54 protein-coding genes (2 of these 54 running past the window's edge) are annotated in these 57,328 nt (G+C 58.2%); 46 read left to right on the top strand and 8 right to left on the bottom strand.

Annotation, left to right across the window (positions count from 1 at the left end):
* Nucleotides 1-132: the 5' portion of an aspartate ammonia-lyase gene (gene aspA / locus ACMXYH_RS00535; RefSeq protein ID WP_415765976.1), read on the bottom strand. 1,293 nt of this gene lie to the left of the window's left edge; 132 of the gene's 1,425 nt are visible here — the first part of the coding sequence; it begins with the start codon at nt 130-132; its stop codon lies off the left edge, out of view.
* Between the two features lie 180 nt (nt 133-312).
* On the opposite strand from aspA, the gene ACMXYH_RS00530 reads away from it, so the two are divergent.
* The 5 genes from ACMXYH_RS00530 to ACMXYH_RS00510 all read left to right on the top strand — a co-directional run bounded on the left by ACMXYH_RS00530 (nt 313) and on the right by ACMXYH_RS00510 (nt 4,125).
* A complete protein-coding gene (locus ACMXYH_RS00530) occupies nt 313-1,230 on the top strand; it encodes a LysR substrate-binding domain-containing protein (RefSeq protein ID WP_415765975.1) in 918 nt (305 codons plus the stop codon).
* 331 nt (nt 1,231-1,561) lie between these two features.
* Nucleotides 1,562-2,053: a 5-(carboxyamino)imidazole ribonucleotide mutase gene (gene purE / locus ACMXYH_RS00525; RefSeq protein ID WP_008150032.1), complete on the top strand. Its 492-nt coding sequence runs from the start codon at nt 1,562-1,564 to the stop codon at nt 2,051-2,053.
* An 11-nt stretch (nt 2,054-2,064) separates the two neighbouring features.
* Complete coding sequence (locus tag ACMXYH_RS00520; RefSeq protein WP_415765974.1) at nt 2,065-3,147, top strand: 5-(carboxyamino)imidazole ribonucleotide synthase; 1,083 nt, start codon at nt 2,065-2,067, stop codon at nt 3,145-3,147.
* 106 nt (nt 3,148-3,253) lie between these two features.
* Nucleotides 3,254-3,499 (top strand): GlsB/YeaQ/YmgE family stress response membrane protein, encoded by a 246-nt coding sequence (locus ACMXYH_RS00515; RefSeq protein ID WP_129439888.1) that lies wholly within the window; start codon nt 3,254-3,256, stop codon nt 3,497-3,499.
* Between the two features lie 89 nt (nt 3,500-3,588).
* Nucleotides 3,589-4,125 (top strand): DUF3299 domain-containing protein, encoded by a 537-nt coding sequence (locus tag ACMXYH_RS00510; RefSeq protein WP_149628518.1) that lies wholly within the window; start codon nt 3,589-3,591, stop codon nt 4,123-4,125.
* A 113-nt stretch (nt 4,126-4,238) separates the two neighbouring features.
* Here ACMXYH_RS00510 and ACMXYH_RS00505 read toward each other — a convergent pair whose 3' ends face one another.
* The gene (locus ACMXYH_RS00505) at nt 4,239-5,138 is read right to left on the bottom strand and encodes a D-hexose-6-phosphate mutarotase (RefSeq protein ID WP_415765973.1); all 900 of its coding nucleotides are present in this window, start codon (nt 5,136-5,138) and stop codon (nt 4,239-4,241) included.
* Nucleotides 5,139-5,195: 57 nt separating this feature from the next.
* The gene (locus tag ACMXYH_RS00500; RefSeq protein ID WP_003177184.1) at nt 5,196-5,600 is read right to left on the bottom strand and encodes an acyl-CoA thioesterase; all 405 of its coding nucleotides are present in this window, start codon (nt 5,598-5,600) and stop codon (nt 5,196-5,198) included.
* A 365-nt stretch (nt 5,601-5,965) separates the two neighbouring features.
* Between ACMXYH_RS00500 and ACMXYH_RS00495 the strand changes: the two genes are divergently transcribed.
* From ACMXYH_RS00495 to ACMXYH_RS00460, 8 genes are all read left to right on the top strand, one after another.
* A complete protein-coding gene (locus ACMXYH_RS00495; protein ID WP_129439894.1) occupies nt 5,966-7,264 on the top strand; it encodes an MFS transporter in 1,299 nt (432 codons plus the stop codon).
* A gap of 275 nt (nt 7,265-7,539) precedes the next feature.
* A complete protein-coding gene (locus ACMXYH_RS00490) occupies nt 7,540-8,541 on the top strand; it encodes a phosphate ABC transporter substrate-binding protein PstS family protein (protein ID WP_057398950.1) in 1,002 nt (333 codons plus the stop codon).
* 473 nt (nt 8,542-9,014) lie between these two features.
* Nucleotides 9,015-11,048, top strand: coding sequence for an ABC transporter permease subunit (locus tag ACMXYH_RS00485; protein ID WP_415767773.1), 2,034 nt, complete (start codon nt 9,015-9,017; stop codon nt 11,046-11,048).
* A 15-nt stretch (nt 11,049-11,063) separates the two neighbouring features.
* A complete protein-coding gene (pstA, locus tag ACMXYH_RS00480; protein ID WP_134420986.1) occupies nt 11,064-12,734 on the top strand; it encodes a phosphate ABC transporter permease PstA in 1,671 nt (556 codons plus the stop codon).
* Between the two features lie 178 nt (nt 12,735-12,912).
* Entirely contained in the window at nt 12,913-13,746 is an 834-nt protein-coding gene (gene pstB / locus ACMXYH_RS00475) for a phosphate ABC transporter ATP-binding protein PstB (protein ID WP_033059285.1), read from the top strand.
* 71 nt (nt 13,747-13,817) lie between these two features.
* Nucleotides 13,818-14,579 (top strand): phosphate signaling complex protein PhoU, encoded by a 762-nt coding sequence (phoU, locus tag ACMXYH_RS00470; RefSeq protein ID WP_129439904.1) that lies wholly within the window; start codon nt 13,818-13,820, stop codon nt 14,577-14,579.
* 167 nt (nt 14,580-14,746) lie between these two features.
* Entirely contained in the window at nt 14,747-15,697 is a 951-nt protein-coding gene (locus ACMXYH_RS00465; RefSeq protein ID WP_415765972.1) for a response regulator, read from the top strand.
* 204 nt (nt 15,698-15,901) lie between these two features.
* A complete protein-coding gene (locus tag ACMXYH_RS00460; protein WP_415765971.1) occupies nt 15,902-16,798 on the top strand; it encodes a peptidoglycan DD-metalloendopeptidase family protein in 897 nt (298 codons plus the stop codon).
* Between the two features lie 144 nt (nt 16,799-16,942).
* On the opposite strand, the gene ACMXYH_RS00455 is transcribed toward ACMXYH_RS00460, so the two are convergent.
* From ACMXYH_RS00455 to phoB, 3 genes are all read right to left on the bottom strand, one after another.
* A complete protein-coding gene (locus tag ACMXYH_RS00455) occupies nt 16,943-18,283 on the bottom strand; it encodes a hemolysin family protein (protein WP_129439909.1) in 1,341 nt (446 codons plus the stop codon).
* Between the two features lie 388 nt (nt 18,284-18,671).
* Complete coding sequence (gene phoR / locus ACMXYH_RS00450) at nt 18,672-19,958, bottom strand: phosphate regulon sensor histidine kinase PhoR (RefSeq protein WP_256661577.1); 1,287 nt, start codon at nt 19,956-19,958, stop codon at nt 18,672-18,674.
* An 81-nt stretch (nt 19,959-20,039) separates the two neighbouring features.
* Nucleotides 20,040-20,729, bottom strand: coding sequence for a phosphate regulon transcriptional regulator PhoB (phoB, locus tag ACMXYH_RS00445; protein ID WP_129439913.1), 690 nt, complete (start codon nt 20,727-20,729; stop codon nt 20,040-20,042).
* A gap of 153 nt (nt 20,730-20,882) precedes the next feature.
* Between phoB and ACMXYH_RS00440 the strand changes: the two genes are divergently transcribed.
* Nucleotides 20,883-21,266, top strand: coding sequence for a COG4315 family predicted lipoprotein (locus ACMXYH_RS00440; protein ID WP_129439915.1), 384 nt, complete (start codon nt 20,883-20,885; stop codon nt 21,264-21,266).
* 95 nt (nt 21,267-21,361) lie between these two features.
* Here the strand turns inward: ACMXYH_RS00440 and ubiA are convergent, their stop codons facing one another.
* A complete protein-coding gene (gene ubiA / locus ACMXYH_RS00435; protein WP_415765969.1) occupies nt 21,362-22,252 on the bottom strand; it encodes a 4-hydroxybenzoate octaprenyltransferase in 891 nt (296 codons plus the stop codon).
* Nucleotides 22,252-22,815 (bottom strand): chorismate--pyruvate lyase family protein, encoded by a 564-nt coding sequence (locus tag ACMXYH_RS00430; RefSeq protein WP_415765968.1) that lies wholly within the window; start codon nt 22,813-22,815, stop codon nt 22,252-22,254. Before ACMXYH_RS00430 ends, ubiA begins: the two co-directional genes overlap by 1 nt.
* A 200-nt stretch (nt 22,816-23,015) precedes the next feature.
* Here ACMXYH_RS00430 and ACMXYH_RS00425 point away from each other — a divergent pair, with 200 nt between their 5' ends.
* The 32 genes from ACMXYH_RS00425 to ACMXYH_RS00270 form a co-directional block, all read left to right on the top strand.
* Entirely contained in the window at nt 23,016-23,186 is a 171-nt protein-coding gene (locus ACMXYH_RS00425) for a rubredoxin (RefSeq protein WP_033059298.1), read from the top strand.
* An 18-nt stretch (nt 23,187-23,204) separates the two neighbouring features.
* A complete protein-coding gene (locus ACMXYH_RS00420; RefSeq protein WP_415765967.1) occupies nt 23,205-24,353 on the top strand; it encodes an NAD(P)/FAD-dependent oxidoreductase in 1,149 nt (382 codons plus the stop codon).
* 192 nt (nt 24,354-24,545) lie between these two features.
* The gene (locus ACMXYH_RS00415; protein ID WP_003213368.1) at nt 24,546-24,821 is read left to right on the top strand and encodes an HU family DNA-binding protein; all 276 of its coding nucleotides are present in this window, start codon (nt 24,546-24,548) and stop codon (nt 24,819-24,821) included.
* 649 nt (nt 24,822-25,470) lie between these two features.
* Nucleotides 25,471-27,027, top strand: a complete 1,557-nt coding sequence (gene tssA / locus ACMXYH_RS00410) for a type VI secretion system protein TssA (protein ID WP_415765966.1) — start codon at nt 25,471-25,473, stop codon at nt 27,025-27,027.
* A gap of 32 nt (nt 27,028-27,059) precedes the next feature.
* Nucleotides 27,060-27,563 (top strand): type VI secretion system contractile sheath small subunit, encoded by a 504-nt coding sequence (gene tssB / locus ACMXYH_RS00405; protein ID WP_008150078.1) that lies wholly within the window; start codon nt 27,060-27,062, stop codon nt 27,561-27,563.
* Nucleotides 27,564-27,591: 28 nt separating this feature from the next.
* Nucleotides 27,592-29,067 carry a type VI secretion system contractile sheath large subunit gene (gene tssC / locus ACMXYH_RS00400; RefSeq protein ID WP_415765965.1) on the top strand — a complete coding sequence of 492 codons (1,476 nt, stop codon included), beginning with the start codon at nt 27,592-27,594 and terminating at the stop codon, nt 29,065-29,067.
* Between the two features lie 14 nt (nt 29,068-29,081).
* Entirely contained in the window at nt 29,082-29,489 is a 408-nt protein-coding gene (tssE, locus tag ACMXYH_RS00395) for a type VI secretion system baseplate subunit TssE (RefSeq protein ID WP_008150080.1), read from the top strand.
* Between the two features lie 10 nt (nt 29,490-29,499).
* Nucleotides 29,500-30,024, top strand: coding sequence for a PAAR domain-containing protein (locus tag ACMXYH_RS00390; protein ID WP_415765964.1), 525 nt, complete (start codon nt 29,500-29,502; stop codon nt 30,022-30,024).
* 61 nt (nt 30,025-30,085) lie between these two features.
* A complete protein-coding gene (locus ACMXYH_RS00385; RefSeq protein ID WP_415765963.1) occupies nt 30,086-30,985 on the top strand; it encodes a DUF6402 family protein in 900 nt (299 codons plus the stop codon).
* Nucleotides 30,982-31,395 carry a hypothetical protein gene (locus ACMXYH_RS00380; RefSeq protein ID WP_129439937.1) on the top strand — a complete coding sequence of 138 codons (414 nt, stop codon included), beginning with the start codon at nt 30,982-30,984 and terminating at the stop codon, nt 31,393-31,395. The genes ACMXYH_RS00385 and ACMXYH_RS00380 overlap by 4 nt, the downstream gene beginning before the upstream one ends.
* 38 nt (nt 31,396-31,433) lie before the next feature.
* Entirely contained in the window at nt 31,434-31,811 is a 378-nt protein-coding gene (locus ACMXYH_RS00375; protein WP_415765962.1) for a hypothetical protein, read from the top strand.
* A 2-nt stretch (nt 31,812-31,813) separates the two neighbouring features.
* Complete coding sequence (locus ACMXYH_RS00370; protein ID WP_129439940.1) at nt 31,814-32,221, top strand: hypothetical protein; 408 nt, start codon at nt 31,814-31,816, stop codon at nt 32,219-32,221.
* 97 nt (nt 32,222-32,318) lie between these two features.
* Complete coding sequence (locus ACMXYH_RS00365) at nt 32,319-32,690, top strand: hypothetical protein (RefSeq protein ID WP_415765961.1); 372 nt, start codon at nt 32,319-32,321, stop codon at nt 32,688-32,690.
* A 24-nt stretch (nt 32,691-32,714) separates the two neighbouring features.
* The gene (tssF, locus tag ACMXYH_RS00360; protein WP_415765960.1) at nt 32,715-34,502 is read left to right on the top strand and encodes a type VI secretion system baseplate subunit TssF; all 1,788 of its coding nucleotides are present in this window, start codon (nt 32,715-32,717) and stop codon (nt 34,500-34,502) included.
* Nucleotides 34,466-35,473: a type VI secretion system baseplate subunit TssG gene (gene tssG, locus ACMXYH_RS00355; protein WP_033059313.1), complete on the top strand. Its 1,008-nt coding sequence runs from the start codon at nt 34,466-34,468 to the stop codon at nt 35,471-35,473. Before tssF ends, tssG begins: the two co-directional genes overlap by 37 nt.
* Nucleotides 35,474-35,486: 13 nt before the next feature.
* Nucleotides 35,487-38,141 (top strand): type VI secretion system ATPase TssH, encoded by a 2,655-nt coding sequence (gene tssH, locus ACMXYH_RS00350; protein WP_415765959.1) that lies wholly within the window; start codon nt 35,487-35,489, stop codon nt 38,139-38,141.
* 10 nt (nt 38,142-38,151) lie between these two features.
* A complete protein-coding gene (locus ACMXYH_RS00345; RefSeq protein ID WP_415765958.1) occupies nt 38,152-39,675 on the top strand; it encodes a sigma-54 interaction domain-containing protein in 1,524 nt (507 codons plus the stop codon).
* Nucleotides 39,676-39,768: 93 nt separating this feature from the next.
* Nucleotides 39,769-39,909: a hypothetical protein gene (locus ACMXYH_RS00340; RefSeq protein ID WP_007894589.1), complete on the top strand. Its 141-nt coding sequence runs from the start codon at nt 39,769-39,771 to the stop codon at nt 39,907-39,909.
* A 17-nt stretch (nt 39,910-39,926) separates the two neighbouring features.
* Nucleotides 39,927-41,123 (top strand): type VI secretion system-associated FHA domain protein TagH, encoded by a 1,197-nt coding sequence (tagH, locus tag ACMXYH_RS00335; RefSeq protein ID WP_008150088.1) that lies wholly within the window; start codon nt 39,927-39,929, stop codon nt 41,121-41,123.
* 5 nt (nt 41,124-41,128) lie between these two features.
* Nucleotides 41,129-41,629, top strand: coding sequence for a type VI secretion system lipoprotein TssJ (gene tssJ, locus ACMXYH_RS00330; RefSeq protein ID WP_008150089.1), 501 nt, complete (start codon nt 41,129-41,131; stop codon nt 41,627-41,629).
* Nucleotides 41,630-41,631: 2 nt separating this feature from the next.
* Nucleotides 41,632-42,963 carry a type VI secretion system baseplate subunit TssK gene (tssK, locus tag ACMXYH_RS00325; RefSeq protein ID WP_046053871.1) on the top strand — a complete coding sequence of 444 codons (1,332 nt, stop codon included), beginning with the start codon at nt 41,632-41,634 and terminating at the stop codon, nt 42,961-42,963.
* A 5-nt stretch (nt 42,964-42,968) separates the two neighbouring features.
* On the top strand, nt 42,969-43,844 hold the full coding sequence (gene icmH / locus ACMXYH_RS00320) for a type IVB secretion system protein IcmH/DotU (protein ID WP_149631550.1): 876 nt from the start codon (nt 42,969-42,971) through the stop codon (nt 43,842-43,844).
* Nucleotides 43,845-43,857: 13 nt separating this feature from the next.
* Nucleotides 43,858-47,382 carry a type VI secretion system membrane subunit TssM gene (gene tssM, locus ACMXYH_RS00315; RefSeq protein WP_415765956.1) on the top strand — a complete coding sequence of 1,175 codons (3,525 nt, stop codon included), beginning with the start codon at nt 43,858-43,860 and terminating at the stop codon, nt 47,380-47,382.
* Nucleotides 47,382-48,110, top strand: coding sequence for a PP2C family protein-serine/threonine phosphatase (locus tag ACMXYH_RS00310; protein WP_403142859.1), 729 nt, complete (start codon nt 47,382-47,384; stop codon nt 48,108-48,110). The genes tssM and ACMXYH_RS00310 overlap by 1 nt, the downstream gene beginning before the upstream one ends.
* Complete coding sequence (locus ACMXYH_RS00305) at nt 48,107-49,108, top strand: serine/threonine-protein kinase (protein ID WP_415765955.1); 1,002 nt, start codon at nt 48,107-48,109, stop codon at nt 49,106-49,108. Before ACMXYH_RS00310 ends, ACMXYH_RS00305 begins: the two co-directional genes overlap by 4 nt.
* Before the next feature lie 28 nt (nt 49,109-49,136).
* On the top strand, nt 49,137-51,572 hold the full coding sequence (gene tssI / locus ACMXYH_RS00300) for a type VI secretion system tip protein TssI/VgrG (protein ID WP_415765954.1): 2,436 nt from the start codon (nt 49,137-49,139) through the stop codon (nt 51,570-51,572).
* A 135-nt stretch (nt 51,573-51,707) separates the two neighbouring features.
* On the top strand, nt 51,708-53,345 hold the full coding sequence (locus ACMXYH_RS00295; protein WP_415765953.1) for a peptidoglycan-binding domain-containing protein: 1,638 nt from the start codon (nt 51,708-51,710) through the stop codon (nt 53,343-53,345).
* 1 nt (nt 53,346) lies between these two features.
* Complete coding sequence (locus tag ACMXYH_RS00290) at nt 53,347-53,850, top strand: hypothetical protein (RefSeq protein WP_415765952.1); 504 nt, start codon at nt 53,347-53,349, stop codon at nt 53,848-53,850.
* Nucleotides 53,851-53,964: 114 nt separating this feature from the next.
* Nucleotides 53,965-54,579 (top strand): hypothetical protein, encoded by a 615-nt coding sequence (locus ACMXYH_RS00285; protein WP_415765951.1) that lies wholly within the window; start codon nt 53,965-53,967, stop codon nt 54,577-54,579.
* A gap of 96 nt (nt 54,580-54,675) precedes the next feature.
* A complete protein-coding gene (locus ACMXYH_RS00280) occupies nt 54,676-55,407 on the top strand; it encodes a lysozyme inhibitor LprI family protein (RefSeq protein WP_415765950.1) in 732 nt (243 codons plus the stop codon).
* Between the two features lie 111 nt (nt 55,408-55,518).
* Nucleotides 55,519-56,658 (top strand): lysozyme inhibitor LprI family protein, encoded by a 1,140-nt coding sequence (locus ACMXYH_RS00275; RefSeq protein WP_415765949.1) that lies wholly within the window; start codon nt 55,519-55,521, stop codon nt 56,656-56,658.
* A 47-nt stretch (nt 56,659-56,705) separates the two neighbouring features.
* On the top strand, nt 56,706-57,328 hold the 5' portion of the coding sequence (locus ACMXYH_RS00270) for a lysozyme inhibitor LprI family protein (RefSeq protein ID WP_415765948.1). It continues 745 nt past the right edge of the window; 623 of the gene's 1,368 nt are visible here — the first part of the coding sequence; the start codon lies at nt 56,706-56,708; its stop codon lies off the right edge, out of view.

The raw sequence follows: 57,328 nt of genomic DNA, 5'->3' as shown, positions 1-57,328 counted from the left end.
CGAAATCGGAACGCCGGAGAGACGGAAGTTGTTCACCGCTCGCAGGGTCTGGATGCCGTAATACGCTTGAGCGGGTACTTCGAGTACGCCAAGCAGGTCTTTTTCTGTGCGGAAAGATGCAGCGGAGGACATGATAGAAATCATCTCGATAAGGACCCGGTCTGTGCCGGAACACTGCAAATGCTAGGCTTGTGGAGAATTTTGGGCCAATGCTGATAAACACTAGCCTATGCGCATTCGGCATAATGCCCGTGTGACGCCGTGTCTGCGGCGAGCGTGTGACCTAAATTGGTGCGTGTCCGGGAGGGCGTGATGAACCTTGAAAGTAAATGGCTTGAGGACTTTAGTGCTCTGGCCGCCACCCGCAGCTTCTCCCAGGCTGCCGAACGACGCTTCGTGACTCAGCCGGCGTTCAGTCGACGGATCCGCAGCCTTGAAGCCGCGCTGGGGCTGACCCTGGTCAATCGCTCGCGCACGCCGATCGAGCTGACGGCGGCGGGGCAGTTGTTTCTGGTCACCGCGCGGACGGTGGTCGAGCAGCTCGGTGAGGTGTTGCGTCACCTTCATCACCTGGAAGGCGGGCAGGGCGAGGTGATGCAGGTCGCCGCCGCTCACTCCCTGGCGCTGGGTTTCTTCCCGCGCTGGATCGCGCAGTTGCGTAATGAAGGCCTGAACATCGCGACGCGTCTGGTGGCAACCAACGTCGGTGATGCCGTGCATGCCCTGCGCGAAGGCGGTTGCGATCTGATGTTGGCGTTCTACGACCCGGATGCCGCGATGCAGATGGACCCGGAAATCTTCCCGTCGCTGCACCTTGGCGACACCGAAATGCTCCCGGTCTGCGCGGCGGACGCCGAGGGCAAACCGCTGTTCGATCTGGAAGGCGAAGGCAGTGTGCCGCTGCTCGCTTACAGCGCCGGCGCATTTCTCGGGCGTTCGGTGAACATGCTGCTGCGCCAGCGTGCATTACGCTTCAGCACTATTTACGAAACCGCCATGGCCGACAGTCTTAAAAGCATGGCGCTGGAAGGACTGGGCATTGCCTGGGTTCCACGGCTCAGCGTGCGCGCCGAACTGGCTCGTGGTGAACTGGTGGTTTGCGGCGGCCCGCAATGGCATGTGCCGCTGGAGATTCGCTTGTACCGCTGCGCGCTGGTGCGCAAGGCGAATGTGCGGTTGTTGTGGCGCAAGCTGGAAGGTGGCGCGGCCCAAGGAACAACCGGTTCCTGAGACCACTGAAAATCAAATGTGGGAGCGGGCTTGCTCGCGAATGCGGTGTGTCAGACAACATTGATATCGACTGACCCATCGCTTTCGCGAGCAAGCCCGCTCCCACAGGGGATTGGTGTTGTATTTGACTGACTCTTAAGTCAATAAAACCGGCACTTTGCGCCGAATGACAGATGGTCGTATCGGGGGCTGTTTATCTGCTTCATTGAGGTATACTGCGCGGCCTTCGGCCGGTTCGTCCGGCCATAATTCGTACAATCAAGCCACGCATTTTGCGTGGCTTGTTGTTTTTTGACGCGCCTGCGGGCGCCCAGAGAGAAGAGGCACGACGATGAGTGCACTGGTTGGCGTGATCATGGGCTCCAAGTCCGATTGGTCCACCCTTAGCCACACCGCCGATATGCTGGAAAAGCTCGGCATTCCTTACGAGGTGAAAGTGGTCTCTGCCCACCGCACCCCGGACCTGCTGTTCCAGTACGCCGAAGAGGCTGAGGCGCGTGGCATCGAGGTGATCATCGCCGGTGCCGGAGGCGCAGCCCACTTGCCAGGCATGTGTGCGGCCAAGACCCACCTGCCGGTGCTGGGCGTGCCGGTGCAGTCGTCGATGCTGTCGGGCGTCGATTCGCTGCTGTCCATCGTGCAGATGCCCGCGGGCATTCCGGTCGCCACCCTGGCCATCGGCAAGGCCGGCGCGATCAACGCAGCGTTGCTCTCGGCGAGTATCCTCGGTGCCAAGCACCCGCAGTTCCACGCGGTGCTGAAAAAATTCCGCGCTGAGCAGACAGACAGCGTCCTGGAAAATCCAGACCCACGCATCGCCTGAGGTTGTTGACGATGAAGATCGGTGTAATCGGTGGCGGCCAATTGGGTCGCATGTTGGCGCTGGCGGGCACCCCGCTGGGCATGAACTTCGCTTTCCTGGACCCCGCGCCGGATGCTTGCGCAGCCGCATTGGGCGAGCACCTGCGGGCCGATTACGGCGACCAGGATCACCTGCGTCAGCTGGCCGATGAAGTCGATCTGGTGACCTTCGAGTTCGAAAGCGTCCCGGCCGAAACCGTGGCCTTCCTGTCGCAATTCGTCCCGGTCTACCCGAGCGCCGAAGCCCTGCGCATCGCCCGTGATCGCTGGTTCGAGAAGAGCATGTTCAAGGACCTGGGGATTCCTACCCCGGCGTTCGCCGACATTCAATCGCAAGCCGATCTGGACGCTGCCGTGGCTTCCATCGGTCTGCCGGCCGTGCTGAAAACCCGCACCCTGGGTTACGACGGCAAGGGCCAGAAGGTTCTGCGCAAGCCTGAAGACGTGGCCGGCACGTTCGCCGAGCTGGGCAGCGTGGCCTGCCTGTTGGAAGGCTTCGTCCCGTTTACCGGTGAAGTCTCGTTGATCGCCGTGCGCGCTCGCGATGGCGAAACCAGGTTCTATCCGCTGGTTCACAACACTCACGACAGCGGCATTCTTAAACTGTCCGTGGCCAGCACCGATCACCCGTTGCAAGCCTTGGCGGAAGACTATTCCAGTCGTGTACTCAAGCAACTGAGCTATGTTGGCGTGATGGCGTTCGAGTTCTTTGAAGTCGACGGTGGCCTCAAGGCCAACGAAATCGCCCCACGGGTGCACAACTCAGGTCACTGGACCACTGAAGGTGCCGAGTGCAGCCAGTTCGAAAACCACCTGCGGGCCGTTGCCGGTCTGCCGTTGGGTTCGACGGCCAAGGTCGGCGAGAGCGCGATGCTCAACTTCATCGGTAAAGTGCCCGAGACCGAGAAAGTCATGGCCATTGCCGATTGCCATCTGCATCACTATGGCAAGGCGTTCAAGGTCGGTCGCAAGGTCGGTCACGCCAACCTGCGCTGCGCCGACAAGGCCACGCTGGAGCAGCAGATCCTCAAGGTCGAAGCGCTCATCGCCGAATAGTTTCATGTGGCAGCGGCGGAACCATTCAGGGGCCGCCGTTCTCTCATGGCAGGATGCAGAAGTCTGACTAGGCTTCTGCATAGCCATTCAATCAGAGGGAAATGCCATGGGAATTATCGGAACCATCTTTATCGGCTTGATCGTCGGCCTGCTGGCGCGGTTCCTGAAACCGGGCGATGACAGCATGGGCTGGATCATGACCATCCTGCTCGGTATCGGCGGTTCGCTGGCGGCCACTTACGGCGGCCAGGCTCTGGGCATCTACCACGCGGGCGAAGGCGCTGGCTTCATCGGTGCGCTGGTCGGCGCGGTGGTGTTGCTGGTGATCTTCGGCTTGATCAGAAAGAACTGACTCAAAGCGACAAAGCCCCCTCTGCGCCGCACGCAGAGAGGGCTAGAATGCTCGGCGTTGCACCGTCCTCTCCTTTGCCGAGCACCTCCATGCGCCGTCTTTTACTGACTTTCCTTTTATTGGGCTCGGGCCTCGCCCATGCCGGCGAGCTGCCGGAAACCGACTGGCTCGAACTGATGCCCAAGTCGGACCAGAAAGCCCTCGAGGCCATGCCCGAAATCGACCACAACTCCCCCGAAGCCAATGGCACCTTTACCCAAAAGGGTGGCATGAAGCAGAGCAAGGGCTTGCCGGCGGTGATGTATTCGACCAAAACCGTGCCGTCAATGAACGACAAGAACATCCGCATCGGCGGTTATCCGGTGCCGCTGGAATCCGACGCCCAGGGCCGCAGCACGCTGTTCTTCCTCGTGCCGTATCCGGGCGCCTGCATCCACGTGCCGCCACCACCACCTAATCAATTGGTGTTGGTGCGTTATCCGAAAGGTTTGAAGCTGAATGACATCTATACACCGCTGTGGGTGACCGGCACGCTGAAGGTCGAGAAGGTCAACAACGACCTGGCTGACGCAGCGTATGCGCTGGACGCGGCGAAGGTGCGGGTGGTGAAGGAATCAGACTTGTAGAGATTCAAATGTGGGAGCGGGCTTGCTCGCGAAGGCGGCGTGTCAGGCAACATTGATGTCGACTGACACATCGCATTCGCGAGCAAGCCCGCTCCCACATTGGTTTTGTGGTGCTAGAGGGATTTGCTGCCAATGCTGACGCCGAGGCTATGACTGGCCCCCGGCGCCAGCGTCACCACATCATCCATCACATTCGCCGTTTCAATGCACAGCATGCGCTGCCAGCCATCATCGGCCATGTCACTAAACGCCGCAGCGCGATCAATCCACGGATTCCAGATCACCGCCGAGCGTGAGCCGCTGCTGGTCAGCTCGATGCGCCGTTCCCAGGCCGGATCGACAATGCTCAGCTTCGCCGGGGTATTGAGATAGATACGATCGGTCTCGCCGACAAAACGCAGATCGCCGGTCTGAGTGACGGTTTTCCAGTCGTCCAGGGTTTCGATGTAACTCAAGCCATCCAGCCCTTCGACATGCACTTCGCGTACATCGCTGACCGCGAAATAGCTGTGCAGTGCCTGGCTGATGGTGACTTTTTCAGCGCCCTGGTTATGGCTGGTCAGGCTGATGTGCAGTTGTTCATCCAGACGAATGCTCAGCTTCAAGTCCACTTGATGCGGCCAGCCTGGCAAGCCGCCTTCAGGGTAAGGCAGAACAAACTCCACCTTCAGGCTTTCGCCCTCGGTTTCAATGCCGCCCAGTTCCCAGTCCATCGCCCTTACCAGCCCGTGGGCGGTCGGCGCTTCGTTGCTGACGCGCATGGCCTGAACGCTCTGCGGGTTGCGCGGCAGATTGCCGAACCACGGCCAGCACACCGGAACCCCGGCGCGGATGCTCTTGCCAGTCTTGAACACTGCCTCGTCGTTGAGCCAGATCAGCGGCGGTTGCCCGGCCACCTGATAACTGAGGATGTGCGCGCCCTGCTGGGCAACCAGCAGTTCGGCCTGACCGTGGCGGATGCGCCAGCAGTTCAGTTCATCCAGTTTCACGGCTTCAACGTTGGGCGTGCTCATGGGGCAACTCTCGATCAGGGACAATGACTGCAATGGACCGCAGAAAGGTCGCAGTGTTTAACGAGCTCTAGGCGGAACCGAACGAGTACGGCCGCTGCCGTCGATGGCGACGAACACAAACACGGCTTCAGTCACTTTACGCCACTCGCTGGACAGCGGATCGTCACTCCAGACTTCGACCATCATCTGAATCGAGCTGCGGCCGATTTCCAGCGCCTGGGTATAGAAGGAGAGCTGAGCGCCCACCGCTACCGGAACCAGAAATGCCATACGGTCGATCGCCACCGTCGCCACGCGGCCACCCGCGACCTTGCTGGCCATTGCGGTGCCGGCCAAATCCATCTGCGACACCAGCCAACCGCCGAAAATATCGCCAAAGCCGTTGGTTTCGCGGGGAAGCGCGGTAATTTGCAGGGCAAGGTCGCCTTGCGGGATTGGATCTTCTTGTTCGAGCTCTATCATGCCGGGGGTGCCTCTGACCCGTGACTCTTCATAAGTACTTCAGGTGAATAGCCGTCTCAAGGAAAAACGATTCAGCCCCGAACATACTACGTTCGTCACGTTTTTCGTAAGGCGCCTAAAGGGAAACTCTGCGAAATCGGCTGACAGGTGCCAACGACGTTTTCGCACAGCAACCCCTTACAAGCAGGTGCAGGATTGCGAGTATATCGATCGGTAGACTCCGAGACGACCGTCCGGTTCTCATTTCGACCGTCAAATACGCACCTCTATGTGCTTTTTCGAACAATTTGCTATCGTGCCGGACCTGCCCAAGCCTCCGCCAGCGTTGTTGGGGTTGCAGATCCGACTATAAGAGAAGCCTTGCCATGACCACAGCGCCTTCGAGCATCGCGCAGCCAACCCAGTCCGCACGTCCGCTGACTCGCAACGACTACAAGACGTTATCGCTGTCTGCCTTGGGCGGCGCGCTGGAGTTTTACGATTTCATCATCTTCGTGTTCTTCGCCACGGTGGTCGGCAAACTGTTCTTCCCGGCCGACATGCCCGAGTGGCTGCGCTTGATGCAGACCTTCGGGATCTTTGCCGCCGGCTATCTGGCGCGGCCACTGGGCGGCATTGTCATGGCGCACTTCGGCGACCTGCTGGGACGCAAGAAGATGTTCACCCTGAGCATTTTCATGATGGCGGTGCCAACCCTGATCATGGGTTTGCTGCCGACCTATGCGCAGATCGGTATGTGGGCGCCGATCCTGTTGCTGCTGATGCGGGTGATTCAAGGCGCTGCGATTGGCGGTGAAGTGCCGGGCGCGTGGGTATTCGTTTCCGAACACGTGCCGCAGCGGCACATCGGCTACGCCTGCGGCACCCTGACCTGCGGCCTGACGGCCGGTATCCTGCTGGGCTCGCTGGTCGCCACCGCGATCAACAGCATTTACACCCCGGTCGAAGTTTCGGATTACGCCTGGCGGATTCCGTTCCTGCTGGGTGGCGTGTTCGGCCTGTTCTCGGTTTACCTGCGCCGCTGGCTGCACGAGACCCCGGTATTCGCCGAGCTGCAACTGCGCAAGGCCCTGGCTGAAGAAGTGCCGCTGCGCGCCGTGTTGCGCGACCATCGCGGGGCGATCCTGATTTCCATGCTGCTGACCTGGCTGCTGTCCGCCGGCATCATCGTAGTCATCCTGATGACCCCGACCGTGCTGCAGACCGTCTACCACTTCTCGCCCACCACCGCATTGCAGGCCAACAGCCTGGCGATCGTGTTTCTGAGCCTGGGCTGCGTCGCCTCCGGTGCACTGGCTGACCGCTTCGGCGCCGGTCGTGTCTTCGTGTTCGGCAGTGCTCTGCTGCTGATCAGTTCGTGGACCTTCTACCACAGCCTGTTCAACCACCCGGACTGGCTGTTCCCGATGTACGCCGTGACCGGCTTGCTGGTCGGCACCATCGGTGCAGTGCCGTATGTGATGGTCAAAGCCTTCCCGGCGGTGGTGCGTTTTAGCGGGCTGTCGTTCTCCTACAACCTGGCCTACGCCATCTTCGGCGGCCTGACCCCGATGGTCGTTACGCTGCTGCTGAAGGAAAGCCCGCTGGGGCCTGCCTATTACGTGGCGATCATTTGCGGTGTCGGGATTCTGGTGGGTGCGTACCTCTGGAAGAAAGGTCGCTAAGCTCCCTTTGCATTGACTGCATTGACTGCATTGACTGCACTGACTGCACTGACGCCTTCGCGAGCAAGCCCGCTCCCACAGTTGACCGCGTTCTCACTGAGGAACTCGGTTAAATGTGGGAGCGGGCTTGCTCGCGAAGAACGATGACGCGATCTCCCTGCAAAAGATCGAATGCTGGCCTTTCATCTAATTGTCATATTTCAGCCATAGAGTGTTCACACGGCCTGCTGATACTTGGCCCCGACTTAACACACCCTATCTGCTAGGAGTAAGGCATGAAACTGAAGCGTTTGATGGCGGCAATGACTTTTGTCGCTGCTGGCGTTGCGACTGCCAACGCGGTTGCCGCTGTTGACCCTGCTATCCCGAGCTACACCAAAACCACTGGTGTGTCGGGCAACCTGTCCAGCGTCGGCTCCGATACTCTGGCCAACCTCATGACCCTGTGGGCTGAGAACTATAAAAAAGAATACCCGAACGTAAATATCCAGATTCAGGCCGCTGGCTCCGCCACTGCGCCACCTGCGCTGACTGAAGGCACCGCCAACCTGGGCCCGATGAGCCGCAAGATGAAGGACACCGAACTGGCTGCCTTCGAGCAGAAGTACGGCTACAAGCCAACCGCTATCCCGGTTGCAGTAGACGCCCTGGCGATCTTTGTACACAAAGACAACCCGATCCAGCACCTGACCATGGAACAGGTTGACGCAGTTTTCTCGTCCACTCGTCTGTGCGGCGCTAAAACCGAAGTCAAAACCTGGGGCGACCTGGGCGTGACCGGCGACCTGGCCAACAAGCCGGTTCAGCTGTTCGGTCGTAACTCGGTATCCGGCACTTATGGCTACTTCAAAGAAGAAGCCCTGTGCAAAGGCGACTACAAGCCAAACGTCAACGAACAACCAGGCTCGGCTTCGGTCGTGCAGTCGATCAGCTCCTCGCTGAACGGCATCGGTTACTCGGGCATCGGCTACAAAACCGCCTCCGTGAAGACTGTGGCTCTGGCCAAAAAAGGCACCACTGAATTCATCGAAGACACCGAAGAAAACGCCCTGAACGGCAAGTACCCGCTGTCGCGTTTCCTCTACGTTTACGTCAACAAAGCCCCGAACAAGCCTCTGGCCCCGCTGGAAGCCGAGTTCGTGAAACTGGTTCTGTCCAAACAGGGCCAGGAAGTTGTAGTGAAAGACGGCTACATCCCACTGCCAGCCAAGGTTGCTGCAAAAGCACTGGCTGACCTGGGTCTGGCGGAAGGCGGCGCTGAAGTCGCAAAAAAGTAAAACCCTGAACCCGGGGTAATCCCCGGGTTCAATGTGGGAGCGGGCTTGCTCGCGAAAGCGGTGGATCATTCGACATTGACGTTGAAAGTGACGGCCCCTTCGCGAGCAAGCCCGCTCCCACATACCCCCAAATTTCCGGTCCGCTGCCAGTTCTCACAGGCGGCGGATTTGTTGTGTCACTGCATTGTCATCTTTCTGTCATACAGGATCGCTAGGGTGTGCGAATGAATGATCTGGCCAATTCCACCATGACGACTAATCCCCCCAAGCGAATTGACTTCAATACGCCTGAGCTGCAACGCAAGCGCCGCATCCGCGCGCTCAAAGATCGCCTGACCCGCTGGTACGTCCTCGTTGGCGGCCTCGCCGTTCTCGGCGCGATCACGCTGATCTTTTTCTTCCTCGCTTATGTTGTCGCGCCCCTGTTTCAGGGCGCCGACCTGACCGCCAAGGACGCCATTACGCCCGCCTGGATGCAAGACGCCGGCAAGCCGTTGATGATCTCCCTGGAAGAGCAGAACCAGGTCGCCATGCGGGTTTCCGACAAGGGCCAGGCGTTGTTTTTCGATATCGACAGTGGCGCTGAACTCAAGCGCGTCGATCTGCCGATTCCGGCTGGCACCACAGTGACCTCCATCGGCGAAGACCAACCAGGCCACCCATTGGTGGCGGTGGGCTTGTCCAACGGCCAGGTGCTGGTGTTCCGTCACACTTATAAAGTCAGCTACCCGGACGGCAAGAAAACCATCTCGCCGGCCATCGAATACCCGTATGGCGAAACGCCGATTGCGCTGAACGAGGCGGGCGGAGCCCTGGAGCACGTCAGCCTCAACGCGACCGATACGACGCTGATGCTGGTCGGTTCCACCGGTTCGCAACTCAATGTTTTGTCGCTGACCAGCGAAGAAAACATGATGACCGGCGAAGTCACCAATGAGCAGAAGCGCATCGATCTGCCGCAGATGACTGAACCGGTGAAAAATATCTTCGTCGACCCGCGTCAGCAGTGGCTGTACGTGATTAACGGTCGTGCCCAGGCCGATGTGTTCAGCTTGCGCGACAAGAGCCTCAACGGTCGCTACAAACTGCTGGATGATGGCGAAGCGCAAATCACCGCCAGTACTCAATTGGTGGGCGGCATCTCGCTGATCCTCGGCGACTCCAAAGGCGGTCTGGCCCAGTGGTTCATGGCCCGCGACCACGATGGCGAGCTGCGTCTGAAGCAGATTCGTAACTTCCAGATGGGCACTGCGCCGATCGTTGAAATCACCGCTGAAGAACGTCGCAAAGGCTTTATCGCCCTCGACGCCTCCGGCAAGCTCGGCGTGTTCCACAGCACCGCTCACCGCACTTTGTTGGTGGATCAGGTGGTCGATGGCCAAGGCATTTTCGGTCTGTCGCCACGGGCCAACCGTGTGATCGTGGAGGCGGGTGGCAAGATTCAACCGCTGCTGCTCGACAACCCGCACCCAGAGGTTTCCTGGAGCGCGTTGTGGAGCAAGGTCTGGTACGAGAACTACGACGAGCCTAAATACGTCTGGCAATCGACCGCCGCCAACACCGACTTCGAACCCAAGCTGAGCTTGTCTCCGTTGACCTTCGGTACCTTGAAAGCCGCGTTCTACGCCATGCTGCTGGCCGCACCTCTGGCCGTCGCCGCCGCCATCTACACCGCGTACTTCATGGCCCCGGGCATGCGCCGCAAGGTCAAACCGGTGATCGAGCTGATGGAAGCGATGCCGACGGTGATCCTCGGTTTCTTCGCCGGCCTGTTCCTCGCACCGTATGTGGAAGGGCATTTGCCGGGCATCTTCAGCCTGCTGATGCTCTTGCCGATCGGCATTCTGGTAGCGGGTTTCACCTTCAGCCGCTTGCCTGAGTCCATCCGCCTGAAAGTGCCGGAAGGCTGGGAAAGCGCGATTCTGATTCCGGTGATCCTGTTCGTGGGCTGGCTCTCGCTGTACATGAGCCCGTACATGGAAACCTGGTTCTTCGGCGGCGACATGCGCATGTGGATCTCCCACGACCTGGGCATCACCTACGACCAGCGCAACGCACTGGTGGTCGGTCTGGCCATGGGCTTCGCGGTGATCCCGAACATCTACTCCATCGCCGAAGACGCCGTGTTCAGCGTGCCTCGCGGTTTGACCCTCGGTTCTCTGGCCCTCGGTGCCACGCCATGGCAGACCATGACTCGCGTGGTGATCCTCACCGCCAGCCCGGGCATTTTCTCGGCGCTGATGATCGGCATGGGCCGTGCGGTCGGTGAAACCATGATCGTGCTGATGGCCACCGGTAACACCCCGGTCATGGAAATGAACCTGTTCGAAGGCCTGCGCACCCTGGCCGCCAACGTCGCGGTGGAAATGCCCGAATCGGAAGTCGGCGGCAGCCACTACCGCGTGCTGTTCCTCTCGGCGCTGGTGCTGCTGTTGTTCACCTTCGTCATGAACACCCTCGCGGAACTGATTCGTCAGCGTCTGCGCAAGAAATACTCGTCGCTTTAAGAAAGGTAGAAGTCTGTGAAACAGAACTCCCTGAAAGGATGGTTCAAGAGCGGCGCCCCCGGCGTCTGGATCAGCGGTGGCGCGGTGTCCATCGCGGTCATCATGACCATTGGCCTGCTGGCAGTGATTGCCGTGCGCGGTCTGGGCCATTTCTGGCCGGCCGACCTGGTGCACGCCAGTTACGACGTGCCGGGCCAGGCCAACCACCTCGTCATCGGCGAAGTGGTGCAGAAAGAAGAAGTGCCGCGCGAGCGCCTGAAAAGCGCTGGCCTGCCGGTGCCCGATCAGGGCCCGGAGTTCATGACCCGCGAGCTGATCAAGGTCGGCAACCGTGATCTGAACGGCAACGACTTCACCTGGATCGTCGGCGAGTGGCTGACTAACCAGAAGACCCCGCCTGAGTTGATGGCCATTGAGCGTCGCGAGTGGGGCAACTTCTACGGCTACCTGGTCAACGTCAAACAGGACGGCAAGGTCATCGCTGAAGGCGAGGCAGCGTGGCCTGAGTTGCAGGCGCGTGTCGAGCGCGTCAACAAACTCGCGGCACAGCTCAAGAGCCTGGAAAAATCCGACATCGGCGCGATCAACGCAGGTCTTGAACGCGTCCGTCTGCACGGCCGCAAACTGGAACTGGCTGGCCAACTCGATGCCACCGCACAAGCGGACATGGAATCCGAGCGCGCCGAGCTCAACGCTCGTTATCAAGACATCGAAGTCCGCCTGAACGACCTGCACGCCCAGTTCAATCGCGACAGCCTGACGGCCCGCGATGCGAACGGCAAAGAGATCGAAATCGGCATCGGTAAAGTGGTTCACGCTTATCAGCCGAACGCGATGGGCACCTTCACCAAGATCGGTTTCTACTTCAGCAAGATGTGGGAATTCCTCAGCGACGACCCGCGTGAAGCGAACACCGAAGGCGGGATTTTCCCGGCGATTTTCGGCACCGTGATGATGACCCTGATCATGGCGATGATCGTGACGCCGTTCGGTGTGCTGGCGGCGGTTTACCTGCGTGAATATGCCAAGCAGAACGTGCTGACCCGGATTATCCGCATCGCGGTGAACAACCTGGCCGGTGTTCCGGCCATTGTTTACGGCGTGTTTGGCCTGGGCTTCTTCGTCTATGTATTGGGCGGTTCGGTTGACCGGTTGTTCTTCCCTGAAGCATTGCCGGCGCCGACCTTCGGTACGCCGGGTCTGCTCTGGGCGTCCCTGACCCTGGCGCTGCTGGCGGTGCCGGTGGTAATCGTGGCCACCGAAGAAGGCTTGGCGCGAATTCCTCGCACCGTACGTGAAGGCTCGTTGGCCCTCGGCGCGACCAAGGCGGAAACCTTGTGGAAGATCGTGCTGCCGATGGCCAGCCCGGCAATGATGACCGGCATGATCCTCGCCGTGGCTCGCGCCGCGGGTGAAGTGGCGCCGCTGATGCTGGTGGGTGTGGTGAAACTGGCGCCGTCGCTGCCGGTGGACGGCAACTACCCATACCTTCACCTGGATCAGAAGATCATGCACTTGGGCTTCCACATCTATGACGTCGGCTTCCAGAGCCCGAACGTCGAGGCCGCGCGGCCGCTGGTGTACGCCACGGCGCTGCTGCTGGTGCTGGTGATCGCCACGCTCAACCTGTCGGCCGTCTATATCCGTAACCACCTGCGCGAAAAATACAAAGCGCTGGATAGCTGATCTAAATGTGGGAGCGGGCTTGCTCGCGAAAGCGGTGGGTCAGGCAACATTGATGCTGAATGTGCTGACCTCTTCGCGAGCAAGCCCGCTCCCACACTAGACCGCGTTCAACCGAACATTTATTGGCATGCCGCAAAGCGGTGTTCCGAACCGAATTTGTTAGCACAGGGAGCCTCCCATGCAGCACGAAGCACATACCCACGGCATCAACATGTCTGCCCTGGGCCGCGACAAACAGAGCTTGAGCCTTGAGCAGGAAACCGTGGCCATCGAAGTGCCGGGCCTGAGCCTGTTCTACGGCGACAAACAAGCGCTGTACGACGTCAGCATGAACATCCCGAAACAGCGCGTGACCGCCTTCATCGGCCCGTCCGGCTGCGGCAAGTCCACGCTGCTGCGTACGTTCAACCGCATGAACGACCTGGTGGATGGCTGCCGTGTAGAAGGCGAGATCAACCTCTACGGCAACAACATCTACCGTAAGGGCGAAGATGTGGCCGAGTTGCGTCGTCGCGTGGGCATGGTGTTCCAGAAGCCCAACCCGTTCCCGAAAACCATTTATGAAAACGTGGTTTACGGCCTGCGCATCCAGGGCATCAACAAGAAGCGCATCCTCGACGAAGCCGTCGAGTGGGCTTTGAAGGGCGCGGCACTGTGGGACGAAGTCAAAGACCGTCTGCACGAGTCGGCACTAGGCCTGTCCGGTGGTCAGCAACAACGTCTGGTGATCGCTCGCACCATCGCTGTGGAACCGGAAGTGCTGCTGCTCGACGAACCGTGCTCGGCACTCGACCCGATCTCCACGCTGAAAGTCGAAGAGCTGATCTACGAGCTGAAATCGAAGTTCACCATCGTCATCGTGACCCACAACATGCAACAGGCCGCGCGGGTTTCCGACTACACGGCGTTCATGTACATGGGCAAACTGGTGGAATTCGGCGACACCGACACCCTGTTCACCAATCCGGCGAAGAAGCAGACCGAAGACTACATTACTGGTCGCTACGGCTAGGAAGCTGTTGTTGCTCACTGAACTGACGCTGCGGTCCACCGCACCTTACCGGACGCTCCAAGGACGCCAACATGATTAGTAAAGAAGGCCTTACCCATCACATCTCTGCGCAGTTCAACGCTGAGCTCGAGGAAGTGCGCAGCCACCTCCTGGCCATGGGCGGGCTGGTGGAAAAGCAGGTCAACGACGCGGTCACCGCGCTGATCGAGGCCGACACCGGCCTGGCCCAGCAGGTTCGCGAGATCGACGACCAGATCAACCAGATGGAACGCAACATCGACGAAGAATGCCTGCGCATTCTGGCCCGCCGTCAGCCGGCAGCGTCGGACTTGCGTTTGATCATCAGCATCTCCAAGTCGGTCATCGACCTGGAGCGTATCGGTGACGAAGCGACCAAGATCGCCCGTCGCGCCATCCAGTTGTGCGAAGAAGGTGAAGCCCCGCGGGGTTACGTCGAGGTTCGCCACATCGGCGACCAGGTCCGCAACATGGTTCGCGATGCGCTGGACGCCTTTGCCCGCTTCGACGCCGACCTGGCGTTGTCGGTGGCCCAGTACGACAAGATCATCGACCGTGAATACAAGACCGCCCTACGTGAACTTGCCACCTACATGATGGAAGACCCGCGCTCTATCTCGCGGGTCTTGAGCATCATTTGGGTGCTGCGTTCGCTGGAACGGATCGGCGACCACGCGCGCAATATCTCGGAGCTGGTGATTTACCTGGTGCGCGGCACCGACGTGCGGCATCTGGGCCTCAAGCGCATGAAAGAAGAAGTTGAAGGCACAAGTGGCGAAACCGCTAATGTTCCGGGCAAAGCTGACGATAAGTAAGATTGCCTGAGAAAAGCGCCCGGCCTTTTGGCCGGGCGTTTTTGTTTGTGGTCGATGAATTCGAAAGCAGCACCCGCGAACGAAAAGTCCCGGCGTGACTGAAGGTTTTTGGCAATGTGCCATCAGCAAAGCGGTATGCTTGCCGGGATTTTTTAAAGGGGTGATGGATGAGTAAGGTCAGTGTGTTGGTCGTGGACGATGCGTCGTTCATTCGTGACCTGGTGAAGAAGTGCTTGCGCAATTACTTCCCGGGGATCCGGATCGAAGACGCGGTCAACGGCAAAAAGGCTCAGGCGATTCTGGCGCGTGAAGCGTTCGACCTGGTCCTGTGCGACTGGGAAATGCCGGAAATGTCCGGCCTGGAGCTGCTGACCTGGTGCCGCGAGCAGGACAACCTCAAGACCATGCCGTTCGTGATGGTGACCAGCCGGGGCGATAAAGAGAACGTGGTCCAGGCGATCCAGGCCGGGGTTTCCGGCTACGTCAGCAAGCCGTTCACCAACGAGCAACTGCTGACCAAGGTCAAGCAGGCCCTGAACAAGGTGGGCAAGCTCGACACCTTGATGAACAGCGCACCGACCAAAATGAACTCGGCATTCGGCAACGATTCCCTGAGCGCATTGACCGGCGGTAAGGCTGCTTTGGTCGCGCCCGCAGCGGCGCCGGTCAACCCGTTCGCCAAACCTGTTGCCGCAGCGCCAGCCCCGGCGGCTGCTCCGTCTCGCGGTCTGCTCAACAGCCCGCCGATCAAGCCTCCAGCGTCCTCCGCAGCGCCAACGGGCGGACGTGGCCAGGGCCAACTGCGCCTGCCGAACGGCATTCAGCAATGTGTGATCAAGGCCTTGAGCCTCAAGGAAGCATTGCTGGTGGTGAAGCGTACCGACACCCTGCCGCAAGTGCTCGACAGCGCCGTGCTCGACCTGGAGCAGGGCGATAACGCCGAAACCGCCCGCCTGAACGGCTACCTGCACGCCATCGTCGCCCACGAGCCAAAGCCCGACAGCGACTGGCTGCAACTGACCTTCCGCTTTGTCGACCAGGATGCGCAGAAGCTCGACTACATCTCGCGGTTGATAGCACGTGGTACGGCGCAGAAGCATTTCGTACCCGGCGCTTAAGATCGGCATCGTCTGTTAGGCCGCCATCGCGAGCAAGCTCGCTCCCACATTGGAATGCGTTCCCTTGTGGGAGCTTGCTCGCGAAGGGGCCATCAGATTCACCGCACATCCGCTGAACGGCCCATTTTGAAACATCTGCTGACTACCCGGGTCCATTGCAGCTGCTAGGCTCCTACCCAGGCCTTACTCGACAGAACCTTGCCCATGCTCGCGCGCCTGCTGTTTTTCTGCGGTCTTTTCATGGCCTCCACCTCGGCGATGGCCATGACGATCTACAAGTCCACCGACGCCAATGGCGTGGTCTCCTACAGCGACCGCCCCACGACAGGCTCCAAGGTGTTCGTTTTTCGTGATCGCATGGTCGAGAATCTTGAGCGCCAGGTGTACCTCGTCATCACGAAGAAGAAGGGCGTGGACAGCGTTTACGTGCGCAATGACCTGTATGCGCCGGTAGAAATCGAGTTGAGCTTCGGCGGGCTGAAGAACGTCAGTGGTGCGCCAAGCCGACCGATTCGCCGGGTGATGCCGGCACGCAGCAGTATTCGTCTGGCGCTGCTCACAGCCACGCGGTCCGAAAGGCCGCTCGCGTATACCCCAAAATTTGAATACTCCCTGGGCGACCCCTCAGGGGCCGCCCAGGCCTATCGGTACCCGCTGCCGTGGCGCGGCGGACCGTTTCGGCTGAGTCAGGGCGCCAACGGTCAATACAGCCACTTCGGTCCCAAGAACCGTTACGCCATGGACATCGCCATGCCCGAAGGCACGCCGATCATCGCGGCGCGTGGCGGTGTGGTGGTGAAAACCGAGAATGCCCAGACCGGGCGCGGCACCGATCCGTCGGGTAATTTCGTGCGGGTGCTGCACGATGACGGGACGATGGGCGTGTACCTGCACCTCAAGCAAGGTTCGGTGAGCGTTCGCGAGGGGCAACGGGTGTCGGTGGGGAGTCCGCTGGCCTTGTCGGGCAATACCGGCAACAGCAACGGGCCGCACCTGCATTTCGTGGTGCAGCGCAATACCGGGTTGGGGCTGGTGTCGATCCCGTACCAGTTCAATCAACCGGTAGGCAGCCTGCCGAACTTTGCGCTCGGCAAACAGTGAGGTGTTGCCTGTTCTGACGCCTTCGCGAGCAAGCCCGCTCCCACATTGGATCTGCGTCGAGCCATTTATATGTGATCGACACAAAACTAATGTGGGAGCGGGCTTGCTCGCGAAGGGATCGACGCGGTTTAGGCCAGGGGCGACTTAATCGAGCATCAACACCTTGGCCAGAATGATCTTCGGCCCCTTCATCTTCTTGATGATGATCCGCAAGCCTTCGACTTCCAGCACTTCTTCCTCTTCCGGCACCCGTTTCAGGGTTTCGTAGACCAGCCCGGCGAGGGTTTCGGCTTCGATGTGGTCCAGATCGATGCCCAGCAGGCGCTCGACCTTAAACAATGGCGTGTCGCCGCGCACCAGCAGCTTGCCCGGCTGGTACGCCAGGATCCCGCGCTCAGCCTTGCGGTGTTCGTCCTGAATATCGCCGACCAGTACTTCCAGCACGTCTTCCATGGTCAGGTAGCCGATGATGTTGCCATCGGCTTCTTCGACCAGGGCGAAGTGCGAGCCGCCTTTGCGAAACTGTTCCAGCAGCTGCGACAGCGGCATGTGACGGGATACGCGCTCCAGCGGCCGGGTCAGTTCGGCGAGGTTGAACGACTCGGGAATGTGGTCCAGTGCCGCCAGTTCCAGCAGCAAATCCTTGATGTGCAGCAGGCCGACGAACTCCTGACGATCGCTGTCGTACACCGGATAGCGGCTGAACTTGTGGCGACGGAACATCGCCAGGATTTCCTTCAGCGGCGCGTTGAACTCCAGGGTCACCAGGTCTTCCCGGGAATTGGCCCAGTCGACCACTTCCAGTTCGCCCATTTCCACCGCCGAGGCCAAAACGCGCATGCCTTGGTCGCTCGGGTCCTGGCCACGGCTGGAGTGCAGGATCAGTTTCAGTTCTTCACGGCTGTAATGGTGCTCGTGATGAGGGCCGGGTTCGCCTTGGCCGGCGATCCGCAGGATCGTGTTGGCGCTGGCGTTGAGCAGGTAAATGGCCGGGTACATCGCCCAGTAGAACAGGTACAGCGGCACGGCGGTCCAGAGCGACAGCAGTTCGGGTTTGCGGATGGCCCAGGATTTCGGGGCCAGTTCGCCGACCACGATGTGCAGGTACGAGATGACGAAGAACGCGGCGAAGAACGATACGCCTTTGACCACTTCGGCCGACTGCACACCGACGGCTTCAAGGATCGGTTCGAGGATGTGCGCGAACGCCGGCTCACCGACCCAGCCAAGACCAAGGGACGCAAGCGTGATACCCAATTGGCACGCCGAGAGGTACGCATCGAGCTGACTGTGAACGGTGCGCAGGATATGCCCGCGCCAGCCATTTTTTTCAGCGATGGCTTCGACCCGGGTCGAGCGCAATTTGACCATGGCAAATTCCGCCGCAACGAAAAAGCCGTTGAGCAAAACCAGGATCAGAGCAAAAAGAATCATGCCGAAATCGGCGAAGAGTGTCGCGAGGGTCAAGCCAGGGGAAGGGTCCATGATGGAGTTTTGCGGGTTCCGTGTATTCGAAAGGAAAGAAAAAAGTGCGCCTGAAGGGCAGGCACAAGTCAGCCAATGTAGCGGCTGACCAAGTGATTGACTAGGGGGCGTTCTCAATTAGTTTCCCCACCGCGCCGGGTCTGCTGTTGTGCAGGGCAAGGCGCGAGAAGCGTAGTTTGGTCATTCCAAATAAGCTTCGAGCAACGCAGCCCTGCGCAACAGCAGGCCCGGCCCTTCGGGTTGTGCCTTAAAGCGGGCCAGGCTGCGTTGCAGGCCTTGGAAAGGGAACAACCATTCCCAGCGGCCTGCGCCTTGCCTGGCCCGCTTTAAGGCGACAACGCGGTGGGGAAACTAATTGAGAACGCCCCCTAGCGCGTGCCGGCCGGTATCAGTCGGCGGCGCTGATGACCCGGGATTTGGTGACCTGAGCCGGCGCAAAATGGCAGGTAAAGGTGCTGCCATGGCCCGGCACACTGCTGATTTCCATCCGCGCGCGGTGGCGCAGCAGCACGTGTTTGACGATCGCCAGGCCGAGCCCCGTGCCGCCGGTGTTGGAGTTGCGGCTGGAATCGACGCGATAGAAGCGTTCGGTCAGGCGCGGCAGGTGTTTGCTGTCGATGCCGATGCCGGAATCCTGCACGCTCAAGTGTGCACCTTGCTCATCACCCCACCAGCGGATGCGGATATTGCCTTCGGCCGGGGTGTATTTCACCGCGTTGAACACCAGATTGGAAAACGCGCTGCGCAACTCGGCTTCGCTGCCCTTGAGCAGAATCGTCGGGTCGGCTTCCAGGGTGATCTTCTGATTGCGCTGAGCAGACAACTGCTGAGCGTCGCTCTTGATCGATTGCAGCAAGCCGTCGATGGCCACCGGCTGGTTGTCCGAGGGGTAATCGGTGGCTTCCAGTTTGGCCAACAGCAGCAAGTCGTTGAGCAGCGTCTGCATGCGTCCGCCTTGCTGCTGCATCTGCTGCAAGGCACGGGACCAGCGCGGGTTCACGTCCTCGACGTTGTCGAGCAGGGTTTCCAGATAGCCGCAGATCACCGTCAGCGGCGTGCGCAGTTCATGGGAGACGTTGGCGATGAAGTCTTTGCGCATCTGTTCCAACTGGTGGATACGCGTGACGTCGCGCACCAGCATCAAGTGTTCGTTGTTGCCGTAGCGGGTGATGTACAGCTGAATGCGCAGGCGATCATTGATCGGTGACGGAATTTCCAGCGGCTCGGCGTAGCTGTCCTGCTCGAAGTATTCCTTGAAGCGCGGATGGCGGACGAGGTTGGTTACCGGTTGGCCGCTGTCTTGCGGGGTCTTGAGGCCGAGCAGGGTTTCGGCAGCGCGGTTCCACCATTCGAGGTTGCCGTCGCTGTCGAGCATGATCACCGCGTCTTTCAGCGCGGCAGTCGATTCCTGGACCCGGTCGATCACCGCTTGCAGGCGCCCGCGCACTCGTTGGTCGCGGCGTTGCAGGTGGTAGATGCTGTCGAACACTTCGCCCCACAGGCCATAGCCATCGGGCGGTGCCTCATCGGATTTGTGCAGACGCAGCCATTCGTGCAGTCGCAGCAGTTGCTTGAGGGTCCAGGCCAGGTAAAGGCCCAGGCCCGCGGCGAGGCTCCAGCCGTAGTAGCCGGTAATCAGGCCGATCACCAGGCAACCGGTCACCAGCAGCAGCATGTGGCGGATCAGGGTGCCATGCCAGTTTTGGTTCAATTGAACGCGCGTCCTTGTCAGCTTGTCGGGCGGGAAAGGTCCGGATCAGGCCTTGGTGGAAAACCGGTAGCCGGTGCCGCGTACGGTTTGTACCAGATTTTCGTACGCATCACCGAGGGCTTTGCGCAGGCGACGGATGTGCACGTCGACGGTGCGCTCTTCAACATAGACGTTGCCGCCCCAGACCTGATCCAGCAACTGGCCGCGGGTGTAGGCACGTTCCTGGTGGGTCATGAAGAATTGCAGCAGGCGGTATTCGGTCGGGCCCATCTCGGCGGGTTTGCCGTCGATGGTCACCCGGTGGCTGATCGGGTCCAGCAGCAGGCCGCCGACTTCGATCGGCGTCTCGCCATCGGTAGGGCCGGCACGGCGCAGCACGGCCTTCAGGCGCGCCACCAGCTCGCGTGGGGAAAAAGGCTTGGTGATGTAGTCATCGGCGCCGACTTCCAGGCCCTGGATCTTGTTGTCCTCTTCGCCCTTGGCGGTGAGCATGATGATCGGGATGTCCCCGGTCAGCTCATCGCGCTTGAGGCGTCGGGCCAGCTCGATGCCGGACGTGCCGGGCAGCATCCAGTCGAGCAGGATCAGGTCCGGCTTGCGGTCGACGATGATGGCGTGGGCCTGTTGCGAGTTCTCAGCCTCTATGCAGTCATAGCCGGCCATTTCCAACGCAACGGCGATCATTTCGCGAATGGGCGCTTCGTCGTCGACGATCAGAATGCTCCTGCCAACCATGCCTTTAATCCTCTTGTCATTTAACTGTCTTGCGCCGCATTAGATAACGGAATTATTGCAGTCGTGTGACAGTATTTTAGTCGCCCTGCGATTGTTGTGATCCTGAACTAAGCTCTAATTTCGAATCCTGACAACCACAAAAGGAAGGTTTCCATGAAGCAATACTCGCAATCCTTCAAAGCTTTGATGCTGACTGCGGTCATGGCGTTGCCATCGATGGCCTTCGCGGCTGAGCCAGCAATGATGAAAGACGGGATGATGGTCGATCATAAGGGTATGACGGTGTACACGTTCGACAAGGATGCTGGCGGCAAGTCAATGTGTAACGGTGAGTGTGCCAAGAACTGGCCGCCAATGATGGCTCCGGCGGGTGCCAAGGCCGAAGGCGAATGGAGCGTCATTAAGCGTGATGACGGCAAGATGCAATACGCTTACGACGGCAAGCCGCTGTACACGTTCATGAAGGACGAAAAACCTGGAGAAATGAAAGGTGACGGCATGAAAGACGTGTGGCACGTGATGCGCGAGCATAAGTAAGTGATTCGCTGAAGCCGTAAAAAGATCGCAGCCTGCGGCGGCTCCTTGTACACATTAGGAGCTGTTGCGGGCTGCGATCTTTGCGCTTCATAACTTCAGCGCAGCGCGTAATCCAACACAATCCCGACAAAAATCGCCAACCCGGCCCAGTGGTTGTGCAGAAACGCCTGGAAGCAGCGCATCCGGTCCTTGCCACGGGTGTACCAGAACTCCCACGCAAAACAGCCCGCCGCCGCCAGCAGCCCGAGGTGGAACCAGCCACCGAGCTCGAATTTTGATCCGGCCAGCAGCAAGCAACCCAACGCCAACCCTTGCAGGGTCAGAATGATCAGCCGGTCCGCATCGCCAAACAGAATCGCTGTAGATTTCACACCGATCTTCAAGTCGTCGTCGCGGTCGGTCATGGCGTAATAGGTGTCGTAGCCCACCGTCCACAGAAGGTTCGCGATCCACAGCAACCACGCCGCCGCCGGCAGTTCACCGGTTTCGGCGGTGAACGCCATCGGCATCCCCCAAGAGAACGCCGCGCCCAGCACCACTTGCGGGTAATAGGTGTAGCGCTTCATGAACGGGTAAGTGAAGGCCAGCGCCAAACCACCGAACGACAGCCAGACCGTTGCCGCGTTGGTGCAGAGCACCAGCAGAAAACTCACGCCCATCAGCAGCGCGAAGAACACCAGCGCTTCTTTGGAACTGATCTTGCCGCTCACCAGTGGCCGTTGTTCGGTGCGTTTCACGTGGCCATCGACCTTGCGGTCCGCCCAGTCGTTAATTACGCAGCCGCCGGCGCGGGTCAGTACCACGCCGAGGACGAAAATCACGACGTTGGCCAATGACGGTGAACCTTTGCCGGCAATCCACAGCGCCCACAGCGTCGGCCACAGCAGCAGATAAATGCCGATCGGTTTGTCCATACGGGTCAGCTGAATGAAATCCCAGGCCCGTGGATTCAAGCGATTCAGGGACTTGAGCAGGCTCTGGTACATCAGCAATTCTCCGGATGGGCGCGGGTAGCGTTCCACAGGGTCGGCAAGAAAATTTCGGCCACCAGCACGCTCAAGGCGCCGCGGTCGAAACGCGAACGGCGGCCCCACAGCTCAGGTGCCCGGGACTCCATCGGCAGCCACTCCTGAGGATAGTGACAAACCTCAATGACGCGCCGTTGAAATGCCTGATCGCAAAACAGCAATTCGCCCAGGGAGCGGCTGCCCAATTCGTCCATGTGCAGACCGTCGCCCTGCAACGCACTACGCGCCGCCACGCTGCGGGCAAACACCCAGGCCTCGCCGTGGCCGCGCAGATACACCTCGCGAACCCAACCCTCGCTGCCTTCGGCCAGATCCAGCGCGGCACATTCGTCGACGCGCAAGGGCTGCCAACCTTCGAAGAGAGGCGTGACGCTGAAGCCGTCATTCGACAAACGGATCAGCCGTCGGGTCAAAGAGCCTTCGTCGAACAACCAGTCGAGGGTAGACGTGTCGGGGAGGGGCGTCAGTTGGCTGCGAGGGAGCCAAAGCGGGGGCACGGCGGGGGATTTTGAGTGCGGCACAGTGAGTCATTATTGGCAGCAAATGAGGTGGCGAGCTTACCATGTCAGTCTGCGATTTTGATTGATCCGACCGGCCATTGCGTCGAACAGGCTTGCATCTGCCGGGCCCTATCAGTACAAAACGCGCTGAGCCGGACGGCAGCGCTCCAACCATCGACCGTTCGCGCCGGCAAAAGCCTGAATCTTGAGGATGTACGTGAATGAAAAAGTGGCAATGTGTGGTCTGCGGCCTGATCTATAACGAAGCCGACGGCTGGCCGGATGACGGCATTGCGCCGGGCACCCGCTGGGAAGACGTACCGGCAGACTGGCTGTGCCCGGACTGCGGTGTGGGCAAGTTGGATTTTGAAATGATCGAAATCGCCGCTTAAATAACTGAGGAGTAAGGAATGAACGCACCTGTCGTGATCGTCGGCACCGGGCTGGCTGGCTACAACCTGGCCCGGGAGTTTCGCAAACTCGATGGCGAAACCCCGCTGCTGCTGATTACTGCAGATGACGGACGCTCCTACTCCAAGCCGATGCTCTCCACCGGCTTCGGCAAAAACAAAGACGCCGACGGCCTGAGCATGGCCGAGCCAGGCACCATGGCCGAGCAATTGAAGGCCGAAGTGCGTACGCACACGCGCATCAGCGGCATCGACCCTGGTCACAAGCGCTTGTGGATCGGTGAGGAAGCGGTGTTTTACCGTGACCTGATCCTCGCCTGGGGCGCAGAAACCGTGCGAGTGCCGATCGAAGGCGACGCAGATGACGCAGTCTTCCCGATCAACGACCTGGAAGACTACGCGCGCTTTCGCGCAGCGGCGGACGGCAAACGTCGGGTGTTGTTGCTCGGCGCCGGTCTGATTGGCTGCGAGTTCGCCAACGACCTGATCCTTGGCGGCTACGAGGTGCAACTGGTTGCACCGTGCGAGCAGGTGATGCCGACCCTGTTGCACCCGGCGGCGGCCGCTGCGGTCCAGGCCGGGCTGGAAAGCCTGGGCGCACGCTTCCACCTTGGGCCGGTGCTCAATCGCTTGCAGCGCGTTACTGACGGTCTGGAAGCGCATCTGTCCGATGGTCAGGTGATCCCTTGCGATGTGGTGGTGTCGGCCATTGGTCTGCGTCCGCGCATCGACCTGGCGGCGGCGGCCGGTGTGCAGGTCAATCGCGGTGTGGTGGTCGATCGCCACCTGAAAACCTCCCACGCCAATATCTATGCCTTGGGCGACTGCGCCGAAGTCGATGGGCTGAATCTGTTGTACGTCATGCCCCTCATGAGCTGTGCGAGAGCGCTGGCCCAGACCCTCGCCGGAAACCCGACGGCGGTAAGTTATGGCCCGATGCCCATCACCGTAAAAACGCCAGTCTGCCCATTGGTGGTTTCACCGCCGCCACGGGGTTTGGAGGGCGTCTGGACGGTCGAAGGGCAGGGCGCGGACATCAAGGTATTGTGCCGCGATGCCAGCGGCAAACTGTTGGGTTATGCCCTGACAGGCGCGGCGGTGATGGAAAAACTGGCCCTGAACAAAGAGCTTCCGGCATTGCTGGCGTAAATACCGGTCGTTCTGTCGGAATCACCCCTCTTTTGCCCTTACAAAGGTCGCGCCGAGACTGGCGCGGCTCTTCGCTGCGTGCCATCCTCACTCCCGTCTGCCGCAGAGTAGAGCATCTGCGGCGCTTTGGGCGCTGTTCCAACGAGAACAGCACGGACATAACAACAAAAAACCGTCAAAGGGGCTTCACTAATGCGTAAACCAGAACTCGCCGCTGCAATTGCTGAAAAAGCAGACCTCACCAAAGAACAGGCCAACCGCGTTCTCAACGCCGTTCTCGAAGAAATCACCGGCGCTCTGCACCGCAAGGACAGCGTGACGCTGGTGGGCTTCGGTACCTTCCTGCAACGCCACCGCGGTGCCCGCACCGGCAAAAACCCGCAAACCGGTGAGCCCGTCAAAATCAAGGCCAGCAACACTGTTGCGTTCAAGCCAGGCAAATCGTTGAAAGATAGCGTTAATCCGTAATTGCGGCGAACTCCCTGAATAACGGGGAGAACCGTATTGAAAAATGGGCATGCCGATTGAATCGGGTGCCCATTTTTTGTGGGCGTTGCTTTGTTCTATATACACAGTATTTTTGGACTGATTAATACACTCTGGATACAAAGTGATTGGTTTGAGTTGCCGGAGGCTTGTCGTTCAATATCAGTGATATATAAAGTGCCATCATTGCGATGGCACTTTTTTAGTTCCCTGTTGTCATCGTTGTCTTGTTCAAAGATGACCGGAAGATTTCGGAATACTCCTACATTTATCATTTCTTATTTTTGCCATGATTCATGCCTGGCTCAAGGGGCGAATCGGCACTCATTCCTCGAAGGATTGACGCACGGCTCTAGCTCAATGGTTTCGTGGCGGTTGGCCGATGGCATGAACATTAAACTGACATCAGGGTATCCCTTGCTACTTATAGGGAGATCTCCTACGAGCAATAGAGACACTTCGTCTTGTTGTTTAATCAGATGCTTGCTAGTGGCCATCATCGTGAGTACGATGCGCGCACTTGAAAGAGCACGAACTCAATTGGATGAGACTCATCGCAGCTCTTTGATTCTGTCTCGCGTCGTTGGAATTCCAATAGACGTATGACTGTAATCCTAATTAAAGGCCATGGATGTCCTACTCAAGCAAACTTTCCGCTCATTACCTCGAACTCGCAAAAGCCTCTGTTTCCAAAGAGAATTTCGCGGGCGAGGACGTTCGCTTTTCGAGCGAATATGAGGCATTGGAAAGCGAGCTGGGCAAAGCCCAATCCATGCACGAAAGCGGTCAGATCGACTGGCTGAAAATCCGCGAAAACAGTGAAAACCTGCTGCGCACCCAGTCCAAGGACTTGCGGGTTGGCGCCTGGCTGACCTGGGCCCTGTACCAGCGCGAATCCTTCCAAGGGCTGCTGGCCGGCCTCGGACTTCTGCACCACCTGTGCGAGAACCACTGGGCCGAGGTTCATCCCAATAAGGCCCGTACCCGCTCCGCTGCCATCAGTTGGCTGGTACCGCGTCTTGAGCAGGTGCTGACCGAAAACGTCGCGATCAAAGAGCAGTTGCCGATGTTCCGGCGGCTGGTCGAACACCTTGAAGGTCTCGATGCTGCTTGCACCGAGCATTTGGGGGATGACGCTCCGCTGCTGCTGCCGATTTCCCGCCGCCTGAAGAACATGGTCCAGCGTGCCGCCGACAATCAGCCGGAACCTGGCGTCGTCGGCGCGGCGGTGGCTCAGGTCAAACAAGCCGCCACGCAACTGTTCACCCCCGGCGCACCGATCGATAACGAAAAAGAAGCCCACAAGGCGCTGCGTGCCCAGCAGGAAAGCGCGCGGCCGTTGTGTGCCTGGTGGCTCAAGCAGAAAGCCACCGACCTGCGCGCCTTGCGCCTTAATCGCACACTGTTGTGGTTGCCCATCGACGCGGTGCCCGAGCGCAACGCCGAGCAGATCACCGTTCTGCGCGGTTTGCCAGCCGACAAGCTCAAGGCCTACCAGGACCGTTACGACCAGGCCAAATACGCTGATCTGCTGGTGGAACTGGAGGCGAGCCTGGCGAAGGCGCCGTTCTGGTTCGATGGCCAGCGAATGGTTTGGGAGTGCCTCCAGGGACTCAACGCCGAGATGGCTATGCGCGAAGTGGAAATCCACTTCGCGCTTTTGATTCAGCGCCTGCCTGGCATCATCGAATTGCGTTTCCATGACGGCGCCCCGTTTGCCGATCCGGCCACCCGTGCTTGGGTCAGCGCCCACGTCATGCCTCACCTGCAAAGCGCCAGTGCGCCGCGTAAGGTCGAAGTCGCCGACAGTCAGCCGGCCTGGGAACTGGCCCTGGAAGAAGTCTTGCCGATCCTGCGCAAGGACGGCCTCAAGGCCGCGGTGCAGATCCTCAAGCAAGGCCTGCAAAGCGCCCAGGGCGGGCGCGCCCGGTTCTTCTGGCAGTTCGCCCTCGCGCGGCTGTGCTTCATGGCCAAGAAATACGAACTGGCCAGGACCCAACTCGAAACCCTAGACCAAACATTACAGGACTCAGGCCTGAACGCCTGGGAGCCCGATCTTGCGCTGGAAGTGCTGCATTTACTGCATAGCTGCTGCGAGTTGTTACCGCAGAACCATGCCGTACGTGAACGCAAGGAAGAGATTTATCGCAGGCTGTGCCACCTCGATCTCGAAGTGGTACTCGAATAGGCCCCAGGGCCACAACCGCAAGGAGAATAGCCATGGCCAAAGAAGGCTCGGTAGCCCCCAAGGAACGCATCAACGTCACTTTCAAACCTGCCACCGGTGGTGCTCAGGAAGAGATTGAACTGCCGTTGAAACTACTGGCAATCGGTGACTACACCCACCGCAAGGACGAACGTAAAGTCGAAGATCGCAAGCCGATCAGCATCGACAAGATGACCTTCGACGAAGTGCTGGCCAAGCAAGAGCTGACCCTGACGTTGAACGTGCCGAACCGCCTTCAGGAAGAGGGCAGCACTGAAGAGCTGGGCGTGCAACTGCGCGTCAACTCGATGAAGGACTTCAACCCGGCCAGCCTGGTCGAGCAAGTGCCTGAGCTGAAAAAACTGATGGAACTGCGCGACGCGCTGGTGGCCCTCAAAGGTCCGCTGGGTAACGCGCCTGCGTTCCGCAAAGCCATCGAAGGCGTTCTCGCCGACGACGAATCCCGCGGTCGCGTACTGGGTGAGCTGGGCTTGAACGCCGCAGCCCAGGACGCCTGAGTCTCCATCAGCCAAGGAAGCCAACACCATGAGCACTAGCGCAGCACAGCAAAAGAGCAAAGAGAACGGCGAATACAGCATTCTCGACAGCATCATCGCCGAAACCCGCCTGACGCCGGACGACGAAGCCTACGACATCGCCAAGCGCGGTGTGTCGGCTTTCATCGAAGAGCTGCTCAAGCCGCAGAACAACGGTGAGCCAGTCAAGAAGGCCATGGTTGACCGCATGATCGCCGAGATCGATGCCAAGCTCAGCCGCCAGATGGACGAAATCCTGCACCACCCGTCTTTCCAGTCCCTGGAATCGTCGTGGCGTGGTCTGCAGTTGCTGGTCGACCGCACCAACTTCCGCGAAAACATCAAGATCGAAATCCTCAACGTCTCCAAAGAAGACCTGCTGGACGATTTCGAAGATTCGCCGGAAGTGATGCAGGCTGGCCTGTACAAGCACATCTACACCGCTGAATACGGTCAGTTCGGTGGTCAGCCGGTTGGCGCGATCATCGCCAACTACTTCATGTCCCCAAGCTCGCCAGACGTGAAACTGATGCAGTACGTGTCCAGCGTTGCCTGCATGTCGCACGCACCGTTCATTGCTGCCGCCGGCCCGAAATTCTTCGGCCTGGAAAGCTTCACCGGTCTGCCGGATCTGAAGGATCTGAAAGATCACTTCGAAGGCCCGCAATTCGCCAAATGGCAGAGCTTCCGCCAGTCGGAAGACTCCCGTTACGTTGGCCTGACCGTTCCACGTTTCCTGCTGCGTAACCCGTACGACCCGGAAGAAAACCCGGTCAAATCGTTCGTGTACAAAGAAACCGTCGCTAACAGCCACGAGCACTACCTGTGGGGCAACACGGCCTACGCGTTCGGCACCAAGCTGACCGACAGCTTCGCCAAATTCCGCTGGTGCCCGAACATCATCGGCCCGCAGAGCGGCGGCGCGGTTGAAGACCTGCCGTTGCACCACTTCGAAAGCATGGGCGAAATCGAAACCAAGATTCCTACCGAGGTTCTGGTTAGCGACCGTCGTGAATACGAACTGGCCGAGGAAGGCTTCATCTCCCTGACCATGCGCAAAGGCTCCGACAACGCGGCGTTCTTCTCCGCAAGCTCGGTGCAGAAGCCGAAGTTCTTCGGCATCAGCGCAGAAGGCAAGGCAGCAGAGCTGAACTACAAGCTCGGCACCCAACTGCCGTACATGATGATCGTCAACCGCCTGGCTCACTACTTGAAAGTGCTGCAGCGCGAGCAACTCGGTTCGTGGAAAGAACGTACCGACCTCGAACTGGAACTCAACAAGTGGATCCGCCAGTACGTGGCCGACCAGGAAAACCCAAGCGCCGAAGTGCGTGGCCGTCGTCCACTGCGCGCTGCCCAGATCATCGTCAGCGATGTTGAAGGCGAGCCTGGCTGGTACCGCGTCAGCCTGAACGTGCGCCCGCACTTCAAGTACATGGGTGCCGATTTCACCCTGTCGCTGGTTGGCAAGCTGGACAAAGAGTAAACGGAGCCTACCTCATGACTGGATACGGCAGCCTTTTCGAACGCCTGGGTGGCGACGCGGACAAACGCGTCGGCTGGAGCCGCGAGGTCTCCGCCATGGCGTCCGTGGCTGCCCATCTGGCCAAGATGCTCAGCACCCGTGCGGGCAGCGTGCAAACGCTGTCCGATTACGGGCTACCCGATCTCAATGACATGCGTCTGAGCCTGCACGACTCCCTGAGTCAGGCCCGTCTGGCCATCGAAAATTTCATCGAAGCCTACGAGCCACGCCTGAGCAATGTGCGTGTCATTTCCCTGCCGCGTGATCACGATCAGCTTCGCCTGTCCTTCAGCATCGAAGGCTTGCTGGAAGTTGATGGTTTCAAGCGTCAGGTCAGTTTCGCCGCGCGCCTGGATGGCAGCGGTCAAGTCAAGGTCAACTAAGGAGACTCCGATGTCCGGCAAACCCGCAGCCCGCGTCACCGACCCCACCGCTTGCCCGCTCCCCGGCCACGGCACCAACCCGATTGTCGCCGGTTCCGGCGACGTCTTCTTCGACGGCCTCGCGGCCGCCCGCCAAGGCGATGCCTCGGCGTGTGGTGGTGCGATGTCGGGCGGGTTGGCGTCGACGGTTTTGATCAACGGCAAACCGGCCGCAACGGTTGATTCCGTTGGGACGCATGGCAACAAGGTTACGGCTGGGTCCGGGACGGTAATTATCGGAAATTCGCATTCGGCGGTGCCGTTTGTGGCGCCGTTGCCGGTGGAGATTCAGTGGCCGTTCAACGAGCATTTTGTAATCAATTGTCAAGAAACCGGTAAGCCGCTCGCCGGGGTGGAATACACGCTTAAAACCGCATCGGGGAAAATCATCAACGGTGTGACGGGGGCGGACGGCAAAACGCAAAAGGTTTTTTCGGCTACTGCCGAGGCGGTTGAGTTGGTCATTGAACCCCAAACCAGAGTTGTACTCGCTTAGTTACTTGCTTTTGAGAGCCAACAACAGTCGGGCACTGGATATCTATCAGAGGGATATGAAAATGGCAGCAACAACAGTGGCAACGACCATGACTCCGGCAAGTAATAAAGTCGGACAGTCTGCGACTGCGCGCCAGTTCAAGATCACTGATATTCCGAACACAATGAAAAAAATAAACTGGCCTGTTGCTGCTGCTCTAATGAACCATTGGCTCATTGGTAAGCCATGGCCAATTGAAGGCGGGGAAATGAGTTGGGTCACCGGGTTCGAGCGCGCAAAGGCAGCGATCACGCATCTAAGGGCTACCTGGAACAGTCCGCGCGGGATCGATCTGATAAAAAGTAGAATACGTCGAGCATTCTCCGGCAAAGCGCCAGGACAATATCCAGTGGCGTTTAACGGTGTGGCCAGCGCTGCTGAAAGATTTGGTTACTCAAATAATAAAGTAGTCGAATTTGAGCAGGCGGGCTCTGATGAAGTCAACGAACTTCGAGCGGCGCTTGCAAACTTCAATATGCGCGTCATCGCTGAAGGTATGGTCGTTGTGACGGATAAGAACATTGTTTTTATACCTTCCCGGCTAGGCTTTTATATCGAAGACGCCTACGATTTCAATGATGGAACTGTTTTTTATAGTCAGGTTCTGGGTTACTGGAATTTTGATAAGTTAGTCACGGATCCCGTTGAAGGCGCGAAAGCAAACGCGAAATTGGCTGCCGAAATGACCACTGTTATGGCTGAGTCGAAATATCAGGAAACTAGAGGGCAGCAAAGCGCGCAGCAGAAAGGCGAAGCTGTACGTCGATACCGCGAGCTGGAAGGTAAACATTATATGCTCGTACAAAATAGCGACTTTCGAGACTATCGCGACCTCAGTAAAAAGGGTGGCGATTTTCGGGTGTATTCGGACATTCAGTATGAAGGCGTGACCGCAACCCCCATTGAGATATTTACTAGATGAAAACGTTACATAAGTATTTCATAAGCTTGGCCGCCTTGTTGGTCAGCTTGATCATCGCCGTTGCAATCATTTTGGCTGGCATCGTAGGTCGCGCATCGGACGTTTCGAAGAAGAGCCCGTCTGGGCAATATCTTATCGAATCTGTTCCAGCTAGCTCGCTTTTGACTCCTCGGGACTCCGTGTACCTGCGCTTCACTGATTTGAATAATCCTGATCAGGTATACCGAACGCCTCTTTTCTCAGAGTTGGAGCTGGATATGAGCGCTGATGAAGATGAGAAAACCGTGGGTGTTGTTTTCATAACACTTGATAAGTCTAGCAAAAAGTTCAAGTTGGAACTTTCCAGTCCTAGAACGAGCTTGTTGAATATCTTCATCAGCAATACCCCATACAAGGTATTGGAAAACTAATGCTTGGTCTAAGGAAGAGCGATGCTCTGTGCATGTGTATGGATAGAAAACGCCTGTCCCTAACTTTGCTCATCGCATTCCTGAGCTCCATTGGGCTGCTGGCGATTTTGGTTTTGTTTGCAGTGCTGTTGCGTATGGAGCGGTCTGTCGCCCCGACTTTGACTGCTCACCCCAATGCACTTTGGGTGGGTGGCGAGGATGGTGGGGTGTTTGTCGAAATAGCGAAGTCCGAGGCGCCGAATTATTACGTGCAGGTTCGTCATGAGAATGGCGAGATTTGGTCGGAGGGTTGGATTCGCTACGGCACGAAAACGGGTTTTCCTCTGAGTGCCGCCGGTATTACAGGGTTCGACGGCGAACAACTTTATTTACACACCAGCACGACGATTGCGCCTGAAAAGGTAAGGGGCCAGTAATCATGAGCATGATGAGTTTTCAAGCGAAAAATGGGACTGTCCCTAATATTTCTCTGGTTTGTTTGCTTGTCGTCCTGCTGCCGGTTTTAGTCCTTTTTGGATTAAAGCTGCAAAGCTCATGGGTTGCACAGCCAGTAAAAAAATATTGGAGCCCTTCGGCGCAGTGCTATATCGCCAGATATGTTCCGAGCTATCAGGTAGTTGGTGTGGCAGGCCGTATTCTGGAATTGTTTAGCAGTCAGTATTTTTATCGCGTGTATACCAAGGATGGAGAACTGCTCAAGACTTCCAAGTGGTATTTGTGGATGAGAGAGGGCAACGCCGGAGTTGCTCCTGAGTTTCAAGGAGAAATGGTGTTGTACCCCGGTGCAGACGGCTGGGAAAGCTGGATGGTTCCCGAATGTCGTTGAAGTTCGTAAATCAAGAAAACCCTTCTAGGTGGGATCGCCGTTGATCAGCCTAAGTCGTTTCAGATTCTTGAAGATTGCCCTGTGGACACCCGCTGTCGTGTTCGTGGTTCTGTTGTACCTCGATTGGGCAGAGGGATATTCGAGGGTTTCAGGCTGGGAGCAGTTTTTGGCGATTTACGTCCTGACATTTGGCATCCCGGCCTACATCGCCTTTGCCCTGTGGGCAACGCGAGCACTGAACGGAAAAACTGAACAGCAAATTTTGAAAAGTGTGTGGCGCGCACCGCTGACGTTCATCCCTTTTTACGCCGCCCCGTGGGTGATTTATGGGTTGGCCCATGTGCTTTTGGGGCGCCTCGCCGCGTTCCCGATGATGTTTGGCTGGCTGGCTTTTTTACCGTACCTGCTCATCGCAGGCTACGTGGTTGCCGGTCTGACGGTCGCGCTCTACAGGACGTTTTTTTCATGAGATCCAACACCAGGCAGGTAACCCGTGTCGTTTAACCACTACTACCAAAGCGAACTCACCGCACTTCGCCAGTTAGGTCGTCGATTCGCCGAGCGTAGCCCGGCGTTGGCGCCTTTCCTGGGTCAGGCCGGGCGGGATCCGGACGTGGAGCGGTTGCTGGAAGGCTTCGCGTTCCTGACCGGTCGCCTGCGCCAGAAGCTTGACGACGAGTTGCCGGAGCTGAGTCACTCGTTGATGCACCTGCTGTGGCCCAACTACATGCGCCCGCTGCCGGCGTTCAGTATTTTGCAGTTCGACCCGTTGAAGCGTTCGGGTCCTGCGTTGATGGTCGAGCGCGATACGCCGGTGGAAAGCGTACCGATCGATGACGTGCGTTGCCGTTTCCGCACCTGCTACCCGACGGAAGTCTTGCCGCTGGATCTGGCCGCGCTGAATTACTCGGTGAAGGGCGACGGTTCGCTGTTGAGCCTGCGTCTGGAGATGAGTGCCGACGGCCATCTCGGTGAACTGGAGCTGAGTCGTCTGCGCCTGCACTTCGCCGGTGAGCGCTACATCAGCCAGATGCTCTATCTGAGCCTGTTGCGCAATCTGGAAGGCATTGAGCTGATCCCGCTGGACGGTGCCGGCAAGCCCATCAATGGTGTGAACGGCACGCCGATGGCCTTCAAAATGCCCGGCGACCGCGTGCAACCGGTGGGTTTTGCCGAAGAAGAGGCGTTGATCCCGTATCCGCTGAACACCTTCCGTGGCTACCGCTACCTGCAGGAATATTTCGCCTTCCAGGACAAATTCCTGTTCGTCGACATCAACGGTCTGGACCTGCTCAAGGCATTGCCGGAAGACACGTTGAAGCTAATGCGCGGCCTGGAATTGCGCTTCGATATTCGCAAGAGCGGCATCCAGCGCCTGCGCCCGACGCTGGACAACGTGAAGCTCTACTGCACGCCCATCGTCAACCTGTTCAAGCACGATGCACTGCCGATCCGCCTCGACGGCAAGCAGGACGAATACCTGCTGCTGCCAGCCGAATACGACCTGGAAAACTGCGGTGTGTTTTCGGTGGAAACCGTCACCGGCTGGAAGCCCGGCGGCCTCGGTTATCAGGAGTACGTGCCGTTCGAATCCTTCGAGCACGACCCGAGTTTCGACGTGCCCAACAGCCGTCCGCACTACAGCATTCGCCAGCGTTCGTCCTCGTTGCACGACGGCCTCGACACTTACCTGAGCTTCGGCATTCGCCACACCGAAGCCCACGAAACCCTGTCGATCGAGCTTATGTGCACCAACCAGAACCTGCCGCGCAAGCTCAAGCTCGGCGACATCTGCATGGCCTGCGAAGAGACACCGGAGTTCCTGAGTTTCCGCAATATCACCCCGGCCACGCCCAGTTATGCGCCGCCGCTGAACCGTGACTTCCTCTGGAAGCTGATCAGCAACATGTCGCTTAACTATCTGTCGCTGGCCGACGTCAACGCGTTGAAGGTGATTCTCGAAACCTACGACCTGCCGCGCTACTACGACCAACACGCTGAAAAAGTCAGCAAGCGTCTGCTGGGCGGGCTCAAGTCGATCAAACACCAACACGTCGACCGCTTGCACCGAGGGTTGCCGGTTCGCGGGTTGCGCACCGAGCTGACCATCGACCCGCAAGGGTATATCGGCGAGGGCGACCTGTTCGTTTTCGCTTCGGTTCTTAACGAGTTTTTCGCGCTCTACGCCAGTCTCAACTCGTACCACGAGCTGCGGGTAAAAAGCACACAGGGAGAGGTGTACCAATGGACACCACGTATGGGTCTGCAACCCCTGCTTTAAGCGGGCTGACCCGGGTAATACGCGAGTACTCGCTGTTTCAGGCCGTGCTGTTGGTAGTTGACCGGCTGCGCGAGGCGCACCCGTACCTGAGCGAAGACGATCTGTACGACCAGCTGGAATTCCAGGCCAATCCGAGCCTGGGTTTCCCCGGCAGTGACGTCGATCGCGTGGAGTTTTTCGAAGAGCACGGGCAGATGCGCGCGCGTCTGCGTTTCAACCTGATCGGCCTGGTCGGTTCCGGTTCGCCACTGCCGGCGTTCTACGGCGAACAGGCCCTGGGCGATAGCGAAGACGGCAACCCGACCCGCAACTTTCTCGACCTGTTCCACCATCGTCTGCAAAGGCTGATGCTGCCGATCTGGAAAAAGTACCGCTACCGCGCAAGCTTCCAGAGCGGCGCCCTCGACCCGTTTTCGTCGCAGCTGTTTGCGTTGATCGGCCTCGGCGGCGAAGAGATCCGCAGGGCCCAGGAACTGAACTGGAAACGCCTGCTGCCGTATCTCGGCTTGCTCAGCTTGCGGGCGCACTCGGCGGCGCTGATCGAAGCGGTGCTGCGTTACTACTTCAAACACGCCGAACTGACCATCGAGCAGTGCATCGAGCGTCGCGTCGAAATCCTCGACGAGCAGCGCAATCGCTTGGGCCGAGCCAACAGCCTGCTGGGCGAAGACCTGGTGCTGGGCGAGCACGTTCGCGACCGCAGCGGCAAATTCCGCATTCACATCCGCGAGCTCGACTGGCAACGCTTCCACGAATTCCTGCCGATCGGTTTCGGCTACCAGCCGCTCTGCGCGCTGGTGCGGTTCACCCTGCGTGACCCGCTCGATTACGACATTCGCCTGGTGCTGCGCCAGGAAGAAATCCGCGAACTGCGCATCGGTGAGCAGAACGCCTGTCGCCTGGGATGGACCAGTTGGCTCGGCCGCGAAAAAGCGGACGGCGTGGTGACCCTGGGCAGCAAAATTCATTAAGGACGTGAGACCAATGATCAACGTAGACCTGCAACAACTTATCCAGGCGCTGGACGCCGAAACCCGTCGTGACCTGGAAAGTTCGGCCGAACGCTGCGTCGCCCGTGGCGGCAGCAAGATCCTCGTCGAAGACTTGCTGCTGGGCTTGCTGGAGCGCCCGCAAGGGTTGCTCGCACGCGCGCTGCAAGACGCCGAAGTGGATGCTGGTGAGCTGAGCGCCGCGTTGCAATCGCGGGTCGAGCACAGCGCTTCGCGCAACCCGGTGTTTGCCCCGGAACTGGTGCAGTGGCTGCAAGACGCGTTGCTGGTGGCCAACCTTGAACTGGGCCAAAGCCAGGTCGAACAAGCCGCGTTGATCCTCGCGCTGTTGCGCAACCCGATGCGCTACGCCGGCAGCCGCTACCAGTCATTGCTGGCCAAGCTGAACATCGAGCGCCTGAAAGAGTTCGCCCTGTCGCAGAAAGAGCAACCGGCGACGGGCAAACCCGCTGTGCCCGGTGAATCGTTGCTGCAGCGCTTCACCCACAACCTGACCCAACAAGCCCGCGACGGCAAACTCGACCCGGTGTTGTGCCGCGATGGCGCGATCCGTCAGATGGTCGACATCCTCGCCCGTCGCCGCAAGAACAACCCGATTGTGGTCGGCGAAGCCGGTGTCGGTAAGACCGCCATTGTCGAAGGCCTGGCCTCGCGCATCGCGGCAGGTGAAGTGCCGCAAGTCTTGAAAGGCGTCGAGCTGCTGTCGCTGGACATGGGCCTGTTGCAGGCGGGCGCAAGCGTCAAAGGTGAATTCGAACGTCGCCTCAAAGGCGTGATCGACGAAGTCAAAGCCTCGCCGAAACCGATCATCATCTTCATCGACGAAGCTCACACACTGATCGGCGCGGGCGGCAACGCCGGCGGTTCCGACGCGGCCAATCTGCTCAAGCCAGCCCTGGCCCGTGGCGAGTTGCGCACCATCGCCGCTACCACGTGGGCGGAGTACAAGAAGTACTTCGAAAAAGACCCGGCCCTGGCCCGTCGTTTCCAACCGGTGCAACTGCACGAACCGACCGTCAGCGAAGCGGTGACCATCCTGCGTGGCCTGGCTCAGGTCTACGAGAAGAGCCACGGCATCTACCTGCGCGACGACGCGGTGGTTGCGGCAGCCGAGTTGTCTGCGCGTTACCTCGCTGGCCGTCAGCTGCCGGACAAAGCCGTCGACGTGCTCGACACCGCGTGCGCCCGCGTGCGCATCAGCCTCGCCGCCGCGCCGGAAAGCCTTGAACGCCTGCGTGGTGAACTGGCGGAAGGTGGCCGTCAGCGTCAGGCCCTGCGCCGTGATGCCGAGGCCGGTCTGCTGATCGATCACGAAGCGCTGGACGCTTTGGAAGATCGCCTGGCCGAAGCCGAAGATGAAAGGGTCGCCCTCGAAACCCTTTGGACCGAGCAGAAAGAACTGGCAGAGCGCCTGCTGGACCTGCGTCAGCAATTGGCCAAGGCTCGTGAGGTCGCTGCTGTCGAGCCAACCGTAACGGTTGAAGAGGACGCCGAAGGCACCGTTATCGAAACCCTTGAAGTGGCAGTGAACGAAACCCAAACCGTCGAAGCGCTGGAAGCCGCGCTCAACGAAACGCACAAAACCCTGACTGAACTGCAAGTCAAAGAACGTCTGGTGAGTTTCGAAGTCTGCCCGCGTCTGGTCGCCGAAGTGATCAGCGCCTGGACCGGCGTGCCGTTGGCGCAACTGGCCCGTGAGCACAACGCCAAGGTCGCGAGCTTCGCCACTGACTTGCGCACCCGCATCCGTGGTCAGGAACAAGCCGTTCACGCGCTGGACCGCTCGATGCGCGCCACCGCTGCCGGCCTGAACAAACCCGATGCACCGGTCGGCGTGTTCCTGCTGGTCGGCCCGAGCGGCGTCGGCAAAACCGAAACTGCACTGGCCCTGGCGGACTTGCTGTACGGCGGTGATCGTTTCATCACCACCATCAACATGTCCGAGTTCCAGGAGAAACACACCGTCTCGCGCCTGATCGGCGCGCCGCCGGGCTACGTCGGTTATGGCGAGGGTGGCATGCTCACCGAAGCCGTGCGCCAGAAACCGTACTCGGTGGTGCTGCTCGATGAAGTCGAGAAAGCCGACCCGGACGTGCTCAACCTGTTCTACCAAATCTTCGACAAAGGCGTGGCCAACGACGGCGAAGGGCGCGAGATCGACTTCCGCAACACGCTGATCCTGATGACCTCGAACCTGGGCAGCGACCGCATCGCCGAGCTCTGTGAAAACGGCGCGCGGCCGTCGGCCGAAGTTCTTGAAGAAACCATCCGCCCGGTGCTGAGCAAACACTTCAAACCGGCGCTGCTGGCGCGCATGCGTGTGGTGCCTTACTACCCGGTGGGTGGCCCGGTGCTGCGCGAGCTGATCGAAATCAAACTCGGCCGTTTGGGCGAACGCCTGAACCGTCGTCAGCTGGATTTCACGTACTCCCAGGACCTCGTCGATCACCTGGCCGAACGCTGCACCCAAAGCGACAGCGGCGCACGCCTGATCGACCATTTGCTCGACCTGCACGTGCTGCCGCTGGTGGCCGACCGCTTGCTCGATGCGATGGCTACGGGCGAAAGCCTCAAGCGTGTCCACGCGACGCTCGACGGCAACGCCAGCGTGACGTGCGAGTTCGCCTGAGGTGGGTGTGATGTTCACTCAAGTGCCGCAACCGTTGGTCTATGCCGAAGCCTTGTTGGCGCAGTTCGCCAGCTTGTCGCGCGCGGCGGACGGTGCTGCGCTGCTGGGTGACTTCGTGCGCGGCTTGGCCGAGCTCAGCGGTTGCGAGTTGACGCAGCTGTACCTGCTGGACGCGACTCACACGTGCCTGGGGATGAACGCCGAATGCCTGAACGGCATCCTGCAACCCCGGGAATCGGCGAGCCTGCCGGCGGATTACAACGGTGAACAACTGCTGCAATTCGCCCTGTGCCAGAACCGCGTGGTGTGTCTTAGCGAGCTGAGCGGCAGCCTGCACGAAACCAGTTTCCTGCCGCCTCAGGCCACGCCTTGGCAGTCACTGTTATGCGTGCCACTGGTCAATCAGCAGAAGGCCGTCGAAGGCTTGATATTGTGCGCCAGTCGCCGGCACATCGACCTGCAAGGCTTTGCCGATTCCCTCGGTCAACTCGGTTCGTTCGTGCTTGGCCAACTGCATTTGCTGCAACGTTTGCGTCAGCCGACCGGTGATACACGGCTGCCGGCGAAAGTCAGCGTCCCGAGCGCCAGCGGTTACGGTTTGATCGGCAAGAGCTCGGCCATGCGCCAGACCTATTCGCTGATCAGCAAAGTCCTGCACAGCCCGTATACCGTGCTGCTGCGCGGCGAAACCGGCACCGGCAAGGAAGTGGTCGCGCGCGCCATTCACGACTGCGGGCCGCGCCGTTCCCAGGCGTTCATCGTGCAGAACTGCGCGGCGTTCCCCGAGAACCTGCTGGAAAGTGAACTGTTCGGCTACCGCAAAGGTGCCTTCACCGGTGCAGATCGCGACCGTGCCGGGCTGTTCGACGCGGCCAACGGCGGCACCTTGCTGCTCGATGAAATCGGCGACATGCCGTTGTCCCTGCAAGCCAAGTTGTTGCGGGTTCTGCAGGAAGGCGAGATCCGTCCGCTGGGTTCCAACGACACCCACAAGATCGACGTGCGCATCATCGCCGCGACGCACCGGGATTTGTCGGTGCTGGTCAGTGAAGGCAAATTCCGCGAGGACTTGTACTACCGCCTCGCGCAATTTCCGATCGAGTTGCCGGCCCTGCGTCAGCGCGAAGGCGACATCCTCGACCTGGCCCGGCACTTCGCCGACAAGGCGTGCTCGTTCTTGCAGCGCGATGCGGTGTGCTGGTCCGATGCGGCGCTGGATCACCTGTCCGGTTACGCCTTCCCCGGCAACGTGCGTGAACTCAAAGGCCTGGTCGAACGCGCGGTGCTGCTGTGCGAGGGAGGCGAGTTACTGGCCGAGCATTTCTCTCTGCGCATGGAGGCCATGCCGGAAGACAGCAGCGGTCTGAACCTGCGCGAACGCCTGGAGCAAGTCGAACGCAGTCTGTTGCTCGATTGCCTGCGCAAAAACGACGGCAACCAGACCCTCGCCGCCCGCGAGCTCGGGCTGCCACGCCGCACGCTGCTGTACCGCCTCGGGCGCCTGAATATCAACCTCGGTGACTTCGATGGATAGGCAAACGACCGTCGACTTCACCTCATCCGCTTCTAACAGCGCCGCCCAAACGGGTCGGCGCTTTGTACTTTGTCTACCCCTGGAGACCCTCTGATGCCTGTTCGTCACTGGCAAGCCGTCCTGCTGACCCTCGTCGTTCTATGCGGCCTCGGCGGCTGTAGCGGCAATTACAAATACAACGACAACACCTATCGCCCATTGGGTGATCCGCAGGCGGTCAATCGCGGCAAGTGACCGCAAGGAGTATCACCATGGAACTGGTTTTCGAAATGCTCAACACCAAGCAGTTCGTGCCCACGGATTTGTGCCAGAAGACCTTCAAACAGGCCGGTGGCGTGATCGGTCGGGGCGAGGATTGCGACTGGATCATCCCGGACCGCAAGCGTCACCTGTCCAACCACCACGCGTTGATCAGCTACCGCGAAGGTACGTTTTTCCTGACCGATACCAGCAGCAACGGTATCCAGGACAGCGAAAGCGGCGCGCGCCTGCGCAAGGGCGAAGCGATGCGCATCGAGCACGGCAGTGTCTACGTGCTGGGTGACTTCGAGATCCGTGCGCGGCTGGTGCGCGACCCGGCAACCTTCGACGTCGAAGTCGGCCGTCCGCAAGCGGCAGGCAGCATCATTCCTGATGACGCGTTTCTCGATCTCGACCCGCTCAATGCCCTCGATCAGCAAGAACGCGTGTATTCGGAAATCGACGAACTGATCTCGCCGAGCACGACCCTCTCAGACACCCGTCAGCGCGCCGACTATGCGCGCATCGACATGGAAAGCCTGATGGTGCCGGAGCTGATCAACGCCCCGGCAGAGCCAGCACCCGCGCCACCGCCCAAAGCGGTCGAGCGTCAGAGTGAAGGTTTCTGGGAGCACTTCGGTGCGGCGCTGGGCGTGGACCTCAAAGGCCTCGACCACGACGCCCGCGAAGCGCTGGCGCTGAACGCTGCACGCCTGCTCAAGCAAAGCGTCGGCGGTTTGCAGCAGAGCCTGCGCACTCGCAGCGAACTGAAAAACGAACTGCGTCTGGCCCAGACCACCGTGCAAGGGACCCAAAAGAACCCGCTCAAATTTGCCGTCGATGCCGGCGAAGCGTTGGGCATTTTGTTGCAGCCGAACAAGCCGGGCCAATTGCCGGCCGAGCAGGCGATCTCCCGTGCGTTCCGCGATTTGCAGGCGCATCAGGTGGCCTTGCTGACCGCCAGTCGCGCTGCCGTTCGCGGCACGCTGGAGCACTTTTCGCCACAGCAATTGACCCTGCGTTTCGAGCGCGACAACAAGCCGTTGCTCGCCACGTCCGGCAGTCGCTGGAGAGCTTACGGTCGTTATCACCAGGCCCTGCGTCAGGACGATGACTGGAGCGAGCGCCTGCTGGCCCGCGACTTCGCTCAGGCCTACGAAGAACAGATCCGCCTGATTTCCACCCTTCACACCGACCACCAAGGATGATGCGCATGTCTCGCTGCTCGACCGCTTTTTTCAAGACGCTGACGGCGTTCGCGGCCCTGGTGCTGCTGGCCGGCTGCTCGTCGCTGTCGCCGTATTCCCATGTCACCAAGCTCAACCTGAAACTGACCGCCAGCGATCAGTTGAACCCGGACCTCAACGGGCGTCCATCGCCGATCGTTGTGCGTCTGTTCGAGCTCAAGCATCCGGTGACGTTCGAGAACGCTGACTTCTTCAGCCTGTACGAGCGCGCCAAGGAATCCCTGGCCCCGGACCTGGTGGCCAGCGAAGAAATTGAACTGCGCCCCGGTGAAACCGTGGAGATGAAACTCAGCGTGGAGGAGGGCAGTCGCTACGTCGGCATCCTCGCCGCCTACCGCGATCTGCCGGAAACCAAATGGCGCTACACGGTGCAAGTCACCCCGGTGGAAGTCACCGACGCTGATCTGACCCTCGACCAGGCTGGTATTCGCAACAGCAACGAAACGCTCGCCAAGGCGGATGACTGATCATGAATTCCCATAAAGTGATTTGGCAGGAAGGCATGCTGCTGCGCCCGCAGCACTTCCAGCACAACGATCGCTACTACGACCACCAGATGAAGACCCGCACGCAGTTGCTGGGCAGCTACACCTGGGGCTTCCTGAACCTGGACATCGACTTGCAGTTCCTCAACATGGGCAAACTGGTGATCAGCCAGGCCTCGGGGATTCTGCCGGACGGCAGCCTGTTCGAGCTCGGCGGCAACACCGAGCCGCTGGCCCTCGACGTGCCGCCGAACACCGGTCATACGCCGATCTACCTGGCGCTGCCACTGGTCACCGGTAACCACATCGAGTCGCGTCGTCCGGAGCAATCCGACGTGCTGGCGCGCTATACCGCGTACGAAGCGGAAGTGGCCGACTCCAACGCCGGCGACGACTCCGCCAGCCAGGTCAGCTGTGGTCGCCCGGACTTCAAACTGTTGCTCGGCGAGCAGCAGAGCGACCAGGCCTACGTGAAACTGAAGATCTGCGAAGTGCTCGACACCACGCCCGACGGCGTGATCAGCCTCGACCCGGACTTCGTGCCGACCTACATCCAGGCGCATTCGTCCAGCTACCTGCTGTCGTGCCTGAAAGAAGTGATCAGCATGCTCGGCCACCGGGGCGACACCATCGCCGAGCGCATCCGCTCGAACGGCAAAGTCGGTGGCGCGGAAGTCGGCGACTTCATGATGCTGCAACTGATCAACCGCACCGAACTGCTGCTGCGCCACTACCTCGGCCTGGAGCAGGTTCACCCGGAAGAGTTGTACCGCACGCTGCTGACCATGCTCGGCGACTTGGCTACGTTTTCCAGCGACAGCAAACGCCCGCGTCTGGACAGCCGTTATCAGCACAGCGACCAGGGCGCGAGCTTCCGCAAACTGATGGAAGCGATTCGTCAGGTGCTGTCGATGGTGCTCGAACAGCACGCCATCGAACTGGTCCTGCAAGCGCGCCAGTACGGGATCATCGTCTCGCCGTTGCACGACCACAAACTGCTGGGCTCGGCCTCGTTCGTGCTCGCCGCCAGTGCCAACTGCGACTCCGAAGAACTGCGCCATCGCTTGCCGGCGCACCTCAAGGTCGGCCCGGTGGAGCGCATCCGCCAACTGGTCAACCTGCATCTGCCGGGCATCAAGGTCAAACCGTTGCCGGTGGCCCCGCGGCAGATCGCGTTCCACTCCAACAAAACCTATTTCATTCTCGAACTCAGTTCCGAAGACCTGGCACAACTTGAGCGCTCCGGCGGCTTCGCGTTCCACGTGTCCGGCGAATTTGCCGAGCTTGAACTGAAATTCTGGGCCATCAGGAACTGACTGACATGATCAAGGACATGGAACACAACCAGGACGATAAAACCGTCCTGCTCGACCGTCAGGGCCACGGCCCGGCGCAGAGTCCGCTGACCGATTTCGCCGCACCGCCGCGTTTTGAACAGCTCGAAGAACGGATGATCTACGCCGCGCGTTTGCGCCCGGCCGAAGCGTTCAACATCAGCCTCAATTCGCTGGTGGCCGCGGCCTCCGATCTGTTGTCGGAAGTGGTGCGACTCAAGCACAGCGACACCCGCGAAGACATGTACGCGCTCAATGAGCGACTGACCGCCGGGCTGAAACTGTTTGAAGTGCGTGCCCTGCACAACGGCGCCGAAAGCAGCCAGGTGATGGCTGCGCGTTACGTGCTCTGCACCGTGGTCGACGAAGCCGTCGTGACCACGCCGTGGGGCAACGAAAGCGAGTGGTCGCAGATGAGCCTGCTCAGCAGCTTCCACAACGAAACCTTCGGCGGCGAGAAGTTTTTCCAGCTGCTGGATCGCCTGTCGAAAAACCCGGTCAAGCACCTGCCGATGCTGGAGCTGATGTACCTGTGCCTGTCGCTGGGCTTCGAAGGCAAGTACCGCGTGCAAGCCCGCGGCATGCTCGAGCTCGAAGGCATCCGCGACGCCTTGTATCGCCAGATTCGCCAACTGCGCGGCGACGTGCCTCGGGAACTGTCGCCCCATTGGGAAGGCTTGAACGATCAGCGCCGCAGCCTGGTGCGCATCGTGCCGGCGTGGATGGTGGTGCTGTTCACCGTGGTGTGCCTGGTGGTGATGTATTCGGGCTTCGCCTGGGTATTGGGCGAGCAACGCGAAACCGTTCTGCAACCTTATCAGCAGCTAGATCCGGCCGCGGTTCAGCCGCAGTCGCAGCCGTAAACAGGGACGTGTGATGAAAAAGTTTTTCAAGAAAGTCGGCGCATTCTTGCGTCAGACCTGGGTCTGGACCTTGCTGCTGGTGCTGTTCGTCGCGCTGCTGGTGTGGTTCGTCGGGCCACTGCTGGCAGTCGATGACTACAAATTCTGGGAAGGTTCGACCTCCCGCCTGCTGACCATCAGTGTGCTGTTCCTGATCTGGGGCCTGACCATGGTCTTCGTCAGCTGGCGCGCTGGCGTACGCAAGAAAGCCATCGAAGACACCGAAGACGGCCAGGACCGTATCCGTCGTGAAGAGCTGATCGACGAAGAGCAGAAAGAGCTTCGCGTACGCTTCAAGGATGCGTTGAAAACCCTGAAGACCTCGAGCCTCTATCGCGGTCGCAGCGAGCGCTGGCGCAGCGATTTGCCCTGGTACTTGCTGATCGGTCCACAGGGCAGCGGCAAGACCAGTTTGCTGGACTTCTCGGGCCTTGAGTTTCCGATCAACAAACTCGACCGCAAACTGACCCGCGACACCCTCGGCACCCGTCATTGCGACTGGTACTTCGCCGACCACGGTGTGCTGATCGACACCGCCGGACGTTACCTGACCCAGCCGGATGCCGAAGTCGATGGCAGCGCCTGGAACACCTTGCTCGACCTGCTGCGCAAGCGTCGCCGCAACCGTCCGTTGAACGGCGTGCTGGTGACCATCCCGGTGGAAACACTGCTGGGCGGCAGCGAGCAAGAGCTCGACACCCTGGCCCGCCAGGTGCGTGCGCGTCTGCAAGACGTGCATCAAAAGCTGCACGTCGATGTGCCGGTTTATCTGGTGCTGAGCAAGGCTGACAAGCTGCTCGGTTTTGACGAGTTCTTCGATCAACTGACCCGTGAAGAAAGCGATCAGGTGCTAGGCACCAGCTTCCGTAAAGAGCAGAGCGGCACCGATGTGGCTGTGTTGCGCAGCGAGTTCGAAGAGCTGCTGCGTCGCCTGAACAGCCAAGTGATCATGCGCATGCACCAGGAGCGCGACACCCAGCGCCGTGGCCGCATCCTCGACTTCCCGCATCAACTGGGGCAGATCGGCGAGCGCTTGTGCCTGTTCGTCGACATGGCGTTCACCGGCAACCGCTACCAGCGTGTCAGCCAGTTGCGCGGTTTTTACCTGACCAGCGCACCGCACCTGACTCAAGAGATGGACCAGGCCACCGCCGGCATCGGCGCCAATCTGGGCATGAACGCTGGCGTGCTGCCGACCTTGCGCAGCGGCCGTTCGCGCTTCATTCACCACTTGCTCAGCCGGGTGATTTTCCCCGAGGCCGATCTGGCCGGTCTGGACAAGCGTGAACGCAGCCGCATCCATTGGGGCCAACGCGCCCTGTACGTAGGCGCATTGGCGGCGCTGGCACTGTTCGGCATGCTGTGGGCGGGCGGATTCTCGGCCAACTACGAGCGTCTGGAAAACCTGCGCAACCTGGCCCAAAACTGGACTCAACAGCGCTCGGCCCTGACCGCGCGTGATGATTCCATGGCGGTGCTCAAGACCCTCGACACCAGCTACGCGGCGACTCAGGTCTTCCCGAAAAAAGGTGACGTGTCGTACCACGAACGTGGCGGCCTGTACCAAGGCGAAGAGGTCAATCCGGTGGTCAAGGAGGCCTACGAGCGTGAGCTTGAAGCGCAACTGCTGCCGAAGGTTGCGACGCTGCTGGAAGGGCAGATCCGCGCCAACATGAAGGACCGCGAACGCCTGCTCAACAGCCTGCGTGCGTACCTGATGTTGAACATGAAAGACCGTCGCGACGGTCCGTGGCTCAAGGATTGGGTCGCTACCGAATGGTCCCAGCGTTACGCCGGCAACACCGCCGTGCAGAACGGTTTGAACACGCACTTCGAGCGTTTGCTGAAGCAGCCGTTTATCTACCCGTTGAACGATCAACTGGTAGCTCAGGCGCGTCAGGTCCTGCGCAGCGAATCGTTGGCCAACGTGGTTTACCGGATGCTGCGCGAGCAGGCTCGCAACCTCCCGGAATACCGTTTGAGCCAACACATCGGTCCGCAGGCTTCGCTGTTTGTCGGCACCGAGTACGTGATCCCGGGTTTCTACACCCAACAGGGTTATCAGCAGTACTTCTCGGTTCAGGGCTCTGCGCTGGTCACCGATATCCTGCGTGACAACTGGGTGCTGGGCGAAGGCTCGGGCATCAGCGGCATGGACTTGCGTCGCTTGATGGTCGAACTGGAGCAACTGTACTTCCGCGACTACGCCAACTTCTGGAGTGAAGCGGTCGGCCAGGTTGCCTTGCCACCGATCAACGACGCCGGTGAAGGCGCCGAGCAATTGGCTGGTCTGACGTCCGCCAACTCCCCGGTGCTGCAACTGCTGGTGGAAGTGCGTGAGAACACCCGGTTCCCGGTGATCGCCGACAGTGCTGATGAAGCTGCCGAGGCTGCTGACAAACTGGGCGAGAAGGGCGGCAAGCTCGGCAAACTCGCTGCTGCCGCTGCTGATAAAGCGTCGGACATGGCGAAGAACCTGCCGGACACCGCGAAGAAATCCCTGCAACGTCGCTTCGAACCGCTGCACCGTTTGCTGGATGACAACAACGGCCCGGCCGCTGATTTGACCCCGGCCCTGACGGCGCTCAACGACCTGCAACTGCAACTGGCGAGCCTCGCTCGTGCCAGTGCGCCGGAACAGGCTGCGTTCGAAATGGCCAAGACCCGCATGAGCGGCCAGCGTGATGCGCTGAGCAACTTGCGCAATGCCTCGAACCGTCTGCCGCGTCCGGTCAGCGTGTGGTTCAACGTACTGGCTGAAGACACCTGGCGTCTGGTGCTGAACGATTCCTACCAGTACCTGAACCAGCGTTATCAGAGCGAGCTGTACAGCTTCTATGGCAAGGCGATCAACAAGCGTTACCCGTTCAGCGCCCACAGCACCAGCGACGTTGCGATCAGCGACTTCCGCGAGTTCTTCAAGGCCCAGGGCATCAACGACCGCTTCTTCGAGACCTACATGCGTCCGTTCGTGAGTGGCGATCCAGGCAACTACCGTCTGCGCAGCATCGACGGTCACAGCATGCCGATCTCCAAGGTCTACCTCGACCAGATGGCCGCCGCCCAAGTGATTCGCCAGAGCTTCTTCTCGATCAATCCGGCCGAACCGCAAGTGCAGTTCAAACTGGAGCCGTACACCCTCGACCCGGCTGTCAGCCGTTCCGAGTTCAAGTTTGGCGACAAGACCATCGAATACCGTCACGGCCCGATCGTGCCGGTGTCGTTCAAATGGCCGACCGATGCTGAAGACGGTCGCACCAGCCTGGTCCTCGACAAAATGGCCGGCCGCCCGATCGGTATCGAAAAGAACACCGGCCCATGGTCGCTGTTCCGTCTGTTCGACCTGATGCAGACCGAGTACCTGAGCGGTCGTGATGTGTTGGTGCTCAAAGCTGATGTAGGCGGCCTGCGCGCCAACTACTTGCTGTCGAGCCAGCGCACACCGAACCCGTTCGACATGGGCGTGCTGCGTACCTTCCGTATGCCGGTGCAGCTCTGATGCTGGTTGCCAGTCCCTGGCGCAGCGCTGCGCGTACCGATCCGGGCAAGGTTCGGGCGCGCAACGAAGATGCTTTCCTGGACTGCCCACAGCAGGGGCTGTGGGTGGTCGCGGACGGCATGGGCGGTCATCAGGGTGGCGACATCGCCAGCCAGTTGATCGTCGCCAGCCTGGCGGAATTGCCGGTGCAGGATGATTTTGACGAACGACTCAAAGGCATTCGCCAGTGCCTGCACTGGCTCAACCGTCGCTTGGGTCAGGAGTTGACCGTCACCGCCGGGCGCCACGACAGCATCATGGGCAGCACCGTGGTGGCGCTGCTGGTGGAAGGTAATCGCGCGGCCTGCATCTGGGCCGGCGACAGCCGTTGCTATCTGTGGCGCGGCCAGCGTTTGTATCAGCTGTCCAAGGATCATTCGCTGCAACAGCAACTCATCGACGAGCAACACATGAGCATCGAGGACGCCCGTGCGCATCCTTCGGCCCATGCCCTGACCCGTGCGGTCGGGGCCGCCGATGTGCTGACTCTGGACGTGCTCGAACTCGAGGTTTACCCCGGCGATACGTTTCTGTTGTGCAGCGATGGTTTGTACCAGGGGCTGAGCACCGATGCCTTGGGCAACGCCCTGAGCCTGACCGCGCCGCACGTTGCGCTGGAGCGTCTGTTCGACGGCGCTCTGCGCGGCTCGGCGCGGGACAACCTGACTGCTGTGGTGATCCGACAATGACTCAACTCATGCCGCCGCTCGACGACCTGCCGGTGACCGACGAGGAAGCCAATAACCTGACTTACTTTGCGTTCGCCAAAGCGCATAAAGCAGAGCCCGCCCTGGCGCCGACAAGGGCCAGCATCGGTGAAATGCCGGACGTACTCGCGGGCCGTTACCGCATCGAGCGCCTGCTCGGTGCCGGCGGCATGGGCGCGGTTTACCGCGCACGGGATCTGCTGAGTGAGCAGTTCGGCGATCCCGACCCCTACATCGCGCTGAAAATCCTCAGCGAAGAATTTGCCGAATCGCCGGACGCCAGCGCCCTGCTCTACAGCGAGTTCGCCCTGACCCGACGACTGCGCCACGACAACGTGCTGCGTTTGCACAGCTTTGAAGTGGACACCGATTGCCAGCGCGCCTTCATCACCATGGAACTCATGCGTGGGCTGACCCTGGACAAATTACTCTGCGAGCGTCCGCTGGGCCTGCCGTGGAAAGAACTGCGCGACATCGCGCTGCCGCTGCTCGACGCGCTGGCCTTCGCCCACGCTCGCGGCGTGCTGCACGGTGACATGAAGCCGAGCAACGTGATGCTCAGCGAAGAAGGCGTGCGCCTGTTCGACTTCGGTCTGGGCCAGGCCGAGGAGGGCATCTTGCCCGGCCTGCCACACCTGAGCCGCAACCGCTTCAACGCCTGGACCCCCGGCTACGCCGCCCCCGAACTGCTCGAAGGCCAACCGCTGACTGCCAGTGCGGATGTCTATGGCGTGGCCTGCGTGTTGTACGAATTGGCGGGCGGCAAACACCCGTTCCGCCGCCTGCCCTCGACCGAGGCCCGCGACGGCCACCTCGAACGCGAGCTGCACGCCCCCAGGAATTTACCGAAACACTGCTGGCCAGCCCTGCGAACGGCGCTGGCTTTCGATGCGGCCAAGCGCACCATCACCGCCGCACAACTGCGTGACGCCATGGGCGCCACTTCGTCTTTGCTGCAACGCCTGCGACTTCGGGCGTAACGGATGACTACCGAACAGGGAGCAAGCAATGTTCAACCCAGCTAACGAAACCCACTTCAGCCTGACCGTCGAAGACTATGTAGGCGACCTGCAAGTGCTGTCGTTCACCGGCACCGAAGGCATCAGCCAGCCGTATCGCTTCGACCTGGAGCTGGTCAGCGAAAACCCCGATCTGGACCTGGAAAAGCTCCTGCACATGCAGGCTTTTTTGGCGTTCGATCCGCAGGGTAGTGGCATCCACGGCCAGATCTACCGCGTCGCCCAAGGTGACGCTGGCAAACGCCTGACCCGCTACAAAATCTCCCTGGTGCCGCAACTGCAATACCTGCACCACCGCACCAATCAGCGCATCTACCAGCAGATGTCCGCACCGAAAATCATCGCGCTGATCCTCGACGAGCACGGCATCAAGGGCAACGCCTACAACTTCCAGCTCAGCCAGCCCTGCCCGGACCGCGACTACTGCGTGCAGTACGACGAAACCGACCTGCATTTCGTCCAGCGCCTGTGCGAAGAAGAAGGCATTCACTACCACTTCCAGCACAGCGCCAAAGGTCATCTTTTGGTATTCGGCGATGACCAGACAGTGTTCCCGAAACTCGGCCAGCCCACGGCGTATGTGCAAGGCAGCGGTATGGTCGCCGACGAGCCGGTAATCAAAGGCTTCAAGTTGCGCCTGGAAACCCGCACCGGTCGCGTCACCCGCCGCGACTACGACTTCGAAAAACCACGCCTGCAACTTGAAGCCGCCTACAAACCCGAGGCGCAAAGCGACGCGCCGGACCTCGAAGACTACGATTACCCCGGCCGCTTCATCGACCGTGCGCGCGGTAAATTCCTCAGCCAACGCGCCCTGGAACGCCACCGCGCCGACTACCGCCAGGCCGAAGGCTTTGGTGACCAAACCCGCCTGATCAGCGGCCACTTCCTGGAACTCTCCGACCACCCACGCCAAGAGTGGAACGACCTCTGGCTACTGACCGAAATCTTCCACGAAGGCAAACAGCCGCAAGTCCTCGAAGAGTCGGTCACCAGCGACACCACCGACCACAAGGATGACTTCCACCAGGGCTACCGCAACCGCTTCCTCGCCACCCCGTGGGACGTGTTCTACCGCCCGGCGCTGGAACACCCGAAACCGCGTGTGCTCGGCAGCCAGACCGCCATGGTCACCGGCCCCAAAGGTGAAGAGATTCACTGCGACCAGTACGGCCGCATCAAGGTGCAATTCCACTGGGATCGCGAAGGTTTGGCTGATGACAAAACCAGCTGCTGGATGCGCGTCTCCTCCAGCTGGGCCGGCGACCGCTACGGCGCCATTGCTATCCCGCGCATTGGCATGGAAGTGCTGGTGACCTTCCTTGAAGGGGATCCTGATCAGCCGCTGGTGACCGGTTGCCTGTACCACAAGGAAAACCTCGTTCCCTACGATCTGCCGGCGAACAAGACTCGCAGCGTGTTCAAAACCCTCAGTTCACCGGGTGGCGGCGGGTTTAATGAGCTGCGGATTGAGGACAAGAAAGGGGCGGAACAGATATTCATCCATGCCCAGCGGGATTGGGATGAAAACATTGAGCATGATCAGGAGATTCGCGTGGGTAACGAACGCCACGACACGGTAGAGAAGAACACCTACACCGAACTGAAGGCTGAAGAGCATCGGACCACGATAGCTGATCGCAAGACTGAAGCGCGGCTGGATGACCACCTGACGATTGGGCAGAACCAGCATGTGAAGCTGGGGACTGCGCAGCTGACTAGCGTTGGGAAAGAGATTCATCTTAAGGCTGGGGCGAAGATTGTTATTGAGGCTGGGATGGAGCTGACAGTAAAAGCAGGTGGCAGCTTCATCAAGCTCGATGCTGGCGGGATTACCGTGGTTGGGCCGGTGATCAAAATCAACGCTGGCGGTTCGGCTGGATCGGGGACCGGTATCGGGATTAAACCGCCGGTGCTGCCGGGGGCTGCGGATAAGGATAAGGTGGGGAGTTTGATGGATCAGGCGTTGGGGAATGCGGTGCCACCTCCTCCGCCAGAATCCGAGAAAAAGAGCTTCCGAATTCAGATGAAACGTCCATATGACAAAAAAGGCATCGCAGGACAGCCCTATGTGTTGGAAGTGGACGGCGTAGCTTATAAAGGCACGACTTCTGGTGATGGGTTTGTAGATCAGCCAGTGCCGCCCGATGCGAAAAAAGGAAAACTTACGTTTTATCCGTTTGGCACAGAATCGCAGCCATGGGTATGGGAGCTGGATTTAAAAGCGCAGCCGGAAGCCTCGGATGTCAAAGGGCTTCAATCGCGCCTTAAAAACCTCGGCTTCTATGATGGGAAAATCGATGGTGAAAATGGACCAAAAACTAAGTACGCCACTCGTTGCTTCCACCGTTCATGTGAGTTGTCAGACAAAGATTATCTTTCTTCCAGTGATGTTAAACGTCTCGAAGAACAGCATATTGCATAAGGGAGTAGGCAATGATTTACGGGAATTTTGATCTCCGTCGCAAAGATCACGACGGTAAACCCGCGCAGAATACACCTCCGTGTTGGGGGGGGGATCAACAATCCCCCGGTTACCGTCGCCAACGCGGAAACAGCTGTGGCAACTTCCGGAACCAGCGCGGCTTTGGCTGTGCCAGAACACGTGAGAAAGCTTCAAGAGGACCTGATTAGCTTAGGGTTTTCTGTTCTCGGAAAACCCACAGGGGATTTTGGATCTAGAACCGAATGGGCCGTCCGGGAATTTCAGATATATGCCTCAATGACACAAGTTGCGTGTGTGAGAGATGACAAAAAAGGCCAGCTCCTGTTGGATCAGGCCGGGTCTCCTGTGCGAGTAAATAACTTGGACGTCTACTATGATGGCTCGGCAGGTACTGTCGCTAAGGCCGGAAAGACTCCGGCCGTTAGCGGAACTACTGTGGGGCCTGTAAGTTATTATGTTGATAGTCTTAAGTCAGTAGCGAATGCTGCAAAATATACTGGTCCGATAAGTGGTGTGGTAAATGAGAAAACCAGAGCCGCGATAGAACATTGGTTGGACAATGACTATAGATGCCCTGTTGTTTTTGAGGCCTGGAAGATAACTGCGGGGGCTAGGGTTGATTTGGCTCCTAAAGGTTGCAATATATGGGCTCACGATAGCTTTGTCGAAGGACCGCCCAGAGTTGTAGTTAGGGACTTCAGTAGTTACTTTTCTTTCCCTAATGGTCGCGCTCAAACGGAATACCACGCAGTGGGTTACTATCAGAGCGGTACCTATGGTGGGCCAAATGCGGGAAAAACGCATAGTTGGTCATCTCAGACTGAAATGACGGTAGAAAATATAACTGGCTCACCTTTTAATCAGGCGCAAGTTAATAGCCCGACCCTGTCGACTTATCGAACGATAAGGGTGGTTGCGGAGGCAGAATGTTTTGGTCGTTTTGACGTACTAAATGCTTGGGATAATGCTCTCATTTCTGGCGGCCCCTGCCATTGGACCATGGGTAATTTTGGAGCAAACGCTTACGGAAAGGGTGAGTTTGTTGGCTTTATGGCATTTCTAAAAAATCATAATCCAGAAATCTTCAAAAAAGTATTTGGTGATTTTGGTTTATATCCAGCTAAAGAATGGAGTAACCCTAGCCTGTATGACTCGAATACTATGACCTACGCCGGCTGGGTAAAGCTTACTAATGATTCTTATGCGATTTCCCAATCGACTCATGCTGACAGTGAATTTACGGGTTTAGGTGACTCCCAGGATGAGGCTCACTATTTAAAGACATGGCATTGGTTTTATCGCTTGAGTATGGCTGCTCGCACTATTCCTGGATATAGGGCTGCAATGTGGTCCATGGCCAAGCTTCGACTCAAGGAAATATTGACTGACCCCATTGGCTTCCAAGTTGGTGGGGCAACGGTTAACAGTACTATAGGAAATATCTACACTTCCGAAAAGGCAGTAGCCATACTTCTGCGCTGGCATGTTTGGCGTCCTTCTCATGTTGTTGGTGATCCCCCAAATAACAGGCTTCGCGCTGTCCTTCAAAGTACAATAAACGGTTCCACAGGGATAAATTGGCAGCTGCCGATTGCTAGCTGGGGAGCCGCGCACGAATCGGCATTAACGGCAAAATTGTTTACGGCTTTAGAGGCGCTGAACAATACGATTACTGGAGCCATAATTTTTGGTGCCAGTGAAGCTCAAGGCTCGGTTAGAACTGGTCGAAATACGTTTGTCTTGGAGAATTAATATGAAGTATTTTTTCGTGTTTGCTTTCTTTGCTACTGCTGTTCACGCTGCCCCTGTAGATGTCTGTTATCCCACGGAAGGGCCTAAGCATTTTTTGTCCCAATGGACCGAGAATTCACGCACAACCGATATGCTTTCACGGGTTGAGGGGGAGAAGTTTTCAATTGAGGAAGGGAAAATCGTCTATAACGAAGACTTCAATGGTGATGGAGTGAAGGACTTTATTTTTCTTTCATATTCTAGTGCAGGTTCTAGTGGTGATTTTACTTACGGATTTTTGGTTCAGTGTCAAGGTTTTTTGAGGAATGTGGGAGGTGACTACTTTGCAGATGTAAAGGTTCTAGATAGCCATCCAGAGAATATTCCATATAAAGACATTCAAATCTATTCTTATAATAGAGATAAGCAAGATCAAATTATGCACAGAGATGGAAAGCCGCTGACTACTCCCCATCTTTGGCGCTTCAATCCAGAAACGAAGCTGTATGAAGGCGAGTCAAGATAAGTGAGGTTAAAGGGAAGTAAAAAGGTGACGGATTTATTTATGAAGTAGGTTTGGCTTTAGATAAATAAATCTGTCCCCATTGTCGGTCCCATTGTTTGGCAGAGGCGTACCCGAATGCTTCGACTGATAGTACTATCGCTTTTTATCTACAGCGGTGCGGCGTGGTCTAACCCCGTAGAACATAAGCTATTATGCAAGGATGCTGACCAAGATTCCGATTCAGCAGTTGGTTTGGTTCTCTCTTTCGAAGGGGCGACTTTTTCCCTTAAAAATCCTGATCGCGGGTGTCGGTCTGATTATGTCTATAGAGAGGCGTCAGATGAACCTAGCAATTCCGTCATTTTTTCTTATCCAACCAGTGATGATATGGGGCTTAATGCTCAAATCATGATTTTTTCTGCTTCAGCTAAAGACGGTGAAGCTAACTATATTGGATCTATTCCTGCTAGCGCCTCTGAGTTGCAGGGCGGGAGCTACAAAGATATTCAGCAATCTGGTGGCTCAATATACGAAAGTATTTATCGTGTTGATGGTGTTAAAGTTTTGACTTTGACGCCAAGCAAGGAATTGATCATTTCCAATGAGCAATGTGTCTATAAAGAAAGAAGCAGTAGTGTTTGTCAGAAAATGCGGGGTAGCTTTAAACACCCTGTGTGTGTTTTTAACTACGGTGAGCGTAAAGTTCTTGCCGATGCGAATGAATGTGTGGATATGAGCGAGAACCTTTAAAGTAGCAGAAAAAGGGGGCGGATTTATTTGTAAAGTAGGTTTGGCTTTCGATAAATAAATATGTCCCCAGTTTTAAATTAAATGGAATTAATACCAATGGTCAAAAATATAATTTTCTTGGCATGCTCAGCATTTTTTGTATCTGGCGTTGCTACCGTTCAAGCAGAACCGTTCTATTCCGCGAAGATATTACAAGCCGACTATTCTGCGGCCCCTAACTTGAGATTGATAATTAGAATTCAAGATGTAGAAACGGGAAGTAATGAGCCGAGCGGCTCTACTCGAGCGGACTGTATGCGTGCTAGCAAGTCAGCTGCTCAGCCTGGGCCAAACCCTTGCTTTTCTTTCGAACTGGATGAGGGAAATGGAAATGTCAGTGTTTTAAAGCAGACTCTGCTAAATGATCCGCAGCGGGGAAGCGACCCAATTTATATTGAGTTGCTTTACAAGTCGGAGCAGACAAAAAATCAATATGGGTGGTTTGATAATAAAACGGTCAAGCTAAGAGTTGATGACAATAATGGATTGAATAATTGGGATGCGGATCTACCTCAGAGTTTACCTCAAGTCAAAATAGCGCAAGAGAGCGATATTTATCAGTTGGTTTTGGCTGATGCGGATGCGCTGCTTAATTCGGCTTACCATGATAAGGCAAATCGTTTAAGTGACGAAAAAAGAACCGCGTTTCGTGAGGTTCAACGAGCTTGGATGAAGCTTCGGGACCTCGAGTGCGTAAAGTCTATATATGGTGAGCAATCTGCTAGTTGCTTGATTCGTCTGACCCTTGATCGTGCCAGGCAAATCGCGGTTGCTCCGCCATCAAAGTAGCTGAAGTAAACTTATGAGCAAAGGGGGGCGGATTAATTTGTTGCGCTCCACGACTTTGATCTTGGTGGGGAGCTTAAATAGATCTGTCCCGTTGGTTGAAAAATTTATTTGATGGCTGATTCAATGAAAAATATATATTCGCTCCCTAAGTTTTTGTTATTGGCTCTGTCGCTGTTTAGCTCAATCGCACATTCAGCGAGTTTCGACTGCGGCAAAGCTTCAACGGAAGTAGAACGAAAAATTTGTAGCTCTCCTTCTTTGTCCGTAATGGATGAAAAGCTGAGTGAGGTCTTCAAACCGTTAAAGAATCGCCGGGCTTTTCAAGTTATTGAAAGTGATTGGCTTGAATCAGAGCGTAACTCTTGTGAGTCAATGGAATGTTTAGAAGATGCTTATGTTCAGCAGATTCGCTTCCTGACTCCGATTTCAGTGACGCCTAGGCCGACTCAAAAAGACATTAAATTGATGTCGGGCGATAAAGCGTATACGCAGTTTGATCGTTCATGGAAGGTGGTTGATTTAGCATGGCTTCCCAATGAAAAAGGCGTTCTTGAGCGTTTTATAATTTCCGCTGAAACAATCTCAGACATGCTGCATGTCATCGTATTTGAAGGGCATTTTGATGCATCAATGATTGCGTACCGGGGGAATTTGTATGAGTACGTTGATCGCAACGACAGGCCAATAGTACACGCGATTGCAAAAGATATTGGCTTTGACGGTGCGCTGAGATTGGGTGCGAACGACGAAGGAAAGAGGTTTTCGGGAATTTTAGATGGATCTTTTTACTATCGACAGCAGATCTCGAAAAACCAGTTGCGAGGGATGGTGTATAAACTCGGTTCCAAGCTGCCGCCGGCGGAGAGTAGTTTGTTATTTCAACAGTGGCCAAATACTGATGAAAATGCTGTTAGTGGTTTGACTTTCGGTTGGGGTGGTGAATATGGAAAACTGCAGGCGTATTATTCACACACTTCTGGATATGAAACGGTTGCTCCAGTTGGTCAGCCGGAGGTCGGTTGGAATATTTATAATCCGATTTGGAGCAAGTCACGGCCGGTATTTTATTTCAAGAATGGTGATGAAACTATCTGGCGTGCCAATGTTGCCGATAAGACTCTGACAAAAATTGCGGCAGCCAGTGATAAAAATATTGTCCAGAATCCTACACCTATCGATATTAACGGTCGCGAAGCAGTCGTTTATCTAGATGGGTATACGCTGGAAATGGCTATCGCGCCGGATGAGTAGTGACAGTTTAAAAGAATGTCTTCTAAAGTTTGTTGCTGAGTTTTTTCATGAATAAGTATTTTGTTCTAGTGCTATTTGGCGTGCTGGTTTGTGGTTTGCCTCCTTTAGGGGCTGATGCATTTGCTCAAGATGCATGTGTTGATATCGCTACGAACTCCCAGGGTGAAAGATGTTCTGTGAGTGCCAAGGCTGCTGCGGATGCGCAGTTGAATACCAGTTACCAAGAATTGATGGTGCGGCTTGAAGGCGGCTATCAGACCGACCCGGTTCTAGCTGCGGAACACAAGGCAAAGGTTCAAGAGGCTCAGCGCGCCTGGATCAAACTGCGTGATGCCGATTGTCAGATTGATGCGTTGGAGGTAGAGCCGGGCTCGTCGACACATGTGACCGCCGTGAACAATTGCATCGCCGCCATGAGCCATGAACGGTCAGTTTTTCTGGACAATATCGCGTCCGATAGCGGGAGTGGTTCGGCAATTGGGCGCGGCTCGTGTCCTTCGCAAGAGTTCGCCCAGTTTCTGCCCGCATTTTCCGTTAACGCCGAATCGCAAAAGCGGCTAACGGCGCAGGCTGTGAAGCTATTGGTGTTAAAGGGAACGTCCGATATAGGGCGGATTGTGCCTTACGTCACTGCCGAGGTAGGGCGCGACATTGCGTTTCCCTTAATGGT

It is taken from the genome of Pseudomonas frigoris, from assembly GCF_047758635.1.
Lineage (GTDB): Bacteria > Pseudomonadota > Gammaproteobacteria > Pseudomonadales > Pseudomonadaceae > Aquipseudomonas > Aquipseudomonas frigoris.
This window is presented reverse-complemented; position numbering and strand designations above follow the sequence as displayed.

Bases quoted from the DNA above. Each gene is read 5' to 3' on its own strand.
- ACMXYH_RS00530 (WP_415765975.1), top strand. From the start codon at position 313: ATGAACCTTGAAAGTAAATGGCTTGAGGACTTTAGTGCTCTGGCCGCC.
- purE (WP_008150032.1), top strand. From the start codon at position 1,562: ATGAGTGCACTGGTTGGCGTGATCATGGGCTCCAAGTCCGATTGGTCC.
- ACMXYH_RS00520 (WP_415765974.1), top strand. From the start codon at position 2,065: ATGAAGATCGGTGTAATCGGTGGCGGCCAATTGGGTCGCATGTTGGCG.
- ACMXYH_RS00515 (WP_129439888.1), top strand. From the start codon at position 3,254: ATGGGAATTATCGGAACCATCTTTATCGGCTTGATCGTCGGCCTGCTG.
- ACMXYH_RS00510 (WP_149628518.1), top strand. From the start codon at position 3,589: ATGCGCCGTCTTTTACTGACTTTCCTTTTATTGGGCTCGGGCCTCGCC.
- ACMXYH_RS00505 (WP_415765973.1), bottom strand. From the start codon at position 5,138: ATGAGCACGCCCAACGTTGAAGCCGTGAAACTGGATGAACTGAACTGC.
- ACMXYH_RS00500 (WP_003177184.1), bottom strand. From the start codon at position 5,600: ATGATAGAGCTCGAACAAGAAGATCCAATCCCGCAAGGCGACCTTGCC.
- ACMXYH_RS00495 (WP_129439894.1), top strand. From the start codon at position 5,966: ATGACCACAGCGCCTTCGAGCATCGCGCAGCCAACCCAGTCCGCACGT.
- ACMXYH_RS00490 (WP_057398950.1), top strand. From the start codon at position 7,540: ATGAAACTGAAGCGTTTGATGGCGGCAATGACTTTTGTCGCTGCTGGC.
- ACMXYH_RS00485 (WP_415767773.1), top strand. From the start codon at position 9,015: ATGCAAGACGCCGGCAAGCCGTTGATGATCTCCCTGGAAGAGCAGAAC.
- pstB (WP_033059285.1), top strand. From the start codon at position 12,913: ATGCAGCACGAAGCACATACCCACGGCATCAACATGTCTGCCCTGGGC.
- phoU (WP_129439904.1), top strand. From the start codon at position 13,818: ATGATTAGTAAAGAAGGCCTTACCCATCACATCTCTGCGCAGTTCAAC.
- ACMXYH_RS00465 (WP_415765972.1), top strand. From the start codon at position 14,747: ATGAGTAAGGTCAGTGTGTTGGTCGTGGACGATGCGTCGTTCATTCGT.
- ACMXYH_RS00460 (WP_415765971.1), top strand. From the start codon at position 15,902: ATGCTCGCGCGCCTGCTGTTTTTCTGCGGTCTTTTCATGGCCTCCACC.
- ACMXYH_RS00455 (WP_129439909.1), bottom strand. From the start codon at position 18,283: ATGGACCCTTCCCCTGGCTTGACCCTCGCGACACTCTTCGCCGATTTC.
- phoR (WP_256661577.1), bottom strand. From the start codon at position 19,958: ATGCTGCTGCTGGTGACCGGTTGCCTGGTGATCGGCCTGATTACCGGC.
- phoB (WP_129439913.1), bottom strand. From the start codon at position 20,729: ATGGTTGGCAGGAGCATTCTGATCGTCGACGACGAAGCGCCCATTCGC.
- ACMXYH_RS00440 (WP_129439915.1), top strand. From the start codon at position 20,883: ATGAAGCAATACTCGCAATCCTTCAAAGCTTTGATGCTGACTGCGGTC.
- ubiA (WP_415765969.1), bottom strand. From the start codon at position 22,252: ATGTACCAGAGCCTGCTCAAGTCCCTGAATCGCTTGAATCCACGGGCC.
- ACMXYH_RS00425 (WP_033059298.1), top strand. From the start codon at position 23,016: ATGAAAAAGTGGCAATGTGTGGTCTGCGGCCTGATCTATAACGAAGCC.
- ACMXYH_RS00420 (WP_415765967.1), top strand. From the start codon at position 23,205: ATGAACGCACCTGTCGTGATCGTCGGCACCGGGCTGGCTGGCTACAAC.
- ACMXYH_RS00415 (WP_003213368.1), top strand. From the start codon at position 24,546: ATGCGTAAACCAGAACTCGCCGCTGCAATTGCTGAAAAAGCAGACCTC.
- tssA (WP_415765966.1), top strand. From the start codon at position 25,471: ATGTCCTACTCAAGCAAACTTTCCGCTCATTACCTCGAACTCGCAAAA.
- tssB (WP_008150078.1), top strand. From the start codon at position 27,060: ATGGCCAAAGAAGGCTCGGTAGCCCCCAAGGAACGCATCAACGTCACT.
- tssC (WP_415765965.1), top strand. From the start codon at position 27,592: ATGAGCACTAGCGCAGCACAGCAAAAGAGCAAAGAGAACGGCGAATAC.
- tssE (WP_008150080.1), top strand. From the start codon at position 29,082: ATGACTGGATACGGCAGCCTTTTCGAACGCCTGGGTGGCGACGCGGAC.
- ACMXYH_RS00390 (WP_415765964.1), top strand. From the start codon at position 29,500: ATGTCCGGCAAACCCGCAGCCCGCGTCACCGACCCCACCGCTTGCCCG.
- ACMXYH_RS00385 (WP_415765963.1), top strand. From the start codon at position 30,086: ATGGCAGCAACAACAGTGGCAACGACCATGACTCCGGCAAGTAATAAA.
- ACMXYH_RS00380 (WP_129439937.1), top strand. From the start codon at position 30,982: ATGAAAACGTTACATAAGTATTTCATAAGCTTGGCCGCCTTGTTGGTC.
- ACMXYH_RS00375 (WP_415765962.1), top strand. From the start codon at position 31,434: ATGGATAGAAAACGCCTGTCCCTAACTTTGCTCATCGCATTCCTGAGC.
- ACMXYH_RS00370 (WP_129439940.1), top strand. From the start codon at position 31,814: ATGAGCATGATGAGTTTTCAAGCGAAAAATGGGACTGTCCCTAATATT.
- tssG (WP_033059313.1), top strand. From the start codon at position 34,466: ATGGACACCACGTATGGGTCTGCAACCCCTGCTTTAAGCGGGCTGACC.
- tssH (WP_415765959.1), top strand. From the start codon at position 35,487: ATGATCAACGTAGACCTGCAACAACTTATCCAGGCGCTGGACGCCGAA.
- ACMXYH_RS00345 (WP_415765958.1), top strand. From the start codon at position 38,152: ATGTTCACTCAAGTGCCGCAACCGTTGGTCTATGCCGAAGCCTTGTTG.
- ACMXYH_RS00340 (WP_007894589.1), top strand. From the start codon at position 39,769: ATGCCTGTTCGTCACTGGCAAGCCGTCCTGCTGACCCTCGTCGTTCTA.
- tagH (WP_008150088.1), top strand. From the start codon at position 39,927: ATGGAACTGGTTTTCGAAATGCTCAACACCAAGCAGTTCGTGCCCACG.
- tssJ (WP_008150089.1), top strand. From the start codon at position 41,129: ATGTCTCGCTGCTCGACCGCTTTTTTCAAGACGCTGACGGCGTTCGCG.
- tssK (WP_046053871.1), top strand. From the start codon at position 41,632: ATGAATTCCCATAAAGTGATTTGGCAGGAAGGCATGCTGCTGCGCCCG.
- icmH (WP_149631550.1), top strand. From the start codon at position 42,969: ATGATCAAGGACATGGAACACAACCAGGACGATAAAACCGTCCTGCTC.
- tssM (WP_415765956.1), top strand. From the start codon at position 43,858: ATGAAAAAGTTTTTCAAGAAAGTCGGCGCATTCTTGCGTCAGACCTGG.
- ACMXYH_RS00310 (WP_403142859.1), top strand. From the start codon at position 47,382: ATGCTGGTTGCCAGTCCCTGGCGCAGCGCTGCGCGTACCGATCCGGGC.
- ACMXYH_RS00305 (WP_415765955.1), top strand. From the start codon at position 48,107: ATGACTCAACTCATGCCGCCGCTCGACGACCTGCCGGTGACCGACGAG.
- tssI (WP_415765954.1), top strand. From the start codon at position 49,137: ATGTTCAACCCAGCTAACGAAACCCACTTCAGCCTGACCGTCGAAGAC.
- ACMXYH_RS00290 (WP_415765952.1), top strand. From the start codon at position 53,347: ATGAAGTATTTTTTCGTGTTTGCTTTCTTTGCTACTGCTGTTCACGCT.
- ACMXYH_RS00285 (WP_415765951.1), top strand. From the start codon at position 53,965: ATGCTTCGACTGATAGTACTATCGCTTTTTATCTACAGCGGTGCGGCG.
- ACMXYH_RS00280 (WP_415765950.1), top strand. From the start codon at position 54,676: ATGGTCAAAAATATAATTTTCTTGGCATGCTCAGCATTTTTTGTATCT.
- ACMXYH_RS00275 (WP_415765949.1), top strand. From the start codon at position 55,519: ATGGCTGATTCAATGAAAAATATATATTCGCTCCCTAAGTTTTTGTTA.